This is a genomic window from Paraburkholderia sp. EG286A (genome assembly GCF_040965375.1).
In the GTDB taxonomy this organism is placed as follows: domain Bacteria; phylum Pseudomonadota; class Gammaproteobacteria; order Burkholderiales; family Burkholderiaceae; genus Paraburkholderia.
In genome coordinates this window covers 622,053-678,308 of the sequence record NZ_JBFRCB010000004.1, presented here as the reverse complement: position 1 = coordinate 678,308, position 56,256 = coordinate 622,053, and the positions used below count along the sequence as shown (strand labels likewise).

The 56,256-nt window shown below is 64.2% G+C and carries 53 protein-coding genes and 2 pseudogenes (2 of these 55 running past the window's edge); 30 read left to right on the top strand and 25 right to left on the bottom strand.

The features are described 5' to 3' along the window. Positions 1–760 carry the 3' portion of a TAXI family TRAP transporter solute-binding subunit gene (locus AB4Y35_RS22005; protein ID WP_368687999.1) on the top strand. Its footprint begins 341 nt before the window's first position, so 760 of the gene's 1,101 nt are visible here — the last part of the coding sequence; the start codon falls outside the window, past its left edge; it ends in the stop codon at positions 758–760. 234 nt (positions 761–994) lie between these two features. Next, complete coding sequence (locus AB4Y35_RS22000; protein WP_368705910.1) at positions 995–3,121, top strand: D-(-)-3-hydroxybutyrate oligomer hydrolase; 2,127 nt, start codon at positions 995–997, stop codon at positions 3,119–3,121. 30 nt (positions 3,122–3,151) lie between these two features. Here AB4Y35_RS22000 and AB4Y35_RS21995 read toward each other — a convergent pair whose 3' ends face one another. Further along, positions 3,152–4,030, bottom strand: coding sequence for a LysR family transcriptional regulator (locus AB4Y35_RS21995; protein WP_368705909.1), 879 nt, complete (start codon positions 4,028–4,030; stop codon positions 3,152–3,154). Positions 4,031–4,189: 159 nt separating this feature from the next. Here AB4Y35_RS21995 and AB4Y35_RS21990 point away from each other — a divergent pair, with 159 nt between their 5' ends. After that, positions 4,190–5,659, top strand: coding sequence for an MFS transporter (locus AB4Y35_RS21990; RefSeq protein ID WP_368705908.1), 1,470 nt, complete (start codon positions 4,190–4,192; stop codon positions 5,657–5,659). A gap of 339 nt (positions 5,660–5,998) precedes the next feature. Here the strand turns inward: AB4Y35_RS21990 and AB4Y35_RS21985 are convergent, their stop codons facing one another. Then, on the bottom strand, positions 5,999–6,220 hold the full coding sequence (locus AB4Y35_RS21985; RefSeq protein ID WP_342923233.1) for a hypothetical protein: 222 nt from the start codon (positions 6,218–6,220) through the stop codon (positions 5,999–6,001). Positions 6,221–6,578: 358 nt separating this feature from the next. On the opposite strand from AB4Y35_RS21985, the gene AB4Y35_RS21980 reads away from it, so the two are divergent. Beyond that, a complete protein-coding gene (locus AB4Y35_RS21980; protein ID WP_342923234.1) occupies positions 6,579–6,746 on the top strand; it encodes a hypothetical protein in 168 nt (55 codons plus the stop codon). Here the strand turns inward: AB4Y35_RS21980 and AB4Y35_RS21975 are convergent. Continuing rightward, a complete protein-coding gene (locus AB4Y35_RS21975) occupies positions 6,732–8,006 on the bottom strand; it encodes an NRAMP family divalent metal transporter (RefSeq protein WP_368705907.1) in 1,275 nt (424 codons plus the stop codon). The two genes, AB4Y35_RS21980 and AB4Y35_RS21975, sit on opposite strands and share 15 nt — an antisense overlap. 166 nt (positions 8,007–8,172) lie before the next feature. Between AB4Y35_RS21975 and AB4Y35_RS21970 the strand changes: the two genes are divergently transcribed. The 4 genes from AB4Y35_RS21970 to AB4Y35_RS21955 all read left to right on the top strand — a co-directional run bounded on the left by AB4Y35_RS21970 (position 8,173) and on the right by AB4Y35_RS21955 (position 12,189). Further along, the gene (locus AB4Y35_RS21970) at positions 8,173–8,730 is read left to right on the top strand and encodes a sugar O-acetyltransferase (RefSeq protein ID WP_368705906.1); all 558 of its coding nucleotides are present in this window, start codon (positions 8,173–8,175) and stop codon (positions 8,728–8,730) included. A gap of 148 nt (positions 8,731–8,878) precedes the next feature. Further along, positions 8,879–9,688 (top strand): class I SAM-dependent methyltransferase, encoded by an 810-nt coding sequence (locus tag AB4Y35_RS21965; RefSeq protein WP_368705905.1) that lies wholly within the window; start codon positions 8,879–8,881, stop codon positions 9,686–9,688. A 51-nt stretch (positions 9,689–9,739) separates the two neighbouring features. After that, entirely contained in the window at positions 9,740–11,113 is a 1,374-nt protein-coding gene (locus tag AB4Y35_RS21960) for an LLM class flavin-dependent oxidoreductase (protein WP_368705904.1), read from the top strand. A 137-nt stretch (positions 11,114–11,250) separates the two neighbouring features. Beyond that, positions 11,251–12,189: a DMT family transporter gene (locus AB4Y35_RS21955; protein ID WP_368705903.1), complete on the top strand. Its 939-nt coding sequence runs from the start codon at positions 11,251–11,253 to the stop codon at positions 12,187–12,189. A gap of 110 nt (positions 12,190–12,299) precedes the next feature. Here the strand turns inward: AB4Y35_RS21955 and AB4Y35_RS21950 are convergent. Then, a pseudogene (locus tag AB4Y35_RS21950) lies at positions 12,300–13,046 on the bottom strand (alpha/beta fold hydrolase); the annotation flags it as partial. Positions 13,047–13,140: 94 nt separating this feature from the next. On the opposite strand from AB4Y35_RS21950, the gene AB4Y35_RS21945 reads away from it, so the two are divergent. The 3 genes from AB4Y35_RS21945 to AB4Y35_RS21935 all read left to right on the top strand — a co-directional run bounded on the left by AB4Y35_RS21945 (position 13,141) and on the right by AB4Y35_RS21935 (position 15,540). Continuing rightward, positions 13,141–14,061, top strand: a complete 921-nt coding sequence (locus tag AB4Y35_RS21945) for a LysR substrate-binding domain-containing protein (protein ID WP_368705902.1) — start codon at positions 13,141–13,143, stop codon at positions 14,059–14,061. 112 nt (positions 14,062–14,173) lie between these two features. Beyond that, a complete protein-coding gene (locus AB4Y35_RS21940; protein WP_368705901.1) occupies positions 14,174–15,403 on the top strand; it encodes an MFS transporter in 1,230 nt (409 codons plus the stop codon). Next, positions 15,400–15,540: a hypothetical protein gene (locus tag AB4Y35_RS21935; protein ID WP_368705900.1), complete on the top strand. Its 141-nt coding sequence runs from the start codon at positions 15,400–15,402 to the stop codon at positions 15,538–15,540. The genes AB4Y35_RS21940 and AB4Y35_RS21935 overlap by 4 nt, the downstream gene beginning before the upstream one ends. A 19-nt stretch (positions 15,541–15,559) precedes the next feature. Here AB4Y35_RS21935 and AB4Y35_RS21930 read toward each other — a convergent pair whose 3' ends face one another. Continuing rightward, positions 15,560–16,090: an isochorismatase family protein gene (locus AB4Y35_RS21930; RefSeq protein ID WP_368705899.1), complete on the bottom strand. Its 531-nt coding sequence runs from the start codon at positions 16,088–16,090 to the stop codon at positions 15,560–15,562. Between the two features lie 122 nt (positions 16,091–16,212). Between AB4Y35_RS21930 and AB4Y35_RS21925 the strand changes: the two genes are divergently transcribed. Further along, positions 16,213–16,479 (top strand): hypothetical protein, encoded by a 267-nt coding sequence (locus AB4Y35_RS21925; RefSeq protein ID WP_342923243.1) that lies wholly within the window; start codon positions 16,213–16,215, stop codon positions 16,477–16,479. Between the two features lie 139 nt (positions 16,480–16,618). On the opposite strand, the gene AB4Y35_RS21920 is transcribed toward AB4Y35_RS21925, so the two are convergent. The 6 genes from AB4Y35_RS21920 to kdpF form a co-directional block, all read right to left on the bottom strand. Next, a complete protein-coding gene (locus AB4Y35_RS21920) occupies positions 16,619–17,347 on the bottom strand; it encodes a response regulator (RefSeq protein ID WP_368705898.1) in 729 nt (242 codons plus the stop codon). Next, positions 17,344–18,912, bottom strand: coding sequence for an ATP-binding protein (locus AB4Y35_RS21915; RefSeq protein WP_368705897.1), 1,569 nt, complete (start codon positions 18,910–18,912; stop codon positions 17,344–17,346). Before AB4Y35_RS21915 ends, AB4Y35_RS21920 begins: the two co-directional genes overlap by 4 nt. A gap of 106 nt (positions 18,913–19,018) precedes the next feature. After that, a complete protein-coding gene (gene kdpB / locus AB4Y35_RS21910; RefSeq protein WP_368705896.1) occupies positions 19,019–21,112 on the bottom strand; it encodes a potassium-transporting ATPase subunit KdpB in 2,094 nt (697 codons plus the stop codon). Positions 21,113–21,125: 13 nt separating this feature from the next. Next, positions 21,126–21,830 (bottom strand): potassium-transporting ATPase subunit KdpC, encoded by a 705-nt coding sequence (gene kdpC, locus AB4Y35_RS21905; RefSeq protein ID WP_368705895.1) that lies wholly within the window; start codon positions 21,828–21,830, stop codon positions 21,126–21,128. Positions 21,831–21,839: 9 nt separating this feature from the next. After that, a complete protein-coding gene (gene kdpA, locus AB4Y35_RS21900) occupies positions 21,840–23,543 on the bottom strand; it encodes a potassium-transporting ATPase subunit KdpA (protein ID WP_368705894.1) in 1,704 nt (567 codons plus the stop codon). A gap of 147 nt (positions 23,544–23,690) precedes the next feature. Next, entirely contained in the window at positions 23,691–23,849 is a 159-nt protein-coding gene (gene kdpF / locus AB4Y35_RS21895) for a K(+)-transporting ATPase subunit F (protein WP_368705893.1), read from the bottom strand. Between the two features lie 228 nt (positions 23,850–24,077). On the opposite strand from kdpF, the gene AB4Y35_RS21890 reads away from it, so the two are divergent. After that, positions 24,078–24,251, top strand: coding sequence for a hypothetical protein (locus tag AB4Y35_RS21890; protein ID WP_368705892.1), 174 nt, complete (start codon positions 24,078–24,080; stop codon positions 24,249–24,251). 42 nt (positions 24,252–24,293) lie between these two features. Here the strand turns inward: AB4Y35_RS21890 and AB4Y35_RS21885 are convergent, their stop codons facing one another. Together AB4Y35_RS21885 and AB4Y35_RS21880 are read right to left on the bottom strand one after the other, a co-directional pair. Further along, positions 24,294–24,917 carry an ATP-binding cassette domain-containing protein gene (locus AB4Y35_RS21885; protein WP_368705891.1) on the bottom strand — a complete coding sequence of 208 codons (624 nt, stop codon included), beginning with the start codon at positions 24,915–24,917 and terminating at the stop codon, positions 24,294–24,296. A gap of 11 nt (positions 24,918–24,928) precedes the next feature. Next, the gene (locus AB4Y35_RS21880; RefSeq protein ID WP_368705890.1) at positions 24,929–26,338 is read right to left on the bottom strand and encodes a hypothetical protein; all 1,410 of its coding nucleotides are present in this window, start codon (positions 26,336–26,338) and stop codon (positions 24,929–24,931) included. A gap of 85 nt (positions 26,339–26,423) precedes the next feature. On the opposite strand from AB4Y35_RS21880, the gene AB4Y35_RS21875 reads away from it, so the two are divergent. The 12 genes and pseudogenes from AB4Y35_RS21875 (at position 26,424) to AB4Y35_RS21820 (ending at position 38,722) form a co-directional block, all read left to right on the top strand. Beyond that, complete coding sequence (locus AB4Y35_RS21875; protein ID WP_368705889.1) at positions 26,424–28,775, top strand: TonB-dependent receptor; 2,352 nt, start codon at positions 26,424–26,426, stop codon at positions 28,773–28,775. A 25-nt stretch (positions 28,776–28,800) separates the two neighbouring features. Then, positions 28,801–29,439: a MotA/TolQ/ExbB proton channel family protein gene (locus AB4Y35_RS21870; protein ID WP_368705888.1), complete on the top strand. Its 639-nt coding sequence runs from the start codon at positions 28,801–28,803 to the stop codon at positions 29,437–29,439. Continuing rightward, the gene (locus AB4Y35_RS21865) at positions 29,436–29,840 is read left to right on the top strand and encodes an ExbD/TolR family protein (RefSeq protein WP_368688018.1); all 405 of its coding nucleotides are present in this window, start codon (positions 29,436–29,438) and stop codon (positions 29,838–29,840) included. The genes AB4Y35_RS21870 and AB4Y35_RS21865 overlap by 4 nt, the downstream gene beginning before the upstream one ends. 319 nt (positions 29,841–30,159) lie before the next feature. Beyond that, positions 30,160–30,534 (top strand): energy transducer TonB, encoded by a 375-nt coding sequence (locus AB4Y35_RS21860; protein ID WP_368705887.1) that lies wholly within the window; start codon positions 30,160–30,162, stop codon positions 30,532–30,534. 123 nt (positions 30,535–30,657) lie between these two features. Continuing rightward, positions 30,658–31,467, top strand: a complete 810-nt coding sequence (locus tag AB4Y35_RS21855; protein WP_368705886.1) for a helix-turn-helix domain-containing protein — start codon at positions 30,658–30,660, stop codon at positions 31,465–31,467. A 116-nt stretch (positions 31,468–31,583) separates the two neighbouring features. Further along, positions 31,584–32,510 carry a pyridoxal-phosphate dependent enzyme gene (locus AB4Y35_RS21850; RefSeq protein ID WP_368705885.1) on the top strand — a complete coding sequence of 309 codons (927 nt, stop codon included), beginning with the start codon at positions 31,584–31,586 and terminating at the stop codon, positions 32,508–32,510. A gap of 141 nt (positions 32,511–32,651) precedes the next feature. Next, positions 32,652–33,413 (top strand): pentapeptide repeat-containing protein, encoded by a 762-nt coding sequence (locus tag AB4Y35_RS21845; RefSeq protein ID WP_368705884.1) that lies wholly within the window; start codon positions 32,652–32,654, stop codon positions 33,411–33,413. A gap of 193 nt (positions 33,414–33,606) precedes the next feature. Beyond that, positions 33,607–35,106: pseudogene (locus AB4Y35_RS21840) on the top strand (phospholipase C); the annotation flags it as partial. Positions 35,107–35,676: 570 nt separating this feature from the next. Further along, the gene (locus tag AB4Y35_RS21835) at positions 35,677–36,174 is read left to right on the top strand and encodes a hypothetical protein (protein ID WP_368705883.1); all 498 of its coding nucleotides are present in this window, start codon (positions 35,677–35,679) and stop codon (positions 36,172–36,174) included. A gap of 148 nt (positions 36,175–36,322) precedes the next feature. Continuing rightward, on the top strand, positions 36,323–36,724 hold the full coding sequence (locus AB4Y35_RS21830; protein WP_368705882.1) for a DUF1488 family protein: 402 nt from the start codon (positions 36,323–36,325) through the stop codon (positions 36,722–36,724). A 255-nt stretch (positions 36,725–36,979) separates the two neighbouring features. Next, the gene (locus AB4Y35_RS21825; RefSeq protein WP_368705881.1) at positions 36,980–37,675 is read left to right on the top strand and encodes a phosphatase PAP2 family protein; all 696 of its coding nucleotides are present in this window, start codon (positions 36,980–36,982) and stop codon (positions 37,673–37,675) included. Positions 37,676–37,678: 3 nt separating this feature from the next. Beyond that, the gene (locus AB4Y35_RS21820) at positions 37,679–38,722 is read left to right on the top strand and encodes a tellurite resistance/C4-dicarboxylate transporter family protein (protein ID WP_368705880.1); all 1,044 of its coding nucleotides are present in this window, start codon (positions 37,679–37,681) and stop codon (positions 38,720–38,722) included. Between the two features lie 16 nt (positions 38,723–38,738). On the opposite strand, the gene AB4Y35_RS21815 is transcribed toward AB4Y35_RS21820, so the two are convergent. Beyond that, the gene (locus AB4Y35_RS21815; protein ID WP_368705879.1) at positions 38,739–40,838 is read right to left on the bottom strand and encodes a protein kinase; all 2,100 of its coding nucleotides are present in this window, start codon (positions 40,836–40,838) and stop codon (positions 38,739–38,741) included. A 531-nt stretch (positions 40,839–41,369) separates the two neighbouring features. Between AB4Y35_RS21815 and AB4Y35_RS21810 the strand changes: the two genes are divergently transcribed. The 3 genes from AB4Y35_RS21810 to AB4Y35_RS21800 all read left to right on the top strand — a co-directional run bounded on the left by AB4Y35_RS21810 (position 41,370) and on the right by AB4Y35_RS21800 (position 42,354). Continuing rightward, positions 41,370–41,642 carry a hypothetical protein gene (locus AB4Y35_RS21810; protein WP_028204749.1) on the top strand — a complete coding sequence of 91 codons (273 nt, stop codon included), beginning with the start codon at positions 41,370–41,372 and terminating at the stop codon, positions 41,640–41,642. A 96-nt stretch (positions 41,643–41,738) separates the two neighbouring features. After that, on the top strand, positions 41,739–42,011 hold the full coding sequence (locus AB4Y35_RS21805) for a hypothetical protein (protein ID WP_368705878.1): 273 nt from the start codon (positions 41,739–41,741) through the stop codon (positions 42,009–42,011). 127 nt (positions 42,012–42,138) lie between these two features. Continuing rightward, entirely contained in the window at positions 42,139–42,354 is a 216-nt protein-coding gene (locus AB4Y35_RS21800) for a hypothetical protein (protein ID WP_368694784.1), read from the top strand. 2 nt (positions 42,355–42,356) lie between these two features. Here AB4Y35_RS21800 and AB4Y35_RS21795 read toward each other — a convergent pair whose 3' ends face one another. Next, positions 42,357–42,599, bottom strand: coding sequence for a hypothetical protein (locus tag AB4Y35_RS21795; RefSeq protein WP_368705877.1), 243 nt, complete (start codon positions 42,597–42,599; stop codon positions 42,357–42,359). A 58-nt stretch (positions 42,600–42,657) separates the two neighbouring features. Continuing rightward, the gene (locus tag AB4Y35_RS21790) at positions 42,658–43,125 is read right to left on the bottom strand and encodes a lecithin retinol acyltransferase family protein (protein WP_368705876.1); all 468 of its coding nucleotides are present in this window, start codon (positions 43,123–43,125) and stop codon (positions 42,658–42,660) included. Positions 43,126–43,603: 478 nt separating this feature from the next. Between AB4Y35_RS21790 and AB4Y35_RS21785 the strand changes: the two genes are divergently transcribed. Next, positions 43,604–43,897: a hypothetical protein gene (locus AB4Y35_RS21785; RefSeq protein WP_368688030.1), complete on the top strand. Its 294-nt coding sequence runs from the start codon at positions 43,604–43,606 to the stop codon at positions 43,895–43,897. 17 nt (positions 43,898–43,914) lie between these two features. After that, on the top strand, positions 43,915–44,685 hold the full coding sequence (locus AB4Y35_RS21780) for a protein phosphatase 2C domain-containing protein (RefSeq protein WP_342923256.1): 771 nt from the start codon (positions 43,915–43,917) through the stop codon (positions 44,683–44,685). 34 nt (positions 44,686–44,719) lie between these two features. Here the strand turns inward: AB4Y35_RS21780 and AB4Y35_RS21775 are convergent, their stop codons facing one another. From AB4Y35_RS21775 to AB4Y35_RS21735, 9 genes are all read right to left on the bottom strand, one after another. Continuing rightward, positions 44,720–46,039, bottom strand: a complete 1,320-nt coding sequence (locus tag AB4Y35_RS21775) for a sigma-54 interaction domain-containing protein (protein ID WP_368705875.1) — start codon at positions 46,037–46,039, stop codon at positions 44,720–44,722. Next, complete coding sequence (locus AB4Y35_RS21770; RefSeq protein ID WP_368705874.1) at positions 46,036–49,107, bottom strand: peptidase domain-containing ABC transporter; 3,072 nt, start codon at positions 49,105–49,107, stop codon at positions 46,036–46,038. The genes AB4Y35_RS21775 and AB4Y35_RS21770 overlap by 4 nt, the downstream gene beginning before the upstream one ends. A gap of 18 nt (positions 49,108–49,125) precedes the next feature. Continuing rightward, on the bottom strand, positions 49,126–49,878 hold the full coding sequence (locus AB4Y35_RS21765; RefSeq protein ID WP_324146608.1) for a peptidylprolyl isomerase: 753 nt from the start codon (positions 49,876–49,878) through the stop codon (positions 49,126–49,128). A 48-nt stretch (positions 49,879–49,926) separates the two neighbouring features. Further along, positions 49,927–51,312, bottom strand: a complete 1,386-nt coding sequence (locus AB4Y35_RS21760; RefSeq protein WP_368706133.1) for an HlyD family efflux transporter periplasmic adaptor subunit — start codon at positions 51,310–51,312, stop codon at positions 49,927–49,929. A 22-nt stretch (positions 51,313–51,334) separates the two neighbouring features. Then, entirely contained in the window at positions 51,335–53,197 is a 1,863-nt protein-coding gene (locus AB4Y35_RS21755) for an FHA domain-containing protein (protein ID WP_368705873.1), read from the bottom strand. 177 nt (positions 53,198–53,374) lie between these two features. Further along, a complete protein-coding gene (locus AB4Y35_RS21750) occupies positions 53,375–54,799 on the bottom strand; it encodes an efflux transporter outer membrane subunit (protein ID WP_368706132.1) in 1,425 nt (474 codons plus the stop codon). A 171-nt stretch (positions 54,800–54,970) separates the two neighbouring features. Then, positions 54,971–55,240 carry a hypothetical protein gene (locus AB4Y35_RS21745; protein WP_368705872.1) on the bottom strand — a complete coding sequence of 90 codons (270 nt, stop codon included), beginning with the start codon at positions 55,238–55,240 and terminating at the stop codon, positions 54,971–54,973. Positions 55,241–55,564: 324 nt separating this feature from the next. After that, positions 55,565–55,990: a DUF4399 domain-containing protein gene (locus tag AB4Y35_RS21740; RefSeq protein WP_133187104.1), complete on the bottom strand. Its 426-nt coding sequence runs from the start codon at positions 55,988–55,990 to the stop codon at positions 55,565–55,567. A gap of 51 nt (positions 55,991–56,041) precedes the next feature. Beyond that, positions 56,042–56,256 carry the 3' portion of a DUF4399 domain-containing protein gene (locus tag AB4Y35_RS21735; protein WP_110383740.1) on the bottom strand. It continues 211 nt past the right edge of the window, so the window shows 215 of its 426 coding nt (coding positions 212–426); its start codon lies beyond the right edge, outside the window; the stop codon is at positions 56,042–56,044.

The window sequence follows — 56,256 nt, the reverse complement described above, 5'->3', positions numbered from 1 at the left end:
CATCATGCCGCTCTACGACGAAGAGATTTACTTCGTCGTGCGTAACGACTCGCCGATGAAGACGATCAACGAGATCAAGGACAAGGTGATCAGCGTCGGCCTGATCGGCAGCGGCACCGCGCAGTCGGCGACGACGCTGTACCGCCTCATGTTCGGCCAGCCGATTCCGGAGCAGAACGCGCAGCACCTGAGCAACGAAGACGCGCTGGCCGCGCTCATCGTCAAGAAGATCGATGTGGCCATCATCGTCGCCGGGCAGCCCGCCAAGCTCTTCACCGACATGAACCCCGAATTGCTGCAGCAGATCCGCTTCCTGCGCGTCGATGCGAACGCGCCGGAAACGGCGCGCGCAAAGCAGACCTACTATCCCGCGACGATTCACGTGTCGAGCTACCCGAACTGGCTCAAGGAAGACGTGCCGACGTGGACCGTCAAGGCCTTTCTCGTCACCTATGACTACAACCTGCGCGATACGGTCGGCAACCTGAAGCGTTTTGCCGATTCGCTCTGCGCGAACTTCGACAACCTGCAGGAGCACGGCCATCCGAAGTGGAAGCAGGTAAAGCTCGATCTACCGGGCCTCGGCAAAGGCTGGCAATACTATCCGCCCGTCGAGCGGCGCCTGAAGGCGTGTTTCGCGCATCGCGCCGCGGTGCAGGCCGCCACGGGGTCGACTGCGGCGCAAGGCGCTCCCGCCGCGCAAAAAGTCGATGGGCGGCCATGCTCGGATCAGGAGCGCCTGCTCCTGCTCTGCAAATAATCCCGCAGGGAATCCTCCGAGGGAACGCGGTTCCCATCGCGCGTGAACAGCCAGCAAGGGGACCCTTCCAACGCCAGCACGGCGTGGAAGGCGATCCCCTTGCGCCCGCATGCAATCTCTCCTGGTATCTGCTTTCAGGATGTCCTAATGTCCATGGGTGCCGTCATGCCGGCACGTCGAAACGGTCTTCCCGATGCAGTGCGTCCTAGCCTAACAACAAACAAGGAAACACCCATGAGAGATACCCCGTTCACAGTCCGGCGTATAGCGGCACGCCTGTGTGCCGCGATCGCCATTGCAGGCGCGGCGCTCGTGCCCGGCGCACACGCTGCCGGGAACAACGCCAGTCACCCGGCATTCAACCGACTGCCGTCGTTCGTGGTGGCGAGCAGTCTGCAAACCACCAGCTACGACGGCGTCAGCGACGATCTGTTGACCGCCGGGCTCGGCAAAACCGGGCTTGCCGGTGCGCAGCCGGCCATCGCCAACCCCGCGGCCCCGACGGCGGCGGAACTGCGCCGGCTCGCGATCTGGTCGAACTATCGCGCGCTCGTCGATATCAGCGCGAACGGCGGTTATGGCCGCTTTTGGGGGCCCAATGTCGATGTATACGGCAACGACACACTGGGTGAAGGCAAAATTGCCGGCACCGAATATCTCGCGTTCGCCGACGACGGCAGCGGCCGCCAGAACGTCAGCCTGCTCGTGCAGGTGCCGACCAGCTTCGATCCGGCGAGCCCGTGCATCGTGACCGCCACGTCATCGGGCTCGCGCGGCGTGTACGGCGCGATCTCGGCGGCCGGCGAGTGGGGACTCAAGCGCGGCTGCGCGGTCGCCTATACCGACAAGGGCTCGGGCAACGGCGCAGAAGAACTGATGAGCGGCCTCGTGACGTTGATCGATGGCGTCACGGCCAACGCCGCAACGGCTGGACGCACGAGCATTTTCACCGCGAACGTGCCGGCGGGCGCGCTCGCCGCCTACAACCAGAAGTTTCCGAACCGCTATGCGTTCAAGCACGCGCATTCGCAGTTGAACCCCGAAGCGGACTGGGGCCGCGACACGCTCGAAGCAGTCCAGTTCGCGTACTGGGTGCTCAACCAGCAGTTCGCGCCGCGCGTCGACGCATCGAATCGCGGCGTGCGCTACGCGCCCGGCGACATCACGACGATCGCGGCTTCCGTGAGCAACGGCGGCGGCGCGTCGCTCGCGGCTGCCGAAGAGGACGCGGGCAAGTGGATCACGGCGGTGGTGGTCGGCGAACCGCAGATCAACGTGCGCCTGCCCGGCGACGCGCAAATCAGGGAAGGCGGGCAGCGGATTGCCGCGGCCGGCAAACCGCTGGCCGACTACATGACGCTCGCGAACCTGCTGCAACCGTGCGCCGCGCTCGCGGACGCCGCCGCCGGCGCGCCCTACCTCACCGCGCTGCCCCTGGCGACCACGACCGCGATTCGCCAGGCGCGCTGCACCTCGCTCGCGGCGGCAGGCTACATCCACGGCGGCGACACGCAGGCGCAGGCGAACGACGCGCTCGCCCGCCTGCATGAGGCCGGCTATGAAACTGACTCCGATCTGCTGCAGGCGCCGATGTGGGATTCACAGGCCGTGCCGGCGGTTGCGGTGACCTACGCCGACGCCTACACGCGCTCGAGCGTGCTCGACAACCTGTGCGGATTCAGCTTCGGCACGACGAATGCTGCGACGGGTGCCGCGGGCGTTGCGCCCGCCGTCTCGCCGATGCTGACCATCTTTGGCGTGGGCAACGGCGTGCCGCCGACCAATGGCGTCAACCTCGTCTACGACGTCACGCCGCCTGGCGGCGCCGACCATCGGCTCGCCACGCCCGATGCCAGCTTCGCGGGCGCGGCATGTCTGCGCGCGTTGTGGACGAAGGGCGATCCGCGCATGCGCCAGAGCGTCCAGGCGATCAGCGTGAATGCGAACCTGCACGGCAAGCCCGCGATCATCGTGCAAGGCCGCAGCGACGCGCTCGTGCCGATCAATCATGCCTCGCGCGCGTATCTCGCGGCAAACAGCGAACGCGAAGGTTCGCGCAGCCACCTGTCGCTCTACGAGGTGTTGAACGGGCAGCACTTCGATGCGTTCCTCGCCGTGCCGGGCTTCGATACGCACTTCGTGCCGGTGCACTACTACAACATCGCGGCGCTCAATCTGATGTGGAGTCATCTGAAGAATGGCACGCCGCTGCCGCCTTCCCAGGTCATCCGCACGATCCCGCGCGGCGGCAGCCCGGGCGCCGCGCCGGCGCTGGGCCTCGCGAACCTGCCGGCCATCGTGGAGAATCCGGGCAGCAATGCAATCCGCGCGAACGACGGGGTCGTGAACGTGCCGCATTGACGCGCGAAGGACGCTGTCGCGGCGGTCGCCTCACACCAGCAGTTGCCGCGACAGCACTTCCCTCGCCTGTGTCACGGTGTCCCCTTCGCCGGGATGCGGCGGCAGGAGCGAGAACACGGCATCGGGCAACGGCGGCAGCCGGTGCTTCGGGCCGAGCCGCATGAGGCCCTCCCCGATTGCCGATGCGCACAGACAGCCCACGCCCAGGCCGGCTGCCAGCATGGACTGCAGCCCGGCCACGCCCGACGCGCTGTGAACGAGCACGTACGGGATGTCGTTTTCTTCGAGCGAGCGCACCGCGACCTGGTGCATCATGCAGTCGCCCGGCAGCAGCACGAGCGGCAACGCCTGCGGCAACTGCTCGGCGAGCGCCGGCGACGCGACCCAGTAGAGCGGCTCGCGCAGCAACTCCCAGCGCGCGTCCGCGTCGGTGGCGGCGGGACGGAACGGACCGCGCGACAGATGCATGACCACGCCGAGATCGATTTGCCGCTTCGCATAGGCGAGCTCGATATCGGCGCTCTTCATCGCGCTCACGTGCAAGCTCAGCTGCGGATAGCAGTCGCGCAGCCGCACGAGCAAACCGGCCACCTCGTTGGTGCGGAAGTACTCGGTGATCGCGACGCGCAGCTCGCCCTTGATGGCCTGGCCGCGCACGTCGTCGAAGGCGGCTTCGTTGAGCGCCACGAGACGCCGCGCATGGTCGAGCAGACGCGTGCCCGCGGGCGTGAGCTCCACCCCGCGCTTGCTGCGCACGAAAAGCGGCATGCCCGCGCGCACCTCGAGCTTGCGCACCTGCTCGCTGATCGTGGATTGCGAAAGATGCAGCAGCGGTACCGCCGCCGAAAGGCTGCCCACGTTCGCCACCGCCGCGAACGTCTTCAACTGGTCGAATTCGAAGCCACGCATGACATTCCACATCCATCGAATAACTCGATGGATACTACCACCAATTCCCGCTTTTCCGTCAGATCGAGATTGACCAGAATGTCGACTGGACGCTCACGCTGCGCGAGTGCTGGATAGCGCAGCCTGACGAAATCCGGCCCTTTATCGCTGAGCACACTCATGTCTGACAATACGTACGCCACCTGCGCCGTGGCGCCGCGCACCGCCGCCGATGCCAGCCACGGCCATCACGGCTGGGCGCTGGTCGTTTTGCTGGTGGGCGCGATTCTGCCGCCGCTCGACTACTTCATCGTGAACCTCGCGCTGCCCGCCATCCGCGACGGACTCGGCGCGAACGCGTCCGAACTCCAGCTGGTCGTCTCGGCCTACGCATGCGCGAATGCCGTCATGCTGATCACGGGCGGCCGCCTCGGCGACCTGTACGGCCGCAAGCGCATTTTCATGGTGGGCATGGCGGGCTTCGTCGTCGCCTCCACGTTCTGCGGCCTCGCCACCAGCGGCACGGCGCTCGTCGCCGGACGCATCCTGCAAGGCCTGTTCGCCGCGACCCTCGCGCCGCAGGTGCTCGCCACGATCCGCAGCGTATTCACGCCGCACGAGCAGGTGCGCGTGATGGGGCTCTACGCCTTCGTTTTCGGCGTTGCCGCGGTGATCGGCCAGCTCGGCGGCGGCGCGCTCACCAGCCTGCACCCGTTCGGCCTGGGCTGGCGCGCGATCTTTCTCGTCAACCTGCCCATCGGCGTGTTCGCGCTCATCGGCAGCTGGCGCTTCATCCCGGAAAGCCGGCCGCCGCGCGGCAAGCGCATCGACGTGCCTGGCACCCTGCTGCTGTCGCTGTTTCTGCTGATGTTCGTCTATCCGCTCACGCGCGGACGCGAGTCGGGCTGGCCGCTGTGGATGCTCGCCTGCCTGGCCGGCTCGCTGCCCATGCTCGGTCTGCTGCTGCGCGTGGAGTGGCGCAGCCTCGTCAACGGCAAGGATCCCCTGCTCGACGTGCGCCTCTTCCGCAATCCGGTCATCGCGCTCGGCCTCGTGCTGGCGTTCCTCTTCTATACGATGAGCGCGTTCTTCCTGACCTATGGCATTTATCTGCAAGGCGGCCTGCACTGGACGCCGCTCGCTTCGGGACTCGCAATCCTGCCGTTCGGCATCGGCTTTCTGTCCAGCCCGCTGCTGATGCCGCGACTCGTGCACCGGTTCGGCGGTTATCGCGTGCTGACGCTGGGCTTCGCGATGCTCGCGGGCGGACTCGCGATTGCGGCTGCGCTCGCGGGCGTGGCGCAGCCCGGCGCGGGGTTCTACCTCGGACTCGCGGCGATCGGCATCGGCCAGGGGCTCGTGTTGCCTTCCGTCGTGCGCATCGTGCTGGCCGAAGTGGAACCCGAGCGCGCGGGCATCGCCTCGGGCATGGTCACGGCGACGTTGCAGATCGGCGCCGCCGTCGGCGCGGCCACGCTGGGCGGCCTGTTCTTCTCGACGCTCGGCGCGGCGCCCGGCGTCATCGACTACGCCCATGCGTTCAGGACCACGATGTTCGCGCTCGTCGCGATCCTGCTGCCCTGCGCGCTGCTCTCCACCGCGCTGGGACCGCTGCATCGGCGCACGCATGCGAACGGTCCCGCTACGTAAACGAATACGCAGAGATTTGCTGCGGAATCCTCGCTATCAGAAGTCGATCTGCGCGGAGAGCAGCACGGTGCGCGGCGCTGAGGTCGTGAGGCAGGTGCCCTGCTGGATCCAGTAGCGGCTGCCGAACAGGTTCTCCACGTTCGCGCGGAACACCACGTCTTTCTGGACGATCCGCGTGCTGGGGGAAGTTGTGTGGACAACGGCGCGCCGACTCGCATGCCGCTTTCACGACCTGGACCACGAGACATCGAAGTATGGCGGCAAGGAAACGCCGGCGCGAGGCCGGCGATCCTTCAGCGCACCTGCGATTAAATTGGATGCCTAACGATATTTCCCGCCTCACTGGGCCTGGTCACCCACGGGAGGAAATACATTCCAGTAGCCGTCGTCGTGCTGAAAGAAGAACAGCGCGTGAAATCCCGTTGTCTGACGCGTCTCCACGCACACGTAGCGCGCCCTGCCCGAAGGGGTATGACCAAACGCGGTGACATGCACCGGCGAGGTCGGTGCGAGCCATTTTTCGACCTGGTAACGCAGTGACTGCGTCTTCGTGCGTCTCATCTGGTCCTCCCAGAGATCGGTTAGTTTTGCAGCCCTTTTCGCCGGCAACCGCGAAAACACCCTGCACAAACCGAACGTTCTTGATGCAAAGCGCAATTCTTACCGCGTTGCATCAAGTGTTTGAGAAAGCACTTTAACTATAGCCAGAAAAGCCCTTTGCAACATCGATTTCAGCAAGATAGCAACAAAACAACGGAAATCGGGAAACGTGCGGCCGGCCACATCGGGCGAGCCTGGCTGATGCGCCGCACCAGGCGGTGAAATGAATGGAAACGTATGCGATGTGTGAGGCACGCGGTCCCGGCGTATCCTGATTCGATGGCAGCGAGCCACCGGGATCTTTTCACTGGCGATCGAAATGATGAGACACGTGTACGTTGCGATTTACATCCTGTTGTTGATAGCCGTTATCGTCGGCGTGGATATTATTTTCCTCAAGAATCTTTTCTGGCTGCGGCTGGCCGTGAACATCGGCATCGTCGTGGTGTTCGCCGCCGTCTACTACGCACTATTAAAGAATCTGTAATCCAGCGATCGCGAGTGAAGGACGCAAACCCTGCAGTGCGCCCCACGCACCCGCGGCACACACGACCGCGCCCACGAAAACCACGAGCCACAAGTAAGACCCGCGCGGCCGATACCGTTGCGGGAGCGTGGTGACGCTAAGGGCGACGAGCAACCCCAACACGAGCGGCAGCATCAACGTGTTGACCACTTGCGCCGCAACGTTCAGGGAAACGAGGTCGGGCGCGAGCCAGACAGCCCAGGCACTGCCTGCAACGGCCAGCGCATACGCGCCGTAGAACCAGGGCGCGCGGTCGGGACGGACCTCGAGTGAGGCGCGGTAGCCGAACACATCGCCGAGCCCCCATGCCAACGCGAGAGAACTCACGATGGCGGCCACCAATGCCGCACCGAGCACGCCCGCGCCGAATAGCAGGCGCCCCGCAAACGGGCCCGTGACGGCAACGAGCGCATTGCTGATTTCGCCAATGCTGTCGAGGGGTCGCGGCTCGCCATGCGCCGACAGCGTTGCCGCCGCCGCGACGAGCACCGCTGCCGTCAGCAATTGCGTGAGGACGGCGCCGACCGCCGTCTCGACTCTGGCCGACGTGAAGTCTTTCGCCGTGAGGCTGTCCGCGACCGCCGCCTGCTGATAGAACACCATCCACGGATTGAACGTCGCGCCAATGAGCGCCGCCGCCAGATAGCCGGCCTCACGGCCGCCCGCTGCCAGGTGGGTCATCTGCGGGACCATGACCTGGAGTTCGTGGCGCGCGCTCCATGCGACGGCGAAGAACGTCAGGTCGAATGCACCGATGGCAATCGCGATCCGGTCGACGCGCTTGTGCGAGCCCGTGAGCACGATGCCGGTCAACAGCACGACGGCGAGCGGCAGCGTGACGGCACGCGATACGCCATACATTTCCCCCACGCCGGCAACGCCGGTGAACTCCGTCACGAGCGACCCGAGCACGGCCACGACCAGTCCCGCCGCGGCCAGCGCTGCCCAAACCGGTCCGAAGCGCGAGCGGATGAGTTCGCCATAACCGCGCCCGGTGAAGATGCCGAGGCGCACGGTCAGTTCCTGAACCATGTAGAGCAGCGGAACCAGCCCAAGCAGCACGGGCAGGAGACGCAGCCCCGTTTGCGCGCCGGCCTGCGCGGCCGTCACGACGTTGCCGGCGTCGCAGTCGGCCAGCATCACGAGCAGCCCCGGGCCCCACAGGGCGAGCCGGCGCAGTCCTCGCGAAACGGTTTGCTTGAGCGTCGGGAGAGGGGTCATGCGTTCTGAAAGATTGCGCCTGTAGTATCTGTCGCGCGATTGTAGCGTGCGGGTCCGGACCCGCCGCCGCCCCCCGGCACAGCCTGCCCGCGAACCGGGATGTCGAGATGGCTGGACAGATCAACCTCTGAGGCACAATCCGGCGATCACTGGAGAAAAACGACGCATGGCGAATGACGACCGCACCACGATAATTGCCAGACGAACGCCGGAATCCGCGGCCATGACAGCCAACCTCAAACGGGCGATGGCGATCACCGCCAGGATCAACCGCTTGACCTTCGACGATGCCGATGAAGTCCGGGCCTTGTTCAGCGAACTCATCGGCAAGCCGGTCGACGACAGCTTTCTGTTGATCCCGCCGTTCTACACGACGGGCGGGGTCGAGATCCGCGTGGGCCACAATGTCTTCGTCAACCAGAACTGCACGTTCTATGATCTGGGCGGCCTCGAGATCGCCGACGACGTGATGATCGGCCCGAACGTCAGCCTCATCACGTCCGGCCATCCCATCGAGCCTTCCCGGCGGCGCGACGGCGTCGTCGCAAAGCCCATCGCGATCGGAAGGAACGTCTGGATCGCCGCCGGCGCGACCATTATCGGCGGAGTAACCGTCGGCGAGAACTCGGTGGTGGCGGCGGGATCGGTGGTCACCAAAGACGTTCCGCCGAATACGCTCGTCGGTGGCAATCCGGCGCGCGTCATCCGTTCGATTGCGGAGTAAAGAACGGCCCCCGCGGATTGATATTCCGCCGTAGCAGCGGAATCGACGCGAACCCACTCGCGCTACTATCCATAGCTCAATTGCTTGTTTGTGGTGAGATAACCGATCGGCAAGAATGGCCCTGCCAAACTTTGGTCAGGACCACGATATGTCGAACGCGCCCAGCCTTCAACTCGATTCCGCCACGCTCGTCGAAGCATACGACCGGCTTGGCATTCGCCAGTTTCATCACGGTCTGCAACTGCTCGACGTGCTCGGCTTGCGCGAAGGCGAACGCGTGCTCGACGTGGGTTGCGGCACGGGCCGCCTCACCGAATCGGCGGCGCAGCGCGTAGGCCAACACGGTGAAGTGCTCGGGCTCGATCCGTTGCCGCTGCGCGTGCAGCGCGCGCTCGAACGCGCGCAGGGCCGCTTCGCCGTGCGCGTCGGCCGCGCCGAAGCGCTGGACACGGTGCCCGATGCGCACTACGACGTGGTGTATTTCAACAGCGTGATTCACTGGATCCCCGATCAGGCGCAGGCGCTGCGCGAAGCGTGGCGCGTGCTCAAGCCGGGTGGCCGGATCGGCTTCACGACCATGCCCGAAGAAGCGCCACACGACCTGCATGTCGTGCTGCGAGCGCTGTTTGCTGGCGAGCCCGAATGGCAGCGCGCTGGAATCGGTGCGCCGAACAAGCTCACGCGCGAGCGCTCGGCAGCCCTGCTCCAGGGCGCCGGCTTCGAGGTGACGCACAACGAGATTCGCGCCTTCGGCGACAGCTTCGACAACGTCGACGACGTGCTCGCCTTCAGCCGGTCGAGTTCGTTCGGCAATTTCCTCTCCTCGCTCACGCCCGGGGACGTTGCGCGCGTGCGCGCACGGCTCGCGAGCGCGCTCGAACCGCATCGCGGCGTTCGCGGCTATGCGCTCACGCGGCGCATGATCATCGCCACGGCGCACAAGCCGCTCGCACACTGAATCCCTGCCTTCCATTCCGCAGCGAACACCGACCGCAATCGAGGAGTACACATGAGCGCAGCACCGCGACGCCAGGGACAATTGAGCCTCGGCGCCTTCCTGATGGAGACGGGCCACCATATCGCCGCATGGCGCCACCCCGATGCGCACGCCGCGGGCGGCCTCGATTTCGCGCACTACGCGGAGCTCGCGCAAACGGCCGAGCGCGCCAAATTCGACGCCGTCTTTTTCGCCGACAGCGTGAGCGTGCGCGACACCCATGTGCCCTCGCTCTCGCGCACCGCGCGCGCCGATCATTTCGAGCCGATCACGCTGCTCTCCGCGCTATCGGTGGTCACGAAGCACATCGGGCTCATCGCCACCGTGTCGACGTCGTTCAACGAGCCCTATAACGTAGCCCGCAAATTTGCTTCGCTCGACTATCTGAGCGGCGGCCGTTCGGGCTGGAATCTCGTGACGTCGAGCACCGAAACCGAAGCGCACAACTTCAGCCTCGACAAGCATCTCGATCACGCCGTGCGTTACGAGCGCGCGAAAGAGTTCTACGACGTGGTATCCGGCCTTTGGGACAGCTGGGAAGACGACGCCTTCATTCGCGACAAGGCGAGCGGCATCTACTTCGACCCCGAGAAGCTGCACACGCTGGACTATCGCGGCAAGCACTTCAAGGTGCGCGGTCCGCTCAACGTCGCGCGTTCGCCGCAAGGCTGGCCCGTCGTGGTGCAGGCCGGCGCCTCGGAGGCCGGCAGGGAACTCGCGGCGCAAACGGCCGAAGTGATTTTCGTCGCGCATCAAACGCTCGATGAAGCGAAGCAGTTCTATCACGACGTGAAGGGGCGGCTCGCGCGTTACGGCCGCCGCCCCGAGCATCTCAAGATCATGCCGGGCATTTTCCCCGTGATCGGCCGCACGCAGGAAGAAGCGCAGGAGAAGTTCGACGCGTTGCAGGCGCTGATTCATCCGAGCGTGGGACTGCAGCTGCTCGCGAACATGTCGGGCGGCCTCGACCTCTCGCAGTATCCCGTGGATGGCCCCGTGCCCGATTTGCCGGAGACCAACGGCGGCAAGAGCCGGCAACGCCTGCTGCTCGATCTCGCGCGGCGCGACAACCTCACGATACGCGATCTTTATCTGCGCATTGCGGGAGCGCGCGGGCATCAACAGGTGATCGGCACGCCGCAGAGCATTGCCGACCAGCTACAGCAATGGTACGAGGAAGAAGGCGCCGACGGCTTCAATATCATGTCGCCGTGGCTGCCTGGCGGCCTCGACGAATTCGCGCAGCACGTCGTGCCCGAATTGCAGCGACGCGGACTCTTTCGCACGGAATATACGGGGCGCACGCTGCGCGAGCACCTTGGCTTGCCTCGTCCCGCGAACCGCTTCGCCACGCAGCGGGAAGACGCATTGCGCGTCGCTTCCTGATTCTCTCGATCGACCCATCCACATTTCATTCCAGGCCGAAATAATCGTCCCGAAGATGCCCGCATACTGTCGGTACGCGCTCTATCCCTGGCGCGTCCCGTCATCTCACTTCGTCTGCGTGAAATCGATCGCCCAGTATGCAAGCCACGACTGCGAGCAAGTCTACCGGACTCGATCTGCTCTTGCTCCTCGCACTTTCCACGCTTTGGGGCGCGTCCTATACGTTCATTCGAGTTGGCGTAACGACCATCCCGCCGCTTACGCTGATCGCCGCAAGAACGTCGATTGCCGGAACACTCCTTCTGCTCTGGATGCTCGCGCAGCGCATTCCCGTACCGCGTGACCCGGCCGTGTGGCGTCGCTTCGCCGTGCAGGCGCTGCTCAATAGCGTGATTCCCTTTACCCTGATCGCATGGGCCGAGCGCTCGGTGGAAGCCGGCCTGGCGACCATCCTCAATTCGACCTCACCCGTCATGGCGTTCCTCGGCACGTGGCTGATTACCCGCCACGAACAGGTCACCGCGCGCAAGCTGTTCGGCGTCGCCGCGGGCCTCGCCGGTATATGCCTCGTCGTCGGCGTGAGCGCATTCGAAGGGCTCGGCCAACAACTCATTGCGCAGTTGGCGATCGTCGCCGCGACGGTCTGCTACGCCGGCGCGGCGATCTACGGGCGATCGTTCAAGGGACTCTCGCCGGTCGCGCCCGCTGCGGGATCGCTCGTCGTGGGCGCGTTCCTGCTGGTCCCCGTGAGCCTGGCCGTCGACCGCCCGTGGACGCTTCATCCGTCACCGCAATCGATCACAGCGCTGATCGCGCTCGCCGCTTTTTCCACGGCGATCGCGTTCGTCATCTACTTCCGGCTCGTTCAGACGCTCGGTTCGGTTGGCACGACCGCGCAGGCCTATTTGCGCGTGCCGATCGGCGTGGCGATCGGCATGGCGTGGCTCGGTGAATCGCTCTCGACCTCGGCGTGGCTGGGACTCGGCTGCGTCGTTGCCGGCGTCGTCGCGATGACGCTGCCATCGGCCAGCCAACGCCGTGCGAGCGGCCACAGGCTGCGCTCGAACCGCGAGTGAAAATACGCGAAGTGCCCGATGCTGCGCTCGCCGATTGAGGCGGGCGCGATGCGTACATGTGTCGACTGGCTCTGGGTGAAATAACGCAGCGTGCGTTCGATCGCGCGGATCGTGCCGAACGGATCATCGGGGAAGCTGACGGCGAGGATCGGCGCACGCATGTTGCCAAAGCGAGCGACGATGTCCGCGCGCTGCTCGGGCGTGCGCGCCAGCGACCCTTTACTGAGCGTGTCTTCGAAGCGGGCGCGGCCCCGGCTCCAGATCTTCGCGACGCCGCGCGGCGTGTCCTCCATCCATCCGAACCACGATGCGGGGAAATAGCCCATCAGCCCCGTCAAAACCGGCATCACGACATGCCATTTCCAGAGCATGAGCGGCATGCTGCGCGGCGCGTAGTCTCGCCAGTACGCGTACTGCGTGCCGACGGTGAAGACGCGCCGAATCAGATGATTCGACGGCGCGAGCCCGATCAGGAAGCCGCCGATGCTATGCCCCACGACGTCGATCGGCTGCCCCGGGAACAGGCTTCGCGCGTAGTGCAGCACCGCTTCGAAATCGCGTTCGCCCCATTCCAGCCAGCTCGCGTCGAGCGTTGCGAGCGCGACGGGCTGCGAGCCGCCAATGCCACGGTAGTCGTAGACCAGCACATCGAAACCCTGCCGGTGCAGCCATGCGCCAAAGCGGAAATAGTAGTGGCAGCGCACCGACGTGGCCGAATTGACGATGACCAGCGGCCGCGAAGCGTCCGTGTTCAGCAGCGCGTGACGACGCCACACATAAGCGCGCAGCGCAAAACCATCGGCGGCGGTGATGGCGACGGCGAGAGGACGCGCCTCGCCCGGATCGGCTGAACGCATGAACGTGCTCCATGAAGAAACGGAGTATCGATTTCACTTGACCTCGCCCGCCGCTTCAATCAATCTTTGCGCAGCTTCCGCATGAGGAAAACGCATGTCAGCGCCGCTCGTGAAACTCCCTCCTCTCGACCTCATTCGCGGTTTCGTCGCGGTGGGCCGGCGCATGAGCATCACGCTCGCCGCCGACGACCTGTGCGTGACCCAGTCCGCCGTAAGCCGCCAGATCGCCGCGCTCGAAGAGGCGCTAGGCGTGCGCCTCTTCAACCGCGGCTATCGTTCGATCTCGCTCACGCCGGAGGGCGAGCGCCTGCTGCGCGTTGCGGACAGCGCCGTGCAGCAGATGCAGGAAATCGTCGGCGCGCTGGCCACGCGCAAGACGCGCCAGCCGGTGACGATCACCGCCAGCATCGGCATTGCCGGCCTGTGGCTGCTGCCGCGCATCGGCGAATTGCAGCGCCTGCTTCCCGATATCGATCTGCGCCTTGCAACCTCCGAGAAGGTGCTCGATCTGCGCGCCGAAGGCATCGATCTCGCCCTGCGCTACGCGCCGGCCCGCATCGCGCCGGAGTCAGCGAATCGCGCGGTGCATCTGTACGACGAATACGTATTGCCGGTCGCGCATCCTTCGTTGAACGTGAAAAAGCTCGACGCGGCCACGCTCGCGCGCCACGTGCTGCTCGAATTCGAAGGCGTGCGCCGCCCGATGCTGCGCTGGGCAGATCATCTGGACGCGCGCGGCCTCGACGGCGCACCGCTTCGCGGGGTGCTGCGTTTCAACCAGTACGACCAGGTCATTCAGGCCGCCACCGCCGGCCGCGGCATCGCGCTCGGGCGCCTCGCCCTCGTGCAGCCGCTGCTTGCCGACGGCAGGCTCGCCTCCGTCGGCAATGCGCGCGCGGCGGGCCCGACCGGCTACGCCTACTGGCTGCATCGGGCCGACGAAGCGCCGCGCGACGACGTGCGCGCCGTCATCGACTGGATCGTCGAGCAGGCTCGCCAAAGCCAGATCACATGATCAGCATGCATGCGAAGCGTGCCAAAAACTCGCTTGAGCCCACGCGCCTTCCCGCGCTCTACTAGGCGCAACGCGGCGCAACTGCGAAGCGCCCAGTGCGAGGAGGCGAACGATGACCGAAATGGACGAGGCATGCCGCCGCCGCTGGCTGCTCGTGATCGCGGGTGGCGTGGTGATGGGCGCGGCGCTCGGCGTGCGCAACGTGCAAGGGCTTTTTCTGTTGCCCGTCACGCTCGAGCGCGGCTGGTCGCGCGAGACGTTCGGCCTCGCCCTTGCGCTGCAAAACCTGCTGTGGGGCGTTGCACAGCCGCTCACGGGCATGATCTCCGACCGCTTCGGCTCCGCGCGCGTGATCTTCGCGGGCGCCCTGCTCTACGCGCTCGGACTCGCGATGATGGCGCTCAGCGCGACGCCTGGCATCTACACGTTGGGCGTGGGCGTGGTGCTCGGCGTGGCATTGTCCGGAACCGCCTTCGGCGCCGTCTATGGCGCGCTCTCGCGGCTTTTTGCAGCCGATCAACGCAGTTGGGCGCTGAGCGTGGCGGGCATGTTCGGCGGCCTGGGCCAGTTCTGCGTTGTGCCGCTCACGCAAGGGATGATCGGCAGATTCGGCTGGGTCACGGCCATTCTCGTGCTCGCCGCCATGATGCTCGCCAGTGCGCCGCTCGCGGCATGGCTGCGCGATCGTCCGCTACCGCGCAGCGGCGCGATCGATACGCACGACACCCTGCGCCGTGCGATCGGCAAGGCGTTCGCGCATCGCGGGTTCTGGCTGCTCAATCTGGGCTTTTTGTCGTGTGGCTTCCAGCTTGCGTTCATCGCCGCACACCTGCCGGCGTATCTGCTCGACAAGGGCATGAGCGCGCGCGAAGCGAGTCTGGCGCTCGCGCTGATCGCGCTGGCCAACACGGCAGGCACCTTTCTCTGCGGTTACGCTGGGGGATTTCTGCGGCGCAAGTATCTGCTGTCGGCGATCTACTTCGCTCGTGCGGGTGTGATGGCGCTGTTCCTCGCCTTGCCGCTCTCGCCTTTCACGCTTTATGTGTTCGCGTTCGCGATGGGATTCATGTGGCTCGGCACCGTGCCGCTGACGAGCGGGATTGTCTCGCAGATGTTCGGCGTGCGCTATATCTCGACGCTGTTCGGCTTCGTATTTCTCGGGCATCAGATCGGCAGTTTCTTCGGCGTCTGGCTGGGCGGCGTGGTGTTCGACGCGACGCATAGCTATGGGCTGCTCTGGCAAGGCTCGATCGCGCTCGGCATCGTCGCGGGATTGATGCACCTGCCGATCGACGACGAGCGGGTCGCGCAGCGCGCCATGATCGCGGGCCAGCCTTCATGAGCGAGGTGTTGGCCGTGCGCGTCAAGCAGGTCATGCTGGCCATTTCATTCGGAGCGCTTATTGTCTGGACGTTCGCGGAGTATCTCGCACCGTCGACAATGATTGCCTTGCTCTCTGGCGCCGCATTTTGCAAATGATCGTGCCGCTGCAGCCGGCTTACTTGATCAACTGCAGCATGTCGCGGAAGCGCGGATGCTGGCTCGAGCGCAGCCATTCGAACGCGACCATCTCGACCGTCGCCATTTCGGCGCCCGCTTTGTTCAACCGCGCAATGGCCGCCTCTTTGTCGACGGCTTTGCGCGAACCCATCGCATCGACAACGACAGTGACCGGCAGGCCGCGATGCAGCAAACCCATCGCCGTCTGCAATACGCAGACATGCGCCTCGCATCCCGCGACGATGACTCGGGTTCGCCCTTCAGGCAGCGCTTCCAACAGACCATCGGCGGTAGCGTCGAAATGGTGCTTTGCAACAGTCGTCGAGCACAAATCCTTTATTTCCTGTGTGTTTTCGCCGAGGGCGCCCGGATTCTGTTCTGTCCCGATGACCGGAACATCGAGACCCCGAGCCATCCGCCCGAGCCTGAGGGCTTGAGCGACAACGGATGCGCCGTCGTGAATCGCCGGCATCAGTCTCGTTTGCAAGTCGATCAGAACTACGATCGATTCGGAAAGGCTATGCAGCATCGCGAATCCTTTTCGCAGATTGCAGTGCGCAATAATGGCACCTGTCAGGGATATTACTAAGTATGCGACAAATGGTCGCCATGCGACTCTATCTCCCAATGCCATTCCCTATGGAGCCAGGCATGCAAGCAGAGACGCTAAAGAAAGCAAGAGCCGCCACCTTTCTCACCCGGTCGGCGCTGTGTCTGATGCTGTTGCCAGTTGCCTGTCTTGTCTGGGCACTCCAGGCGTATCCGCCACAGGAAGCAATCTGGGTTTGCTTCTCGCTGGCAATCTATATCTGGCCTTTCGCCGGAGTCCTGTTTGTGATTTCAGCGGGATTCCACGTCGGCAACCACGCTCGCCGACTCGAGAAGGACGCCGGATTCCGCGAGGCGCATGGGCACTAACTAGCCCGCGTGCCGTTCTGCCAAACGGTCTGCTGTCGTTGTTCGAATAGAAGCCTGCCGGCAACAGCAGGCTTCTGAGGCGCGGCTTGCCGTTTGTCAGGACTGCCGATATGACTGGTTAGCAAACCTTAGCGGCGCACTAGCCGCCGCCGGGGCTGCGCTGAGCGTGGGATTCGAGGCCGGCAAGCCGGTATCCGACCTGCAATTCGGTGATCAGGAACCTCGGACGCGCAGGATCCTCTTCGAGCTTCTGCCGGATGCCGGCCATATACACGCGCAGGTATTGCGGCCGATCGACATAGGTCGGCCCCCAGACATCGAGCAGCAACTGCCGATACGTCAGCACCTTGCCATAGCCGCGAATGAGCGCCGCGAGCAGGCGGAACTCGGTTGGCGTGAGGTGGACTGGTGCGCCGGCGCGGGTCACTTCGTACGTTGCCAGATTCACCCGGATTTCGCCGAACTGGACCGCCGCGTCGCCCGTGCCGGCGACGCTCACGAAACTCGCGCGCCGCAGCTGCGCCTTCACGCGGGCGATGAGCTCGGGCACGCCGAACGGCTTCGTCAGATAGTCGTCGGCGCCGAGATTGAGCGCCTCGACCTTCTCGCTCTCGCGATCGCGTGCCGAAAGCACCACCACCGGCGTGCGCGACCAGCCACGCAGGTCGCGGATCAGCGCCTTGCCGTCTTCGTCGGGCAGCCCGAGGTCCACGATCACGAGATCGGGCTGCCGCGTGCTGCACTCCACACGGCCCTGGGCTGCGTCCGCCGCCTCGAACACGCTCATTCCCTCGCGCTCGAGCGACATGCGCACGAAACGGCGGATATCGGCCTCGTCTTCGACGATCAGCACACGGGGCTTGCTCATGCAGTGGGTTCCTCCAGAAAATCGGGCGGTGTGCGCATAGGCAGGCTGACGGTGAAGCGCGCGCCGCGCGGCTCGCGATTTTCGCCTTCGATCGCACCGCCGTGCGCCTCGACGATCGTGCGGCACAGCGCGAGGCCGAGCCCCACGCCCGTGATCGACGACTCCTTCACGCCGCGCGCGAACGCCTCGAACAGGCGCTCGCTTTCGATGCGCGGCAGGCCCGGCCCGTCGTCCTCCACCACAACGTGCACACAGTCGCCCACAGCGTGCGCGCGGACGGTGACGGTGGAGCCGGGCGGTGTGTATTTCACGGCGTTGTCGATCAGGTTCACGAGCACGCGCTCGAACGCAATGGCGTCGAGTTCGATGAGCGGCAGGCCAGCGGCGAGATCGGTACGGGTGAGGTGCGCGTCGAGCGACGTGCCGAGCCGCGCGAACGCACTGCCGACGATTTCGTCGAGCGCGTGCCACTCCTTGTTCAGGCGCACGCCCTCGCCCTGCATGCGCGCAAGATCGAGCAGATTCGTCACCAGCCGATGCAATCCTTCGGTCTGCAAACGAATGGCGCGAGACACCACACGGCGTTCATCGTCGGGCAGTGCATCTGCGCGTTCGAGCGTCTCGGCGAGGCCGCCGATGGCGGTCAGCGGCGTCTTCAAATCGTGCGAGACTGCCGCGAGCAAGGCGTTGCGCAAGCGCTCACCCTCTACGCGCAGTTGTGCCGACTGTGCGATTTCGATGAAGTGGCAGCGCTCCAGCGCCAGCGCGATTAGCGAGCAGCATGCTTCGAGCAGTCCGCGCGCACTGGCGTCCGCGAGCGGCGCGCCGTCGGAGCCGACCACAGCGATCACGCCGCGTGTAGCAATCGGCCCGCGCAGCGGCAGATAGAGCGCCCGCGCGCCTGGCAACGCCGTCGTGCCCGCGCCTGCGGGATGCAGATGCGCGAACGTCCAGTGTGCAATCGAGTCGTCGACGAAATCGGCCTCGCCGATCGTGCGCAGTGTGCCGCGCTCGCTCGCCACGACGAGCGCCACGCGCACCTGTACGAGCAGTGCGAGCGTTTGCGCGCACACATGCGCGACCTCTTGCGCCGAGATCGCACCCGAAAGCTCGCGCGCCACCCGCGCCAGCGCCGTGGCGCGGCGCTCGCCGGCCGTCGCCACCTGGGCCTTCTCGCGCAGTCCGGCGCCAAGCTGGCCCGTGACGAGCGCGACCACGAGGATCAGCGTGAACGTGAACAGATATTGCGTGTCGGAGACTGCGAAAGAAAAGCGCGGATCGACAAAGAAGAAGTCGAAGCTCCCCACGCTGAGCAGCGCCGACCACGCGCCAACGAGCCGCCCATAGCGCAACGACAGCAGCACGACCACGAACAGGAACAACATCACGACGTTCGAGGCCGCAAACACACGCAGCAGCTCGTTGGCCGCCAGCGTGGTCGCGCCGCAGGCGAGCAGCGCCGCGCCAAACCCGCCAGCCGGCGACGGGCGCTCCCGCGCATCGGCAAGCGCCCGTTCCCGCGCCTGCTTGCGCCGCCGCGAGCGCTTCGCGCTCACGCAGGCCATCAGTCTTTCGATTGGCGCGCGGTGTGGGCGCGCTTCGTCGTGCATGTCCATAAAATGAAAACCGGGGGCGATGCCCCCGTGTGTGGTTAATCCCGCAACGCGCGCCTCAGAGGAAAGGCGATACCAGCAGGTCGATGAGCTTGATCCCGATGAACGGTGCGATGACCCCGCCCACGCCGTAAATCAGCAGGTTTCGCGTGAGCAGCGCCTGCGCCGGTTCGGCGCGATAGCGCACGCCCTTCAACGCCAGCGGAATCAGCGCGACGATGATCAGCGCATTGAAGATGACCGCCGACATGATCGCCGATTCCGGGCTGTGCAGGCGCATCACGTTGAGCGCCGAAAGCGCCGGATACGTCGCGACGAATGCCGCCGGGATGATCGCAAAGTATTTTGCCAGATCATTCGCCACGCTGAAGGTGGTGAGCGCACCGCGCGTCATGATCATCTGCTTGCCGACCTCCACCACGCGCAGGAGCTTCGTGGGATTGCTGTCGAGGTCCACCATGTTGCCCGCTTCCTTGGCCGCCTGCGTACCGCTGTTCATGGCTACGGCCACATCCGCCTGCGCGAGCGCGGGCGCGTCGTTGGTGCCGTCGCCGGTCATGGCCACGAGGCGCCCTTCGCCCTGCAGCTTGCGGATGAGTGCGAGCTTGTCCTCTGGCGTCGCCTCGGCCAGGTAGTCGTCCACGCCCGCCTCCGCCGCGATCGCGGCGGCGGTGAGACGGTTGTCGCCCGTGATCATGACGGTCTGAATGCCCATGCCGCGCAGTTCGCTGAAGCGTTCCTTGATGCCGCCCTTCACGATGTCCTTGAGCTCGACCACGCCCATCACGCGCTCGCCGTCGGCCACCACGAGCGGCGTGCTGCCGCGCCGCGCCACCTGTTCCACCGTCTGGCGGATTTCCGCGGGAAACGCGGCGCCCAGGCTCACGACGTGCTTTTCGACGGCGGAGGCCGCGCCCTTGCGAATCTGCCGCTCGCCGATATCGACGCCGCTCATGCGCGACTGGGCACTGAACGGCACCGGCACGCTGCCGTGCAGCTCGCGCCCGCGCAAGCCAAAGCGCTGCTTGGCGAGCACGACGATCGAGCGGCCTTCGGGCGTCTCGTCGGCGAGCGAGGCAAGCTGCGCCACATCTGCCAGCTCGTGTTCCTCGATGCCCGCAGCAGGCAGGAAGGTCGATGCCTGGCGGTTGCCGAGCGTGATCGTGCCGGTCTTGTCGAGCAACAGCACGTCGACGTCACCCGCGGCCTCGATTGCGCGGCCCGAGGTGGCGATCACGTTCGCGCGCATCATGCGGCTCATGCCGGCCACCCCGATCGCCGAGAGCAGCGCGCCGATGGTCGTCGGAATCAGGCAGACGAGCAACGCGATCAGTGCAGTGAGGCCGACGCGCGCGCCGTGCCCGCTCAACGTGACGCTGAGCGACGAGAACGGCATCAAGGTCGCGCACACGAGCAGAAAAATCAGTGTGAGCGCAACGAGCAGGATGGTCAGCGCGATTTCATTGGGTGTCTTCGCGCGCTTCGCGCCTTCGATCATCGCGATCATGCGATCGAGGAACGCCTCGCCCGGATTGGCCGTGGTGCGGATGATGAGCCAGTCGGACAGCACGCGCGTGCCGCCCGTCACCGACGAAAAATCGCCGCCCGACTCGCGAATGACCGGCGCCGATTCGCCGGTGATGGGCGATTCGTCCACCGACGCCACGCCGTCGATCACCGTGCCGTCCGCGGGAATCATCTCGCCCGCTTCCACGAGCACGATCTTGCCCGCCACGAGCTCGTCGCTCGGCACGAGATAAAAGGCGCTGGCGAATTCGGGTTTTTCGAGCACCCTCGCCATGACGCGCTTGCGCGCCGAACGCAACGCTGCCGCCTGCGCCTTTCCGCGTCCTTCCGCCAGCGCCTCCGCGCCGTTGGCGAACAGCACCGTGAACCAGAGCCAGACGGCCACGGCGAGAATGAAGCCTGGATGCGCGTCGCCTCGCGCCGGGCCTTCGAACAGCGCCTGCACCCAGAGCAGCGTGGTCACGATGCTGCCGACATAGACCACGAACATCACGGGGTTGCGCAACTGTGCGCGCGGCGAAAGTTTCGCAAACGCCTCGCCAATCACACTGCCCCAGCGCGGGCGCTGCGCCGCAGGTGGCGCGGCCTCCTGTGCGGGAAGGCTGAATTCGTTCTGTACATTCATCGGGATACTCCGGTTACTGGGTCGCTTGCGCCGCCGAAGACGACAGCGCGTCGAGCGCCAGATTGAGTTCGAGCACGTTCACACGCGGGTCGCCGAGCACGCCGAGTTGTGGCGCCCTGGTGTGCTGCACGACGAGCGCGCGCATCGGCTCCTCGGCGAGTCCGCGCGCACGCGCGACACGCTGCGCCTGGAGAAGCGCATTCGCCACCGAAATGTCGGGGTCGAGGCCGGAGGCGGAGGCCGTCACCGCGTCGACGGGGACCGGCGTCGTGCTTGCGAGACCGTTTTCGCGCCGGTAGGCCGCGGCTCTCGACGCAACCTGATCGATCAACGCCTTGCTGGTCGGCGCGAGATTGCTGGCGCCGCTCGACTCCGCGTTGTACGGCTGCGCGACCGTCTGCGCGGGATTTTTGGGGTCCGCGCCGAGCGTGGCGCTCGGCCGCGGATGGAAATAGCGCGCCTGCGTAAAGTCCTGGCCGATCTGCGCCGCCCCGACCACGCCGTGCTGCTTTTCGATCAGACTGCCGTTGGCCCGCGATGGCATCAGCACCTGCGCGATGCCCGTCGTCAGCAATGGGTAGGCCAGCCCCGTCAACAGCATGAAAAACACCGCCGACACCAGCGCCGGGCGCATCAACGCCCGCAGTGAAGGCGCGGGTGACGCGGCGCCTTGCGCGGGCTCAGTTGCCGCGCGCGCACTCTGCATATTCGAATTCATTCGACATCCTTAAAACAAGTGTCCATTGGTCAGCATCAGATGCTCGACCACCGGGCCGAGCGCGAGCGCCGGGAAGAAGGTCAGACCGCCCACGAGCACCACCACGAACACGAGGAGTGCCGTGAATAGCGGCGTCGCGGTCGGCAGCGTGCCAGGCCCTTCCGGCACGGTCTTTTTCATCGCGAGCGAGCCCGCCACCGCGAGCATGGGCAGCAGCGTGAAATAGCGGCCGAACAGCATGGCGAAGGCAATCGTCGTATTGAAGAACGGCGTGTTCGAATTCAGGCCCGCGAACGCGGAACCGTTGTTCGCCGTCCCCGAGGTGAACGCGTAGAGAATTTCGCTGAAGCCGTGCGGGCCGGCATTGTTCAGGCTCGCCTGCGTATCCGGCCAGATCGCCGCCAGCGCGGTCAGCACCAATATCGACGCCGGGTGCGCCAGCACCGCGATCATCACGAGCTTCATCTCGCGCGCTTCGATCTTCTTGCCGAGAAATTCAGGCGTGCGCCCGATCATCATGCCCACCAGAAACACAGTGAGAATCGCGAACGTGATCAGATTGATGAAGCCGACGCCGTCGCCCCCGAACACATTGTTGAGCATCATCTCGACGATCGGGATCATGCCGCCGATGGGCATGAGCGAATCGTGCATGGCATCGACGGAGCCCGTCGTCGCGGCCGTCGTCACGCCGACGAACATGCTCGTCTGGGCGATACCAAAGCGCAACTCCTTGCCCTCCATGTTGCCGCCGGCCTGCAGTTGACTCGCCTGCTGGTCTACGCCCAACGGTGCGAAGTTCGGGTTGCCGCCATGCTCCGCTCCGTAGATCAGCGCCACGCAAACCACGAACATCGCGCTGAATGCGGCAAAGAACGCCCAACCCTGGCGGCGGCGCAGCAGCATGCTGCCGAACGTGTAGGTCAGCGCGGAGGGAATCAGCAGCATGCAGAGCATGTGCAGCGTGTTGGTGAGCGGCGTCGGGTTTTCGAAGGGGTGCGCCGCGTTCATGCCGAAGAAGCCGCCGCCATTGGTGCCGAGATGCTTGATCGACTCGAGGCTGGCGACCGGCCCCAGCACGATGTGCTGCTGCGCGCCTTCGAGCGTCTTCGCGACCGTTTCGCTCGTGAGCGTCTGCGGCATGCCCTGCCAGACATAGACCAGCGCCATGAGCAGGGAAAGCGGCAACAGGACGCGATAAAGCACGCGGGTGAAGTCGACCCAGTAGTTGCCGATATCCGCGGCGCTGCGGCGGCCAAGGCCGCGTATGAAACCCGCGGCGGCGGCCACACCGGTTGCCGCGCTGACCATCATCAGAAACGTGATGACGGCCATCTGCGAAAAGTTCGAGAGACTGCTTTCGCCCGAATACGACTGCCAGTTCGTGTTGGTGATAAATGACGCCGCCGTATTGAAGGCAAGATCGGGCGTCTGCGCCGCGCGTTGCAGCGAATCGAACGGCAGCAGCGCCTGCACGCGCAGCAGCAGGTAGCCGAGCAGCATCATGGCGGCGTTGCTGACGAGCAGCGCCAGGCCGTAGTGCTTCCAGGACATCCTGGCGTTGGCGTCTACACCGAGCAGGGCGTAGGTCCAGCGTTCCGGCGCAGCGTGACCTTCATGCGTGAACACGCGAGTGAGCCATTTGCCCATGACGATGGCGAGCGCCGTCATGAAGGCGAACAGCAGGATGAACTGCACAAGATCATGAAGCATTGGCGATCCCTCTCAGATCCGGTCCAGACCGATGGTGAAGCCCGCGGTCAGTGCGAAGAAGCCTGAAAACACAAGCAGGTAGATAAGGTCGTTCATGGCGTGAAATGGTGATTGACGACAGATGGGTCGTGCCGGCGCGTGCGACGGTCAGAACCTCTCCGGTTTGACGAGTGCGTAGATCAGATAGACGAACAGGCCCGCGGCAAGCAGACCGGCGAGAGCGGTCATGAGCGATACCCTCCCGCAGGCAGGAAAGCAGGACGGCGAGGCGTGGATCGGGGCTGGAATGGCATAGGTCAGGCTCACGTTGGAATCGTGGCCTGCACTCTATGCAAAATGATCTAAAGACGGCGCTGAGTTTTGACGGCCGATGTTAAGACCACGTTAAGAGGTCGACGTCGGCCGCGCGCCCTGGCGACGTCAGGCGCGCAATGTGCGCCGACCTATTGCGCCTGGTGAAAGGCGGGTTGATCGCCCTTTCGCCAATGGTGTTGTTTGCACTGCACCCAGGCCGAAATCACAAGGAGAAGAACGATGACCCTGCTCATCTATCTGATCGGATGGATCATTTTCATTGGCGGCGTGGCGTGGGCATTGATGGCGCTGCATGTTGCGCTGCACATCATCGAGATCGTGGTGGTGATACTGCTCGGCATCGCGGTGATCACGGGCGCCACGCGTGCGCGCAATCGCGACCGGTCGATGTAGCCATAGCAGGACGAGTCACGCATGTTGCAGACCGACTGCGCCTCACACGGCCATACCAAGATCGGCAAAACTCGTGACTTTTGCCTCACAAGCCTGCGCAAGCCGCAAATCGTGACTCGAAAAGAAGACCGCACTGTCTTTAGCCAGATTCCTGAACAGATCGATGAGAACTGCGCGCGCGGCGGCGTCGAGCCCGTTGCCCGGCTCGTCCGCGATGACGACGGCGGGCTCGCCCAGCATCGTCGCCGTCAGGAATAGCTTCTTGCGGGTGCCGAGCGACATCTGCTCGAAGCGCTTATCGAGGTGCGGTGCGAGGCCGAAGCGATCCGCGAGATCGAGCGTGCGGGCGTCGACGGTGGTCTTCTTCGTCGACGCCACGAGTTCGAGAAACGCCCGACCGGGCTGGAACGGATACGCCATGCAGTCGTCAGGCACGTAGGCCAGCGCAGATTTCGCCTTGAGCGGATCGGCACGCAGCGAATGACCGTCGAGCCAGACCTCCCCTTCGTCGGCCTCGATCGCGCCGGCAAGGATGCCGAGCAACGTGGATTTGCCACTGCCGTTTTCATCGCAGAGTGCCACGCATCCGGCGCCGCTGGCGTAATGCAATCCGTGGAAGATGACGCGCTCGCCAAAGCGTTTGCCGAGGTTTTCGAATCGAAGCATGGTGGAATCTATCAAGTGAACAATGGCCAGACGGCAGCGACCCAGATCGCGGCCGACATCGTGCCGAGCAGGACGGATTGCCGGGGCGCGTAACGCTGCGGGAGATACAGCAAGGCAACGAGCGGCGCGCCCGAGCACAGGAGCGCCGCTGCCGACCACCACGGCAAAACGCCATGTGCGACCAGCAGCAGCGGCGCAACGCAGGCGAACGGCAGCGCCAGCGCGGCGACCGTCAGCATATCGGCACGCGGTTGCACCGCCGCTGCAATCGGCAGCGATCGCGTGAACTGCCCCGCGCGAAGGTGCGCCGCGCGCAAATCGCGATAGGTCGTCGCGGCGACCAGCGCAGTCACGGCCTGCGATATCAACGTCAGGGGCACGGCGCGGGCGTCGAAGTTCCAGAGGCCAAGCAGCAAGCAGGTGGAGGCCGAGACGGAGCCCATCACCAGGTAGCGTGCGAAGACGCCTGCGGCGCGATTCCACACGATGCCGATCTGCAGCCTCGTCACAGGCGAAAGGCCCTGCCCAACGTTAGCGCGCACGCAGCCCATGAGGCGGCGCGCGAGCGCGCCAAGCGGTCCAGGCCGTGAAGTCGAAGCAGCCGGTGTATGGGCGATCGCAAACGCCGCGAGCAGCAGGGGGATGAGCAGCAGCGCCGGCCTGATCGAGTCGCCCGTCTGCAGCGCGCCGACGAGGATGAGATTGGCGGCAACCAACGGAACCGCGTTGCGCGCGCTGCGCGACAACGCAGTCAATTGCCATCCAAGCGTAATCAGCAGCAGATCGAGAACGAACAGATAGTTGCCTGCCTTCTGCGGCAGAAAGGCCAGCGCGACCGCGGCGGCGAGCACGGGCAGAAACAGCGGCGTACTCGCGACGAGCACGACAGCAATATCGACGGCGCGGCGGCGGCCATGGGAAGTGGGCAACGAATCGAGGAAGGCGGCAAACGCGCCGCCGGTGATAGCGCTACGTTGCGCGAGCACCCACAGCATGCCGACGGCTTCGAGCAGGTGCACCCACACGAACCGCCATTGCATGCCGTGCGCAGGCGCGAGCGCGGCGAGGACCGGCGCACCGAGAATCCGCGTCTGGGCGAACACAGGCATCGCCGGCAGCAACAGCAGGATTGAAAGCGTCAGCGCCTGCCAATGTCTGCGCAACAGGCGAGACGTCGCGAGGGCGTACCAGCGCAGTCGGCAGGACAACATCATGTTTTCAGTTTCCCTTAACGCAGTCGCGAAATCGTGCACGAGGCGGACCCGATATCGTGCCACGCCGGCTGCGGTGCAACAACCGCACCCACCTTTCGTGGGCACTCCGCCTCTATTATTTAAAATAACCGACAAATAACTTTCATATTTATTTCTGTATCGACTTTCGATTTTTATCCAGTCAACTCTGGCGGAATTGAAATGCAATGTTATATCATTGCATTTCAATTCCGCGACGAGCCGAGGCTTTGCGAGGTGCGCGCGGAAAACAATAACGCTTCCAGACCGCATCATGATCCACCGCACACTCATCGCCCGCGCGGCGCTAGTCTCGTTCGCCATGATCGCGGCCAGTCAGGCGCAGGCCGCAGACGCCGGCACCACACTCAACGGCACAGTGAAGGACACGACCGGCAAGCCGGTGGATCATGCCGCCATCGTGCTCGAGGACGCGAGCGGCGCGCAGGCGGGACAAACCACGACCGATGCGACTGGACACTTCGAACTCCTTCACATTGCCACGGGCACCTACGCGGTGACCGTCACGGCGCCCGGTTTCGCCGCAGCCTCGCAGCTCGCGACCACGGCGCCTGCGAGTCCGGCCAGCGTGGCCGTGGTTCTGACCAGGGGCGGCACGCTCGACGTGCAGGTCAACGCGAAGCGGCTCAACGAGGCGCGCAATGGCCTGCTGCCGGAGACGGGCAGCAGCATCTACCGGATCACCCAGGCCGACATCCAGGCCATGCCGCAAGGCCAAAACACGCCGCTGAACCAGGTGTTGCTGCAGGCCCCCGGCGTCGCGGACGACTCATACGGCCAGGTGCATGTGCGGGGCGACCACGCCGACCTGCAATACCGGATCAACGGCATTCTGATTCCCGAGCCGATCAGCGGTTTCGGGCAATCGCTCGATACGCGCATCATCGACCAGCTCAATCTCCTGACCGGCGCGCTGCCGGCCGAATACGGCTACCGCACGGCCGGCATCGTGGATATCCGCACCAAATCGGGCGATCTCGGCAACGGCGGCTCGATCGATGTCTATGGCGGCAGTCACCAGACCATCCAGACGAGCGCCGATGTCTACGGCAGCAAGGGCGATTTCAGCTATTACTTCAGCGGTTCGCTGGGCGAGAACAATCTGGGCATCGAGGCGCCCACCGCGTCGCCGAGTCCGATCCACGATCACACGCGCCAGGGCAATGCCTTCGGGTATATGTCGTACATCATCAACCCGCTCACGCGCGTGAGCGTGATGTTCGGCACGACGAGCAACCAGTTCGAGATCCCGAATACGCCCGGCCTCACGCCGAACTTCATGCTCGCCGGCGTGCCGACGTTCGACTCCGCCAACCTGAACGAAACCCAGTCGGAGCTGAACAACTTCGCGGTCGTCGCGCTGCAGGGGACCAACGGCGGGGCGCTCGACTATCAGGTTGCGTTTTTCACGCGCTATACGCGCACCCAGTTCAACCCGGACCCGGTCGGCGACCTGATCTTCAACGGAGTTGCCTCGCAGGACTTCCACAGCGATACCGCCAACGGCCTGCAGGCCGATACCACGTACCGTCTGAACGACCACCACACGCTGCGCGCCGGCGTGCTCTTTCAGCAGGAGCATGCGAACTTCTGGGACAACGTGTCGGTTTTCCCCGCGGACGCCAACGGCAATCAGACCTCGGATGTGCCCTTCACGCTCTCCGATTCGAGCAGCAAGACGGGTTACCTGTACAGCGCGTATATCCAGGACGAGTGGAAGATCAACGACAGGCTCACCCTGAATTACGGTCTGCGCTATGACGGCATGGACGAATACGTGCAGGCGAACCAGTTGAGTCCGCGCATTGGCGCGGTGGTCAAGCTGACGCCCACGACGACGTTTCATGCCGGCTACGCCCGCTACTTCACGCCGCCTTCGTTCGAGCTGGTTTCCAGTTCCACCATCAGCCGCTTCAATGGCACGACCAATCAGAGCGAGGTCACGCAGAACGATCCGGTGCAGCCCGAGCGCGCCGATTACTTCGATCTTGGCGTGACCCAGCAAGTCGGCGCGGATCTCACGCTGGGGCTGGACGCGTACTACAAGAAGGCGCACAACCTGCTCGACCTCGGCCAGTTTGGCGCGGCGCTCATCTATACGCCGTTCAACTACCAGTACGGGCGTGTCTATGGCGTCGAATTCACGGCCAATTACAAGCATGAAAACGTGTCGGCGTATCTGAACCTCGCCTACAGCCGCGCAATGGGCAAGAACGTCACTTCCGCCCAGTTCAATTTCGGCGCGGACGAACTGGCCTATATCAGCAACAACTGGGTATTCCTCGATCACGACCAGCGGGTGACGGCGTCCTTCGGCGGCGCCTACAACTGGCATCGCACTACCTTCACGATGGACGGCACGGCAGGCAGCGGCCTGCGCAACGGCTTTGCCAACACCGGCAAGATGCCCTTCTATGCGCAGATCAATCTGGCCGTCATCGAGCATTTCAACCTGCCCGTGGTCGGCAAGATGGATGGGCGTGTCGTGGTGGTCAATGCGTTCGGCAGAACCTATGCGTTGCGCGATGGTTCCGGCATCGGCGTGTTCGCGCCTCAATACGGTCCCTATCGTGCGTTCTATGCAGGACTCACCAAATATTTTTGACGGAACCAGATAACCGGGTGCTTTCATGCAAGACTGGACAGGAATCGTGCAGGCCGCGCGGATTGGCGGATGGGTCGTTTATCCGCTCACGCTGCTCGCCATCATTGCGCTCGTCATCACGCTCGATCGCGCGTGGGTGTTCTGGCGCTTCGCGGTCATTCCCGCCGCCCCGCAGGCGCAAGCCCATGCGGCGGACGAGCCCGATCGCACCGCTGCGCTATTGCGACTACCGCCGCAGCACGCATTGCGCAGGCTGCTCGAACCGTTGATCGGTCACGCGGCGAAGCCCGCATGGTGGATCGAGGCCAGGGCCGGCGCGCTCGCACTCGACGTGCAGCGCGACATGTCGAGAGGCCTGTGGGTGCTCGAAACGATCGTGACAGCCGCACCGCTGCTCGGTCTGCTGGGGACGATCGTCGGCATGATGCATGCGTTCCGGTTGCTCGGAAATAACGGCCTCGTCAATCCCGGCGGGGTAACCGGCGGCGTGGCGCAGGCGCTGGTGGCGACCGCCATCGGCCTCGTGATCGCACTGGTCTCGCTGTTCGCCTTCAACTATTTTTCGAGGCGCATCGACAGGCTCATGGACGAGCTCGAAGCGATCGCGAGCACGTGGCTCAGCAACGTGAGACTCGCGCAGGAACACGAGGCGCAAACGTCATGAAGCTGCGCCGTTCCCGGGCATCGAAGCGCGGTCGAATCGAGATCATTCCGATGATCGATGTGATGTTCTTCCTGCTCGCCACCTTCATGCTCGCGTCGCTCACGATGCAGCGGCTCGACGCGGTCAAACTCGATCTGCCGCGCGGCGCGGCGCAACCGCTTGCCGCGCAGCAGCCCCTCACGCTCAGCGTAAGCCGCGGCGGACAGATCGCGGTGAACCGCCAGGACGTGCCGCTCGATGAAGTGGCGGGAACAGTAAAGCGGCAGCTCGCTGCCGATGGAAACGTGGTGGTGGCCGCGGACGCCGGCGCTCCGAACGGGCTGGTCGTTCAGGCCATGCTTCAAGCCCGTTTGGGCGGAGCCGGCCATTTCCTCATTGCGGTCCACCGTGACCAGCCGTAGCACCGCGCGCTTCGTCAGGCTGCTTGACGCGCGCGGTCCGAGAGCCGTGGCCGGATGCGTCGTGGCGCTCGCGGTGTGGGCCGCATTCGTCAATATGTTCGTGGCCGGTCTTGCGGAAAATTCGCAACCCGCCCGTTCGTTGACGCTCGATGCGCGCGTGGTAGAAATCACAACGCCAGCGCCGCCCCAACCGCAGGCCGCAGCCGCACGCCCTGCGCCGAGCAGCGCAGCGCCATCCCGCCCTGTGCGCGTGGTTCGGCCGATGAATCGGCCTGCGGCGCCGGCTCCCACGCGCTTGACTGCGCATACCGAATCCCCGTTGCCGGCGCCCGTGCCCGCGCCGCCGGCCGCCACGACAGCCCGTGCCAACGCCGAAACCGCATCGGCTACCTCCGCTCCGTCTGGCACCGCTTCCGCAGCGTCCGGCGATACCACCGCGCATCCGCTCATCCAGCCGTTGCCCGTGCTTCCCGATGATCTGCGCGAGTCTGCATATCGGGCCATCGCGCTAGCTCGCTTCACGATCCATCCCGATGGTTCGGTCGACGTCGCGCTCGTCAAGCCCACCCAGAACCCGCGCCTGAACCAGTTGCTGCTGGAGACGCTTCGAAACTGGCATTTTTTCCCCGCAATGAAGCAAGGGCATCCGGTCGAAAGCGAACAGGACATCCGCGTCCATTTCAATATCGAGTAAGGCCGGCAGCGCGGCTGCTGACATATACTCGTCGTGCCGCGCCGGAAAAAGCCTCGAGTGCCTCGACGCTCGCGTCTGGTGCGGCCCCTTAAATCTGCCGCAAGAGTGACTACGTGATTTGAAATGAGCGATGGCGTGGAGTACGAACGGCTCGTCGATCTTCCGGGACTGGTTCTTGGCACTGGGCGTTTCAAGGCGTTCAATTTCGGCCGGCATTACCATCTTGACTATCACGTTGGGCTCGTGACCGAAGGGATTCAGCGCCAATGCGCGAACGGCGAGGCAGTACTGCTCGGGCCGGGTCGCATTTCCTTGATGCCGCCCGGCGAGATCCATGACGGCGCTGGAGAAAGCGGCAATGCGTATACGCTGAGGACCTTCAGGCTGTCCCGGGACCTGCTGCAAGACGTCACGACCGAGGTAACGGACTCGGCTCGCGAGCCCGATCTGAAAGCCATGATGATCGAGAATCCGACACTGGCTGCGCACTTGTTGCAGCTCCACGACGCGATGCGATCGTCGCCGGGTGCTTCCTCGCTATCCGTGCAGTCGGAATGGCTTTCCCTGCTGTATTGCCTGTTTAACCAGTCGGGAGCCATCAAGCCGATGGCCATTCAAGGCACGCTCTCGCCCATGCACAGGCAACGGCTCAAAGACTATTGCCTGTTTCATCTGGCCGAGAAAATCACGCTCGATGAACTGGCTACCATGTGCGGCCTGGGGCGCTTTCATTTTTTGCGCCGCTTCAAGCAGACGGTTGGCATGACGCCACACGCCTGGCTGCTGCGTCTGCGACTGGAACAAGCGTGCACCTTGCTGGCACGCGGCAAGCAAACCATCGCCGAAGTCGCCCAGGGCGTCGGGTTTTACGATCAAAGCCATTTCAACAAGGCGTTCCGTCACGCGTTTGGCGTGGCCCCGTCCGCCTACTGAGCCGATGGACCTTCACTCGCCTCTCGCGTCAATTTTTTACAAGCCAGACTCCCCCTTCCTCTTTAGGATCAGCAGAAGAACGGTTGGTCCGATCGCAAACCTGGAAGCCCATCGCAATGAATCTGCACTTTGAAACCCCTTTGGTGGAGTCGCGCGCCTTGAGCGTCCCTGGTGAACAATCCGTGTGGCTCAAGCTCGACGCCTTGCAGCCATGTGGATCGTTCAAGATCCGGGGCATCGGCCATGCTTGCTCTGTCCACCAAAGTCGTGGCGCGCAGCGTTTCGTTTCCTCGTCCGGGGGGAATGCGGGTCTTGCCGTGGCGTATGCGGGCCGGCGCCTGGGCGTTCCGGTGCTAGTCGTGGTGCCGGAAACGACGACGGAACGCGCCAAGGAGTTGCTCCGCCTGGAAGCTGCCGAGGTCGTGGTGCACGGCAGTTCCTGGCAAGAGGCAAACCAGTTCGCGCAGACTTTGCTGGGCGCGACGGACGCGTTTCTGCATCCCTTCGACGATCCGCTGCTGTGGCACGGCCATGCCTCGATGATCGATGAAGTTGCCCAGGCCCGCTTCAAGCCGGATGCCGTCGTGCTTTCCGTCGGCGGCGGCGGTCTGCTTGCTGGCGTGGTGGAAGGCCTGCAGCGCAATCATTGGCACGACGTGCCGGTGTTGGCCGTCGAAACCGATGGCGCCGCTTCACTCCATGCCGCTATCGAGGCGGGTCATACGGTGGCGTTGCCGTGTATCTCCAGCGTCGCCACGTCACTCGGCGCCAAGCGCGTGTGCGAGCAGGCATTGCGCTGCGTGCGCGAGCACCCTGTCCACAGTCTCGTCGTGTCGGACTCCAGCGCACTCGCTGCCTGCGAGCGTTTTCTCGCGGATCACCGCATTCTGGTCGAGCCGGCTTGCGGCGCAGCGCTGTCCGTCGCCTACGAAAGGCATCCGGCCTTGACCCGATACAGGAAGATTCTGGTTGTCGTATGCGGCGGCGCTACGGCCACCATCGACCAGATACGCGCGTGGGCTAGCGAGGCAGATAGCCGATGACCTTGTGCCCGCGACGGCGGAAACGATAGAATCTTCTCCGCCGAAAATAGAGTGGCAGGTTGGTATCTCCTGCGCCCAGTTGCTGGGTTCTAATTCCGCCGCGGCGTCAACCTTACTTTCACCAAGTTGAGGGGACGCGCTGTGGAGAAGACGCTGCGCATCCCTCAGAATGAGGAGTCTGCACAGATGCGCACCAACACAAAAGACCCGTCAACCGGAGCAGGAGCGCTGTTCAGCGGTTTGACTTTCGACCGCGAAGCGCTGACCCGCCTGCTGCGAGAATGCGGCGACGAACCGACGTTCGAGCACTGCAGTTTCGACGGCGAAGATCTTTCGAATCTCGATCTCCGCGCCGCCCGATTCACACAGTGCAGCTTCGAGCACACCCTGCTCGAGCACTGCGAACTCTCGAGAAGCCGCTGGCTGGCGTGCAAGGGCGCAGCCGCGAGATTTCGCTACGCCAATCTGAGCGACGCGCGTTTCTACCGCAGTGATCTGAACAATACCGACTGGACAGGCTCGAAACTCGCCTCGGCGGCGTTTACCGAGGTGAAGCTAACGGGCGCCCGCTTTGTCGACGCCCGCACCCTGGGGCTCAGCTTTCACGATTCACTGCTGGTTGGCGCAGACCTGAAGGGGCTCTCCTTCCGGAAACAAACCCTCGAGGCACTGAACTTCACCGACGCGGATCTGTCCGATTGCGACTTTCGCGACGCCGTATTCGAAGGCGGCAGCCTGCGCAACGCACAGCTGCGCAACAGCCGCTTTGACGGTGCGGACCTACGCTCTGTAGACCTAAGCGGGTTTCGACTCTCCGATGTGCTGCAGCATCTCAAAGGCACGATACTCTCCGTCGATCAAGCCGTGATGCTGGTTGGAGACTGCGGCGTGCGCGTGTTGTAACCCGGTGAAGGCCAGCACGAGCTGGCCTTTGCCTGCGATCGCCACGGCAACGTCAGCCGGGAACTCCCATTGCGCTACGAGGAAACGCTACTTACAGGAGCCCGACATGCACTGGCGTCATCTAGCGCTTGGTTCGCTCATAGCCGCGACATTCTCTTTGCCCATTGCATGGGGTGCGAATGACGACCAGCACATGAATCGGCCGAACGATCTTCATACTGCCACCCCGATCAAGCACCTGGTCGTGATCTATGGAGAGAATGTCTCGTTCGATCATTACTTCGCGACCTATCCGCATGCGGCGAATCCCTCAGACGAACCGGCGTTCAACGCGCTGCCCGGTACGCCCAGGGTGAACGGTCTGACTGGCCCACTCCTCTCCAGAAATCCGAATGCCACGAATCCGGCCAATGGCACGGGCGCAGCGAACCCGTTCCGCATCGACCGTACGCAGGCGGCCACCGCCGACCAGGATCACGCCTATGCGGCAGAACAGCAAGCCTATGACAACGGCGCCGCCGACCTGTTCCCGAAGTACACGGGCAAAGGGCCGAACGACAGCGCCAGTGAGTCTGGAAGCCGTCGCCAGGTGATGGGCTATTACGACGGCAACACGGTCACCGCGCTGTGGAATTACGCACAGCGATTCGCGATGAGCGACAACGCCTGGTCGTCGACCTATGGCCCGTCGACGCCAGGCGCGCTGGAGGTGGTCTCGGGTCAAACCAACGGCGTGAGGCCCGTGCGGACGACGAAAAAGCCTTCGGTCCCGGGCTCCTACTACGTGAACGACGGACAGGGCGGCTTCACGCTGATCGACGACGTCGATCCTGCCTTCGACCAATGCTCGAGCCAGCGCGACACCATCCTGATGACGGGCCGGAATATCGGCGACCTCCTGAACGCCCGCAATATCTCGTGGGGCGGCTTCATGGGCGGCTTCGACCTCGAGACCGTGAACAGCAACGGCACGACCGCGTGCAGGCGCAGCACGCTATCGGCAGTCGTCGGTGCGGCCACGGCCGACTACGTGCCACACCACAACTGGTTCCAGTATTACGCGTCGACGTCGAACCCGAAGCATCTGCGCCCCAGTTCGATCGAAGCGATCGGGCATACCCTGGAAAGAGATGGCCGAACTCCGGACCCAGCCAATCATCAGTACGATTCCGACGACTTCTTTGGCGCGGTGAGCGCCGGGAACTTTCCGGCCGTGAGCTTTCTCAAGGCCCCCGCATTCCAGGACGGTCACGCGGGCTATTCGGATCCACTCGACGAGCAGGCGTTCGTCGCGAAGGTCGTCAACTTCCTGCAACGCCAGCCGGACTGGACCAGCACCGCCATCGTCGTGACGTGGGATGACTCGGATGGCTGGTACGACCACGCTTACGCACTGCCGACGAGCGCGTCATACGATTCGTTCGCCGATCACCTCAACGGCCAGGGAAAATGCGGTACCGGCTCCGCGCAGGACGGCGTAAACGGCAAACCCGTGAACGGCCGCTGCGGCCCGGGCGCACGCATTCCGTTTCTCGTCATTTCGCCGTGGGCAAAGGAGAACTACGTCGACCATACGTTGATCGACCAGTCGTCGGTCGTTCGCTTCATCGAGGACAACTGGCTCGACGGACAACGCATCGGCGGCGGATCGTTCGACAGCAAGGCCGGCAGCATCATGGGCATGTTCGATTTCGGCCGCCGCGACGAAGACCTCGCGCAGCGCAGGCTGCTTCTCGACCCGCCGACAGGGCTGCCAGTCGGTCAGCCTGCGAAGGTCTGGCGCCAGGCAGCGCGGAATTCGAGAGGCATTCCAGTTTTGATTTCGATTCAACGCAAGGGTAAACGATGCAGTGTGCGCCATTTCTACACTGGCTTCTTGTAGATATGTCAACGCATCTCCGCAATTCGTCTCCGCCGTTTACAGCCTCCTGATAATTCATATGGTTGATTTGGAATCCAAATCTGTCTCACCTCCATTTGCTGGCCGCTACGCGTCCGCCCCGAGCGCCGCCTGCGCTATGGCTGATTGTGGCTTCGGTCACGGCCCGGGATAAAAACGTGGCGCTATGTATCGAACGAATAACGCCCTCGTCTTTACACAGGCCGTTGCAAATTCTTCTGACGCTCGAGAGGGTACGAGGATTGCAATACAAGCGAAGCGCGTTGACGTGAACGCCGATTGCCAGATGACCCACAGAGACCCAGACGGCTTTTGGAGTCGCGCGACGCGATGCCAGACATTTGCATGAGCGGGGGCTCTTCTATGTCGAACCGACACGAGGCCTCTCCTGCCGAGACGGGGGAGGTTCTGGTACTGGTGGGCGCCGCCTTCGCTGTGCTTGGCGGCTGGCTCGTCGCAATGGGTTCCACGCCCTACTACGTCGTCACCGGCCTCGCGCTGATCGGCTCGGGTACCCTCATGGTGCGAAGCCGCTCAGCAGGCGTCTGGAGCGTCTTTTTCACGCTCGTCGCGGCACTCGTCTGGTCTATCTCCGAAGTCGGGCGCGACGGCTGGAAGCCCATGCCGCGCCTGCTGTTGCTCGCGTTGCTCGGCATCTGGTTCTACCTCAACATCGTCGTCGGCAATTCGGCGATCGCCCGTCCCGTTCGCGTCGTGGCGGGCGTCGCGGCAGTCGTCTACGCGCTCACGATCGTCGGCATGTTCTCGCCCAAAGTGCCCATGTCGGTGGCGCAGCACCTTCGCTATGGACCGCTATCTGCGCCCCACAACAGCAGCACGTCGTCCGATCAGGGCAACTAGCACTCGCCGACATTCTCGCGGTGAACGATTTGAGAATTGATTTCGATTCAAATGGCGAGCTCCTGATGCGCGCTTTCGGGCTGCATCAGACGGGCGAGGAACACCAGTTGCTTGAAGGCAGGTCCGGAAGCCACAGAGGTAAGCCACCGTGCTCATACAATTTCCAGACGAAGATGCTTTCTACTACGCGAGTGGCACGATCCGCTATCGCGCCGTCGTCGACGGCACATGGGTCATGTGCGAAATATCTCCGGAGGCCCTTGAAGACTATTTCCGTGCGCGCTCGGGTCGCGCCGGCCTGTTGGCCGCCTTCGCAACACATAGAAAGGAGATCGAATCAATCACAAGACAAATACTTCCCCATCGGATCTCCGCTGGACGCTGTCAGCTTTTCTTGCGAGACTGCCTGTACCGGCCAGCAAGGAGCGAAGCCGACATGAGGCACAACAGGGAAATCATGGAAGCCGCCCGACGCGACGAGACAGCAATCACGAGCGCATGCCTACCTTCTGACATGGCAGCTCTCGAGGCTGCAAGTGCGTTGACGTGAGCGCGCGCTCTGCAATGTCATTCCCTTGAATGCGAATGCCGCCGGGTCCTTGACGCACTGCAGTGTGATCGAAGGCACGCTATATGCGCACGTTCGAGATTGCATCGCAGCAGCTCGCTGCTGCGAACTGCTTTCACCGTGTGCGCTGGCTTGAAAAGAAGACGAATAATGCCTTGCGTATGTGGCACGGAGGCGGTTGAGGCTTCTGTTCGAGACCGCCCTTCTCATGAATTCATCAGCGGGATGGCCACAATAATGAACAGCTTCGATACCGTCATTCTGGGAGCCCTCACCCAACTTCAGCTTCCGCCCCAGGTCAATTACGCCATTGGGGTAATTGCCGACTTCTACACGTTCAAGGGTTATCTGTTGATCCCGTTGTTGTGGTGGATCTGGTTCCAGCCACACGAGCGGCGTGGCTGGCGCCGCGAGATCGTACTCGCCACGCTGGCGAGCGGACTGATTGCATTGGCGGTGGGGCGCCTTCTTGCGCGCATTCTGCCGTACCGAGAAAGGCCGCTATTCACGCCGGACCTGCATCTGCATTTCGCCTCGTCGCCCGTGCAGCTCGCCGGGCTGATGCACTGGAGTTCCTTTCCAAGCGATCACGCCATGCTGTGGACGGCTGTGGCGATGGGGATCTTCCTTGTCTGGCGAGGCATCGGCATTCTTGCGTTTCTGTCAGTCGCGGCATTCGTCTGCTTTCCGCGCGCGTACCTGGGTTATCACTACCCGACGGATCTGCTCGTCGGCGCCTTGATCGGCATCGTGATTACCTGGATCATGACGCGCAGAGCCGTGAGAAGACGCACGGTCAAGCCCTTCATGCGCTACGTCATGCGCTACCCCGGGCCGGTCGCGGCGGTCGGTTTTCTGCTCTGTTTCGAACTGGTCACGCAGTTCGACGATCTTCTACGGCTCGCCCATTCGGTACTGCATACGGCGACATGACTGATGCCGGCGCCGAACCCACGCCAATCCTGGCTGCGGGCTTTCCCGCCCACCGCCTTCGCGATGGTGATGGCCACGGGCATCGTCTCGATCGCGGCGCATCTGCTGGGCTACGACATGGTTGGGTGGCTGCTTCTCGGCATCAATGCAGCGGCGTGGCCCGGCTTGCTCGCCATCACGCTGTGCCGTCTCGTGCGCTATCCCCGCGCGGTGCATGCCGATATCGTCGATCACAGCCGCGGACCGGGCTTTCTCACGGTCGTTGCGGCAACGGCTGTGCTCGGCAGCCAACTCTCGGTGTATCACGTGCTGCCACGCGAGCTACCGTGGTTCCTCGGTCTTGCGGCCGCGCTCTGGCTCGCTGTCGGCTATACGTTTCTCGCTGCCATGACCATTGGCCAGCGAAAGCCGAGCCTGCATACCGGGCTCAACGGAACGTGGCTGCTGCTGGTCGTTGCGACCGAATCGATTGCAGTGCTGGCCCTTGCCGTCTCGCGCATGAACGGCGAGAGCGTGCCGCTGCTCGATCTGCTCGCGCTCGGGGCGTGGCTGCTGGGCGGCGTCCTGTACATGATCCTCATCACGCTCATTTTCTACCGGTGGTGCTTCGTGCCCATGACGGCTGCGGACCTCACGGAACCGTGGTGGATCAACATGGGAGCGATGGCGATTACCACGCTGGCCGGCAGTCGTCTCATTCTGGCCGGGCATCATCTCGCGGCCTGGCCCGGCGACGACCTGTTCGTGCTGCGGGTTCTGACCACTGCGTGCTGGTTCACGGCAACGTTCTGGATTCCTCTGCTTGCCGCTCTCTACATCGAGAAGCACGTCATCATCGGCGAGCCCGTTCGGTATACGGCGGCGGAATGGTCCGTCGTCTTTCCGCTCGGCATGTACTCTGCCGCGACCTGGTTGTATGCCGAGGCCACCGGATTTCACATACTCGCTTATGTGGCACACGTCACGGTGTTCATCGCCTTCGCGGCGTGGGCACTGGCTTCATTCGGACTGCTACGCGCCGCGATGAGATCGGTCACCGGGAAATGACGACCCTGGTAGGGCACTACTGCGTATCACTACGCGCGTGCGTCGTGATCTGCACGAAATCGGCAACGATACGCCCTGCGCCGTAGTGTGCTTCCATCTGCTTCAACTGCTGCCCCACCGCCGCAAGGTAAGCCGAGCGAGACTCCGAAGCCGGACGCAGCCCATCGAACAACGGCGCCGGCGTAATCAGCAAAACGATCATCTCCGTGCCGAACGGCTTGTCCACGAGCCAGTATCCCGATCCTCCGACCGTCGCCGAGAAGCCAGCCGGCGCCTGGTTGTCGCGCTCGACGTTGCTGGGAACGAGATGCACGACACTGCCGTCGAGCGCGAAATAATCGACGTTGACGTATGACTCGTAATGCGGCGTGGTGATATCGACGATGAGCGGCATGCCCTGCGTCAGGCGCGCGTCGAGTGGCCGCGTATGGATCGTCGCGCCGCTGCCCGCCAGATGGTTGGCGCGCCAATACGGCGCGAACGCGCTCACGACTTCGCAGTTGTGGTTCTCGACCGCAGTCACGTCGAGTTTCGCGGCCTGCCCGCCGGGCGTTTGCGCGAGCGCGTCATGAACGTGCGCCATGTTCTCGCCAGTATTGGCAAAGCCACGCACCTGGACCACGTGCTCGGGCAGCGACGCCGCAAGCGCCGAGCACGGAATGCGCGCGAGCGTCGCGTTCAGCGCGGCGATCGACGCCGCGTCGGCCACCGGCGCGCTCGATGCCGGAGCCACTGCAACCGCGCTCGCGGCTGGCACGCTCGCCACAACCGCCGCTGGCACTGCGGCAAGCACCGGCGAGGCCGGCGCCTCCGAGGCCGCGTTCATCGCACTGGCGGGCGCCATAGCGCTCATGGAGGGCTTTGCGCCCGTTTGCCCATGCCCGGAAAGCACGCGATAGCCTAGCCATAGCCCCGCAGCGACGACGACCGCGCCCACGCCAATGGCGCCGACCCGGGCGCCCGGGAACGCCGATGCCTGCTTGAGCACGCCCATGCCTTCGAGAAACTGATTGACGCTCGCGGTGCGCGAGGCGCGGTCGAACGAAAGCGCCGCACTCAAGGTGCGCCATTGACCGCGATCGAGCCCAGGCGGCCGCTCGGCGCGCATCTTGTCGCTGCGTGCCTGGGTGGCCGATTTGCGGTTGAACGGATGCTTGCCGGCGAGCAGTTCGTAGGACACACAGGCGAGCGCATAGACATCGTCGCGCGGGTCCGGCTCGCGATGTTCGAACATCTCCGGGCTCGCATAGGCGGGCGTGATGCCGCCGAGCGTCGCGGGATCGAACACGGTGACGTCGGGATCTTCTTCGGGCCGCTGGAACACGCGCGCAATGCCGAAGTCGATCACCTTCACATCGCCGCCGTCGGTGAGGAAAACATTGGCGGGCTTGAAGTCGCAATGCACGAAGCCGCGCTCGTGCGCATAGGCCAGCGCCTGCCCCATCCCGGCAATGATGGGCCGCGCCTTTTCGAACGGCATACCCGCGAAACCGGGCGCGCGCAGCAGCTTGCTGAGCGGCTTGCCCGACAGATATTCCATCGTGAGGTAGACGAGCGGCCCGTCGCGGTCGAAGTCGTACACCGTGACGATATTGCGGTGCGCGAGCGTCTGCGCCTTGCGGGCCTCGCGCTGCAGTGCGATCAGCGAAGTCGGCTGACCGCGGAACTGCACGTTCAGCACCTTGATCGCGATATAAGGTTTGCGGTCCGAAGCTTCCAGCTTGCGCAAATCGAGCGCCTTGTAGACGGTGCCCATGCCGCCCACGCCCAGACATTCTTCGAGCACGAAGCGTCCGTTGAGCGTGTCGCCGATCCCTTTCACGTGTTCCGCATCGTCGCCCGTGGTGGCGGTACGCGCAGCGGCAAGGGCTTCGTGGATGCGAGTGGAGTCGTCCACGGCCGCCGCGTTGTCCTCGCGATGTTCGATGCGGCGCAGAACCTCGGTATACACGGCATCGGGCAGCGGGTGGACGGTTTGCGTCGCGTCCACCGCTTCGCGCAGGCGCGCGCAATTGGCCGCGTCGACCGCGAGCACGTGGTCGATCTCGGCGAAGAACGCCTCGCGTGAGAGCGCCCCGCTCTGGAATGTCTGGATCAGCTGCGCAAGGCTCATCATTCGTATGCCTTCAACTCGGCTTCAGGATGGCCGAGGCGCTTTGGGTCACACGTTAACGGCGCACGATCGCGCCGCGTGTGGCTGCTGCCGCGATCCCCGTCGAGCCCGCAGCAACGCGGTCCCGTCATCTTTAAAGCATACAGAGTCGCCGCCGGATCTGCGCGCACCGTGATCTCAGCCGGCGCGCGCGCTTGCAACCATGCAACAAGGTCTGATGAGAGATTAATCTGCGGCCACGCGCAGTGCAATCGGTGCCTGAACCAGGCCTTTGGCTCGCACGTGTTGCCACAGATCCAACGGCCTCGCCGCGCGCTGTTGGGCTTCCACCATCAGCGTTTTGGCGCGCAGGCGCTGGCAGCGGTCCTCCCCGCACCCGGCGGCTTGCTGCAAAGCCCCGTCGCACAAGGCGTCGCGCGGTTCGTGAGGTTAGCGCGAAGGCGCTGGCACACCCTGTGCATCAAGAGGAGCGAGCCCGCAAGATACTGCAGCTCAATCGCCAACTACCCCGTACTGCCCTTCTGGAGAACTGTCATGAGCAAGCTGATGATCGCCGACCTGAGCGTCGCGCAAGAACTCGACCGCAAAGCAATGAGCGCCGTTCGCGGCGGCGGCGGCCTGAGCCTCTGGCCCGGCTACTACCCGGCGCCGTCGTTCAAGTACGACACGACGAACTTCAACGCCCAGCAGTTGATCGGCCAGACGAACACCATCGAGAACAACGTGGGCAACGACGTCGCCTTCGCGCAGAACATCCACGCGACGGTCAACCCGGTGCAGACGGCCCACAACACGATCAACTTCTGATCGTCCCGCCGGCGGCGCGGCCGCACGCTGCGTTCATGCGCGTGCCGCGCCCGCCCGGGTCCATCCGTCCTATTCATCAGCAACTGGAGGCTCATCATGAGTTCCCTCGTTATCCGCGAGCTGGCTCCCGGAACGGCGCTCGACCGCCGCGCCATGACAGCCGTACGCGGCGGCAACGGCAGCTCCTACGGTGGCTACGGCCCGATCGCCAACATCACCGTCTCGCCCAACATCGTGCAGAACATCTCGCAGGTTCAGGTGGTCGACGTCGCCGCGCTCAACAATATCGGTTATATCGGCGCTGGCTTCGGGCCGCTGAATCTCAAGGTCAATCCCTCGCAATACGCGAACACCGGCGTGATGTTTTAGCCGCTGCCGCGAAGGGATCATGCAGACGGCGCCGCGAGGCGCCGCCTGCTTGTTTACGTGCGCCGCGCGCCACCGCCTATACTCAAACGACTCCCCTCTAGCCCAATCCGCTCACGTGGAGCAGACCATGAGCATTATCGTCATCAAGGACCTTCCGGAAAGCGTGGAACTGGACAGGCAGGCCATGGCCGCGATCGTGGGCGGCGCCCGCGTCGCCTCGCAGCGCACGCTACTCGTGCCGCGGCCATTTATCGGCGTACGTGTGGAGATCGAAGGCTCGCCCGCGCAGCGGGGGCCGACAACCGTCCCCACGGCGCGGCCCCGCCCGACGCTGCTGCGCTGAATTCAGGCAGCGCGCACGGTCATCGCCGGACGTGTGCTGGCAGGCGGAAATACGCACCACGTGCCATCGTCGTGGCGGAAGAAGAAGATTGCAATCGTGCGCGCGGGATGCACCGCTTCTACGCAGACATAGCGCAGCCGTTGCTCCTGCGTGCGGCTGAAACGCACCACACGGGCCGGCACGCGCGCGTTGGGTGCGAGCCACTTGTCGACGAGGGTGCGCAGCGAAGTTTCGGCGGAATTCATGATGGTCTCCGATGCAAGTGGCGATGCGTGTCGTAATGGTCTCGACTGGATCTGGCGTTCACACCGCCTGCGCGGCGTACGTTTGGCGGCTGGCCTGCACGCGGCGCGCGTGAATCAGCGCGCGCAGCACGCGCAAGCCGGCCAGCGGATGGGCAATGCAGGTGCGGACCTGGTCGCTGCGGCCCTTGCCGTCCACGCACCAGGTGCAGAAGTGTTCGCAGTTGTTGCTGAGCAGGCGGTAGCGGTCTTCGCCGAGACGCGAGCGCGCACGCGCGACGGCTTCGCGGCCCACGAAGGCCGCGCACGGATGCGCGACGACGGCGACTTCGTAGCCGGCCGCGAAACGTTCGAGCGTGACCTCTTCGATCGGACCGCGATGCAGCGACACGCACAAGCCGGCGTAATGGACGACGCGCCCACCGCCGACATAGATGCCGTGATGGCTGTAGCCCGCGCGACGCGACACGAGATGCGCGCCGAGCGGCGGTTCGTCTGCGTGCATCGTCGGTTGGAGGTCGGCTCTCATGGCTGCATCCGTCTGGCTGGTTGCCGGCTTCCGGTGCTGCTCAACGGTTTGCCGGTTGCCAACTACCCTGCATCAGACATGCCAGGCGGCCGATCACGGTTGTATAAGGCGTAGCGGGAGAACGTAGGTGCTGGAGGCGCCAGTGTGTCGGCGACATGCCAACTCGAGCGCTTCGATTGTGTCGGCGCCGAGCCATCAGTTCGCCGCCAAACCGCCTCACGAAGCGGGATGGCCTGTGTGTCGGAGTCCTGATGACGACCGGCAACCAACGTGTTGGCGAGCGCACGACCATCGCACCGCGGCCGCACGAGACGCGGGCGCGCGCGGAACGCGCTGCGCGAACGCGATGTCATATGGGGCAAGCCTCACGGGGGAGATGGCGCGCGAGCGCCGCGTTTCGCCGAAAAATGGCATGCTGCTTGCAAGGTATGGTCGGAACGCCGCGTGCCCGCGGCCATCATCTTGACGGAGACCTGTCATGACCTCGCTCGCCATCACCGACCTTCATCTGCAATGCGATCTCGACCGCAAGGCCATGTCGTTTATCCGGGGCGCAGGCGCGCCGTGGGTATTCGGCTGGATACAGCCCTACCAGCCCGCGCAGCCTTCGCCGTTCGGACCCGTCATCAACCTCTACCAGACCAACAACACGTTCTACGCGAATCAGGTCGTCAATCAGTACCAGACGCTCGACGTGACCAATTCGGCGTCCAACTCGAACGTTGCGGTAAACGTGGGCCAGAACGGCAGGAATAACGGACTCGTCGCGTAGCCTATGGAGGCTCGATCGTGACAGGCGGATTGTTATGGAGCTCGGCATCGCGCACTGACGTAGGCCGTGTGCGGGCGCTCAACGAGGATGCATGTCTCGATCAGCCCCAGCGGGGCTTGTGGGCAGTGGCCGACGGCATGGGCGGGCACACGGCGGGCGATCTGGCCAGCGGCATGATCGTGCGGGCGCTTGGGGCCATTGTCGTGCCCAACGCGCTCACCAGTTTCTCGGCCACGGCGCGCGGCACGCTGCAGACGGTGAACCACCAGTTGCGCGAAGAAGCAGCGCGGCGCGGGGTGCGCATGATCGGCAGCACCGTTGCCGTGCTGATGGCGAAGGGGCGTGAATTTGCCTGGTTATGGGCGGGCGACAGCCGCATCTATCTGTATCGCGATGCGCAGCTCGAAGCGCTCACGACTGACCATAGTTACGTGGCGGAGCTACAGGCGCAGGGGCATTTGAGCGCCGAAGCGGCGCGCCACCATCCATCGCAGCATTTGATAACACGGGCCGTCGGTGCGGCAGACTGGCTTGATCTTGACGAAGGCCGCATCGTCGTGCGCGACGGAGACCTCTTTTTGCTTTGCAGCGATGGGTTGAGTAATGAAGTGCAGGCGCCCGAGATGGTGCGGGCGCTCGAGGCTGGGGATTGCCAGCATGCCACTGATTTGCTCGTTGAGATGGCCTTGCAGGCCGGGGGGCGGGATAACATTACCGCTGTCGTTGTGAAGGTCGATGATCCGGTTGCGTCGGATCGGACGCTGGTCAATCCTGCTGTTGGGCGCTAACCGCGACAAAAAAGGCGCCCGCTGGGCCCCAAACTCAAGACCCCTTCTCGTGATTCACCTTCTCGGCATGCCGAAAATCCTTAGAATGAATCCCATGCTTCTTGAGCAGCATCTGCAAATGCGACCGATTCATATCACAGCGCCTCGCAAGCTCCGCCACGGTGCCCCCGGTCTCCTGCAACCCACGCTCGAGAAACGCCCTCTCGGCCTCATCACTCGCAGCGCGCTTCGCATCGCTCAGTGACAGCGGCGCACCTGCCGCTTCAGCCTCCGCCACCCGCAAAGCCAGCGCAGCAGACTTGGGCCGAATATCATCGGGCAGATGCTCGATATCGGCCGTCTCACCCGCAAGGCACGAAAGCCGATACACGAGATTGCGCAGCTCGCGAATATTCCCCGGATAAGCATACGTAAGCAGAAAGTCGCGCAGCTTGGGCGTAAGCTTCATAGGCCGCCGCTTGAGCTGCGCAGCAGCCTCGTCGCCGAAATAGGCAATCAAAAGCGGAATCTCGTCGTTGCGTTCGCGCAGCGCAGGCAGCGTGACATGAATCACGCTCAGCCGATAAAACAGATCCTCGCGAAACAGCCCCTGCGCGGCGAGTTCGCGCAAATTGCGGTTGGTCGCGGCAACGATGCGCGTGTCGACCCCGATCGGCTCATCGGAGCCCACCCGCTGGATCTCGTGCGATTCGAGCACGCGCAGCAGCTTCACCTGCCCCTGCAGCGGCAACTCGCCGATCTCGTCCAGAAAGATCGTCCCCGTATGCGCGCTTTCGAACTTCCCTTTGCGATCGCTCGACGCCCCCGTGAACGCCCCTCTGCGATGCCCGAACAACTCCGATTCGAGCAGGTTCTCGGGTATCGCGCCACAATTCACCGAGATGTACGGGCGGTCGGCGCGCGCGCCGTTGGCGTGGATCACCTTCGCCATCAACTCCTTGCCCGTACCGCTCTCGCCGTCGATCAGCACGGGCAGGTCGGTCGGCGCCGCCTTTTCTGCGATCTCCAGCGCGGCGAGCAGCTTCGGGTTGTCGCCGAATATGCCTTCGAAGATGAAGCTGCGCTCGATCAGCGCCTCGCGCCGCCGGTGCGCGCTGGGCGTGAGGGCGTCCGGCCTTGCCAGCGCGTCGAGCGCTTCAGGCGCCTCGGCCGCCGCCTCGACGAAGCGCTCCTTGCGCGAGAGTTGCATGACTTCCTCGCGCAGCGCGTTCGACTGGTTCAAGAGCTTTTCGATATCGGTGCGTTCGAGCCGCGGCGCCCAGCGCAGCGTGGAGCGCAGGATCTCGATCTTCTCGAGCAGCCCGGCATACGAAACAACCGAGCTGCCAAAGCCATGCGGGTCGAAGAGTTTCATGACGCCCCCAGCTGCTTTTGCACGAGCTGGTAATACATGCCCTTGCGCTCGACGAGTTCTTCGTGCCGCCCCTGCTCCACGATCGCCCCTTCGTAGAGCACGAGGATCTTGTCCGCCCGCATGATGGTGCTCAACCGGTGCGCGATGATCAGCGCCGTGCGGCCCTGCAGTATGTCGTGCATGTTCGAAAGGATGTTGCTCTCCGACTGCGTGTCGAGCGACGAAGTGGCTTCGTCGAACACGAGCAGGCGCGGGTCGTGATAAAGCGCACGCGCGATGCAAAGACGCTGGATCTGCCCGCCCGAAAGGCCCATGCCGCGCTCGCCCACCACCTGCTCGTAGCCGAGCGGCATCTTGCTGATGAACGCGTGCGCATCGGCCATGCGCGCCACTTCCTCCATGCGTCGCCAGTCCGGCGTGGCATCGCCACACGCGATGTTCTCGGCAATCGTGCCGGAGAACACGAGGTTCGTCTGCATCACGTAGCCCACCTGGGCGCGGAAGTACGCGTGGTCGATCGCGCTCATGTCGTAGCCGTCCACGTTGATCTTGCCTTCGGTCGGCGCGTAGAAGCCCACCAGCAGCTTGGCGAGCGTCGTCTTGCCGGAACCGCTGCGCCCCACGATCGCCACCATCTGGCCGCGCCCCACCGAAAAGCTGATGTTCTCCAGCACATACGGCGTTTCGTTGCCGCCATAGCGGAAATACACGCCGTCGAATTCAATGTCGCCCTGCAGGTCGGGAAGCAGCACGCGCGAACCGAGGTCGGCGGGCTTCTGCTCGGGCTCGATGTCGAGCACGTCGCCCAGCCGCTCCATCGCGACGGCTGCGTCGTTCATGAGGCTCCAGAGCCCGACGAGGCCCATGAGCGGCGCAAGCACGCTGCCCATGAACGCATTGAACGCAATCAGCTGACCGATGCTCAACTCCTGATCGAGCACGAGCGTGGCGCCCGCCCAGAGAATCACGATCGTGGTCGCGGCGTTGAGCAACTGGCTGCCGAGTCCAACCAGAATATGGAACGCCTGCGCGCGATATTGCACTTCGAGCGACTTCGCGTACTTGCGCTCCCATTTCAGGCGCACCGCTCTTTCTATCCCCATACCCTTCACGGTTTCCACGCCGCCGAGCGTCTCCATCAGCATCGAGCGCGCGTCGGTGGACACGGCAAAGACTTCGCGCGCATAGCGCTTGATGCGCGGCGTCGCAATCGCGGTGAGTGCCATGATGGGAATCACGAACGCGATCAGCAGCAGCGTCAGCTTCACGTTGTAGAGGAACATGATCGTGAAGTAGATGAAAATCATCAGCAGGTTGAGCGCCGTGGTCACCGTCGATTCGGTCAGGAACGCGCGTATCGTCTGGTTCTCCTGAAAGCGCGCGAAAATGTCGCCTGTTTTGCGGCGCGCGAAGAATGAGAACGGCAGCGACATGGTGTGCTTGAAGAACTGCGACATCATCGCGAAGTCGAGACTGCGCACCATGAAATTCGACAGGTGCGCGCGTATCGTCGTCATGAGCTGCGTAAACACGTGCGAAATAATCAGCCCCACGATCAGGAGATGCAGCAGGCTCACGTTCTGGTGGACGATCACGCTGTCGAGAATGTTCTGGATGATGAGCGGCGGCACCACGCCCAGCAGCTGGATCACGAAGGTGGCGAGAAACAGGTGCGCGAGTATTTTCCGGTAGGGCAGCAGATAGCCGATGAAGCGCACCCATGGCGAGCGCGTCGCCGCCTGCGCGCCCGTGGTCTCGACCTCGGTGAACAGCAGGCACGTGCCGTTCCAGCCGCGCTCGAACGCTTCGACGCTCAGCTTGCGAAAGCCGAGCGCCGGGTCGGCCACCCTCACCCACTGCTTCGACACGCCGTACACGACGATATAGTGGTAGCCCTCCCAGTGCGCGATGAAGGGCAACTCGAACCCTTGCAGCGCCTCGAACGTGCACTGCACGCCGCGCGTGGTAAAACCGAGCGCCTCGCCGGTGCGCGCGAGACTGTCCAGCGTCGCGCCCTGCGTCGTCACGTTCGCGAGGTCGCGCAGCTTGCCGAGCGTCATCGGTATGCCGTAATGCCGGCAGATCATGGCGAGGCACGCCGCGCCGCAATCCATCTCCTCGGCCTGCTCGACCAGCACGAAGCGCTTGACCACGCGTTCGCTGAAAGCAGCATCCGCCCCGCTGTCCACGGCGACGGGCCGGCTGCGGCGCTCGGCGAGCTTCTTCTGCCGCTGCAATTCGCGCTCGTTGAAGCGCACGCGCTCTTCCAGCACCTCGCGCAGCTTCGGGTTGCGCTCCAGCATGAAATGCACGGTCTTCTCGGGAATCACCAGCAGCCGCACATCGGTGACCGCCGTGACGCTCGCGGGCTGATCCTGGCGCAGCAGGCAGGCGCGTTCGCCGAAGATCTCTCCCGCGCCGAGCGTCGCGATCTGATAGACGCTGCCTTCTTCCTCGCGCGCGATACTGACTTCGCCCTGCCGCACGACATACAGGCGCGTGTCGCCACCGGCGCCTTGATGAATGATCTCCTTGCCCGCGCTCACGCGCTTGACACCCACGCTCGACACATACTCTTCCAGTTCGGCGCGCGAAAGCTTGCCGCGCAGGTCGAACAGCCGCGTGACGAAGCCGCCCGCGGAGCTGATCGCCACATAGCTCGTCACGAACGACTGCGCGGCCGGATTCGCGGCCAGCAGCGGTTCGAGCGCGGCACGGGGGATGCAAAGCACCTCGGTCTTCGCGGAGGCGCGCACCGACACTTCGTGCCAGTAATCGCGCAGCATGGCGATTTCGCCGAACACCTCGCGTTCCTTGCGCACGCCGAGACTCATTTCCTTGCCGCGCTCTTCGGCGATGATCCGCACGGAGCCCGAGCGGATCACATAGAGTCCGGCTGCGGGCTCGCCGCGCTTGCACAGCGTGTCGCCAAATGCGTAGCTGTGCGTTTCGACCTGCGCGGCAAGACGGTCGAGTTCCTCGCGCGAAAAGAGCGAGAGCGGTTCGACCGATGCGAGAAAATCCACCAGCGACGGCGCGCTGGCCGGTAGGGGCGCCTGGGTGTCCATCTGCGTGGCTCTGCGCGCTCAGTGCGCGTCGATGATATGTTCTTGCGCGCGCTCCGCGAGCCACTCTTCGCGCAAGAGCCGCCGCACCTCGGAAGAAACGTCCGCTTCGAGGGACGCCGGGTGCTTTGCCGTCACGCAGAAGATTTCGAAGAACGAGCCGTCCGGCGCGGGAAACGGGCCGAGCAGGTCGCCGACCTGCGCATTGAACACCTTCGCCTCGATGTCCGTCTTCAACGACCCGCGCAGCACCTTGCCGATCACGCCGCCGCGCTCGCTGGTATCGGCGATCGAATGCTCGCGCGCCATTTCGCCGAACGCCTGCGGCTCGTCCTCGAGGATCGACATCACCTCGCGCGCCTTGCCTTCGGAGTCCACCACGATGTGGCTCACCTCGATGCTGTCGAATTTCGGCGAATTGAGCTTGAAATAGCTTTCGACCGCCTCGTCGTTGCAGATCAGGCTGAAGGTCTTCTCCTGATAGAGCGTATCGGTGATGAAGTGCTCGAATTCGTCGAGGCTGATACCGAACACGTCCAGGTAGCGATTCATGTCCGCCGCGCGGTGCAGCCCGCGTACGCGGCGAAACTGGTCGGCGCGTTGCTGGATTTCGTCGGGCTCCACCTTCACGCCCATCTTCTTCGCGGCGATGACCGTGAGCCGGTCGCGCACCTGCTGTTCGACCAGGCTCTCGAACTGCCCCGTGAGTTTCAGCACGCGGATGAAATCTTCCGTGCCGATCGCTTCATCGTCGATCCGTACGATTGTCGTCATTGCGTTCCCCTGATTTCTGATTTCCGAATACTGAACTGGTTAGCGTCTTCAGCCTGCGACCTGGCGGAACGGGTCCAGCGCGAAGTCGATCAGGCGCCGCTCGCGCACCACGATTTCGGCGGTCGCCGTCATGCCGTAGCGCAACGGATAGGTCGCGCCGCCAATCGAAAAATGATCGCGCGCGAGGCGCACGCGCCCTTCGTAAACCGGCTCCTTCGTCTGCGCCTGCGGCTTCGTGGTCGGCGAAATATATTCGAGCGTGCCGTCCACCACGCCATAGCGCTGGTACGGAAACGCGTTGAATTTCAGCTTGACGGCCAAGCCCTCGTGCAGGAACGCGCGGTCCTGCTCCGCAATCGCCACCTTCACGACCGGGCGCGCGTTGGCCGGCGCAATGCCCCCTAGCGGCGTGTTCGCCTGGATCTTGTCGCCGGGCTGCGTCGTCGTCACGTCGGTAATCACGCCCGAGACCGGCGCGAGCACGAGCAGGAAATTGTCCTTGTCGATGTTCTCGAAGCGGATGCGCGCCGCGGCGTCGGCGGCAAGGCGCGCGGTTTGCACCTGCAGGCGCAGCTTGTCCTCGGTATTGGCGATCTCGCGCTCCGTCGCGTCGTATTCGATGCGCAGCGACGTGAGCTGCCCGGCGCTGCCTTCGAGCTGCGCCTTCGCCTGAGCGAACTCGTGGCTCGTTTGCGCCTGCAATTCGCTGAGCCGCGCCTGGGCGATCCGGTAGTTGTTATCGGCCTGCAGGAACGCGCTGCGCTTTTCCTCGACCTGGCTTTGCGAGACCCCGCCGCCGCCGGGCAGCGCGAACAGCCGCTCGTACTTGTCCTGGTCTTCCTTCGCGAGGTCGCGCACGTGGCGCGCGTTGTCGATATTGCCGCGCGCTTCGTCGAGCTGGGCATTCTCGGCCTGCTGGAGCTTGCTCGTGCCCTCCGCCACGCGCGTTTCGTGCAGATGCGTTTCAACGTCCATCTGCGCCTTGAGCGCCTCGGCCTTGCGCTCCATGAGCGCCTTCTTCTCGGGGAACTCCTTCCAGTCGCGTTCGGCGTCGTCGAGTTTCAGGCGCGCGTCGAGCGCGTTGGTCGCCGCCTGGATCGCGCCGCGCGCGTTGATGCGGCCGATCACGTCGTCCTTCTCCACGGGCTGACCTTCGGCGATGTAGATGTCCACGAGCTCCCCATCCACGGGTGCATAAATGCGGCGCACTTCGGATTCCGGGGCCAGCGCCCCCGGCGCACTCACGATGACGTCGGCGCGGCCGACGAACGAACACAGGAGGCCGCACACCACGAGTGCCACCATCGTGATGATCGTGGCTTCGATGAGGCGCCACGGACGCGCCGTGAGGATCGCCACGCCTTCCTCGCTGTGGTCGCCCAGCGCCTCGCCAAGCGGCCGCGGCGGTTCGGCCGCGGCACGCCCCCCATGCATGCCGAGCGCCTTGCTCAGGCGCTCAATGAGCTGGCGCGGATTCACCATGCCCTCCCGCTAGCGCCAGCTTTTCGAGCGCGCCCGCGTGGGCTGCGAACGGCGGCGTGGCGAAGTGAGCGGCGGCCAGGCTGTCGTGCACGGCCTGCGCATGGCCCGCGTGCGCCTCGCTGTCGATCTGCTGATACTGGTCGACGTCGGCGCGCACGGCATCGAGCCCGGCGAGGCGCGGATAGCGCTGCGCGTAGTCGTTCAGCATCGCCGTGAGCGCGTCGAAACGATCGCTCGCGAGCGCGCTGTCGATGGCCTGATGGATGCGATCGAGCGCGGCCACATACACGGAGTCGTCGCTCTGCAGCTTGCGCAAGTGGCTGAGCGAATCCGCATACACGCCAGCAAACGCCGGCACATACGCCGAGATGCGGTCGAATGCACGCTGGTGCTCGCCGGGGTCGTCGTTCCAGCGGCTCGTCAGCGCGTGGATCGGCGCCTCGTCGCGATAGATGCGGATCGGCGCCTGCGAACCGCCCCGTCCCTGCACGAACGATTGCAGCGCGCCGATCCAGCCAATGTTTTCCACGAGCGGCGCGGCGTCCGGATTGTGGCGCGCGAGCGTACGCATGTCTTCCACGATGGCGCGCGCACGGTCGAACGCGCGCGCGTTGATCGCGGCGACCCAGTCGGGCACGTTCGCCTTGATGAGCGCTTCCGTCCCCATCGCGCGCCACGTGCTGTCGTTCGGGTGGCGCGTGAGATATTGATCGGCCATGCGCGCCGCGCTTTCGAACTGTCCGCTCGTGAGCAACGCCTGCATGTCGCGCTGCGGCGCGCCCTGGAAATACGTGAGCGCGACGAGCGCGAGGATCACGGCAATCCCGCCGCCGCCCCAGCGCGCGAACGCGCCCATGTTGATCTTCCCGCTGCCGCCCAGAGCTTCGCTCAACTCGCTCAGGAAGAGCTCGATCCTGCCGCGCCGGCGTCGCGCGTCGTGGCCCGGTTCCGGCACGGGTTGCGGCGCATCGGGGTTGATTTCGTCGTCCTGCGCGGGCGCGGGCGGCGTGCAGAAAATGTCGAGAAACGAGTGCGCGCTGCCAATGAACGTCGTGCGGTCGGCGTCTTCGGCGAGCACCGAGGCGCGGTGTTCGCGCGTCGCCGTCACAGTGGCATCGCTTCCACTCGTGCTCTCGAGGCCAATCCGGTAGACGAAGTGCTCGCCGCCAAAGGCGATCCGCTGGCCGTCTTCGAGCTTGACCGCGTGATCGTCGAGCCGCTGGCCGTCGAGGAACGTGCCGTTGGTGCTGCCGAGGTCTTCGACGTACATCGCGTCGTCTTCGGCATAGATGTGCGCATGACGCCGCGACAGATAGTTCACCTGGTGCGGATACGCGTCGTGATACTGCGAGAAGGTCTCGTCGGCCTTGCTGACCAGGAACGGAAAACTCGTGACGACGATCTGCTGCAAACCGAGATCGGCGCGCTCTGGCGTGAGCGTCACCACGGTCGCCCGCACGGGCGCGCGCACCGTGCGCGGCGCGAAGCTCACGCGAAACGCGAGCGCGCCGGCAAAGCTGAGTTCGTCGCCGTCCTTGAGCACGTGGGGCTTCTGGGTGACTTCGATACCATTGACCGCCGTGCCGTTCTTGCTGCCCAGGTCGGCCACGTAGGCCGCCGCGCCCTCGCGAAAGATGCGCGCGTGACGGCGCGAGACATCGACCACGACTTCTGGCCGCGCCGCGGCAAAAGGCGGCTGTGTCCGCCCGACTGCGAAAAGATCCTTGTCGATGCGGATTTCGCCCAGCTCCGCATGCGATATCGGCCGCAGCACGATATCGAACGTCCGGTCGAGCGATGTCTGGCTCTCGGCAATGGAAGCGGCGTCAGGCACCATGATTCCGCCAGCGATCAGCAGTTGTGAGCCGGAATGCGCGTGGCGCAAGCGCCGCGTGCGCACTGACTCTCCGAGTGAAGCCGCGCGCCTTGCACCTGGCGATCGGGGTGTGAGAAAAGTGTAGGCGACTGTTGGCTGGAGTCAAACAACTGACGCGGTCCGCTGCAACGAGCGCGCTCACTTGACGGGCGCTGCCGACACAGCGGAATTCGAGGCCACGTTGGCCACATCGACGTCGGGCCAGCCGCCGCCGATCGCCTTGTAAAGGGTGACGGTGTCGCTCAGGATCAGCTCATGGTTGGCCAGAAGCGACTGTTCCGCATTCGCGAGCGAACGTTCGGACTCCAATACTTCGAGCTGCGACACGAGCCCTTCCTTCAACTGCGCCTCGACCTGCGCCGCGACGGTGCGCAGCCGTTCGTTCTGCTGCAGCAGTTCGATGCGCTGCTTTTTATGTGCGTCGAGGTTCACGAGCGCGTTCTCGACTTCTTCGAACGCCGTGAATACCACCTGGCGATACTGCTCTTCGGCGACCTTGCTCTGGGCCTCGGTCGTCTTGATGTGGGCATGCACGCTGGGGTCGAACATCGGGAAGTCGATGCTCGGCATGAAGCTCAGCGTGAACACCTTGAACAGATCGGAAAGCGAAAACGCCGCCGTGCCGGCGCGGCCCGTGAGACTGAGGGTCGGCAATTGTGCGAGCCGCGCGGAACCGACTTCGTCATACGATTCGAGAATGCGGTACTGCGCGGCCACCACGTCGGGGCGGCGCCCCAGCAACTGCGCGGGCAGGCCCATGGGCACGTCCGGCAGCTTCACGCGCTGGCGCAACTGGCCCAACGGCATCCTGAATTCGCCCGCGGGCACGCCGACCAGCGTGGACAGCGCGTTTTCGGCGGTATCGCGCTCGCGATGCAATTCCAGCAGTTCGTTCGTCACGCCATTGACTTCCGCGCTCTGGCGCAGCACCTCGGTTTTGGGCGCGACACCGTTTGCGTACATCTGCTGGTAGATGGTGAGAATCTGCTTGTTCCGCTTGAGCGTGTCTTCCTCGTCGCGGATCTGATCGTCGAACTGGAGAATCTGGAAATAAGTGCTCGCCACATTCGCAACGAGCGTCAAATAACCTGCACGCCAATCCGCTTCGCTAGCGTGATACTCGGCCTTTTGGGCCTGCACGCTTTTTTCGACTTTGCCCCAGATATCGATGTCCCAGTTGACCTGAGTGGCGACGTTATAGGTCTTCGAGAGCGCTAGCCCCGTGCTCTTCTCATAGTCGATACCCGCGCCCGCGTCGACCGTCGGAAGTGCACCGGCCTGCACTTCCCCGATCTGCGCGCCGGCCACGCCAATGCGCGCCGCCAGCACCCGGATATCGACATTGCCCGCAATCGCCTTATCTATGAGTGTATTCAGGTAGGGATCGTCGAACTCTTTCCACCACTGCGGATTGACCGTATCGGCCGCGGAAAACGTGCGGCTCGTATGCGCCCAGGCGTCCTTCTCAGGCATGTCCGGGCGCCGATACGCAGGCGTACTCAGATCCGTGCAGCCGCACAGCGCCACGGCACACAACCCAGCCGAACCGACGACGCGGGTCAGCCAGCGCGACGCGCCGCGACATACGTGTGCGGCGGACGGCGAGAGCAGTGTGTTCACGATCGACTCCTTAAGGGAAAGGCGGCGAAGGACGCGACGAAGAAGCGGTGTGCAGCGGATGCGGTGGAGGGCGGCGCCGTGGAGGCCGGTAAGCCTCCACGGCTGGCAGCACGATCAGAAGTTGATCGTGTTGTGAGCCGTTTGCACGGGGTTGGTCGAAGCGTGGAGGTTGTTCACGAACGCCACGTCGTTGCCCGTGTTGGACAGGATGGTGTTCGTCTGGCCGATCAGCTGCGATGCGGAGAAGTTGGTGGAGTCGACCTTCACGCTCGGCATCGTCGGGTAGTAGACGGGCCACAGGCCCAGGCCGCCGCGCACGGCGCTCATTTCACGGCGGTCGAGTTCTTGTGCGACGCCCAGGTCGGCGATCATCAGCTTGCTCATGGCAGTTCTCCAGAAAAGGATGCAACAGTGTTGGGATTGTGAGCTGCATGGTTGCGGGCTCGGGTCCAACAAGGCATGAGGCGTGCCAGGTGCGCGAGCGCGCGTGCGCATGGCGGCGCATCGCCCGTTGCACAAGGACAGTTCTGGAATTCCCGGAGTCTCACGCGCGGCGCGAGGCGCGCGCGGGTCGTGCGTGGTGATGGGCGCACGCCAACGCGTCAATCGGCTTATGTTGGCGCGCCGCGAACACTGTTTGTGGGGGAACGTGAAAGCGTCGCAAACGTTCGTGTATCGCCTTGGCGTGCGAGACCCGATTCGTATGGATCACTTAACGTAGATGGTGATTTTCTTCGAGTACACCGGCGGGTTGTGCGGCACGTGGTGCGCGTCGCCCATCAGCAGCTGCAGCGTATGTTTGCCCGGCGGCAACTGCAGCATGGTTTCGGTCTGGCCGGCGCCGAAGTGCAGGTGGTTGCGATCGGATGGAATGGGCTGATCCATCGGCGGCAAGTCCGTATCGACGAGCAGATGGTGGTGACCCGTGTTGGGAAACTCGACTTCCGCAGGCGCCACGCCCATGTTGCGCAGGCCGAACCAGACGCGGAATGGCCGCCCGGCCGGCATGACCTGGCCGTCGTTGGGCCAGCCGATATAAACGTGCGCGTTCGGGTCGGCCGGCGTCGTGCCTGCATGCGCCGCACCGCCCGCGAGCAGCACGAGGCTGGCAGCAAAAACGAGGAACCTGTTCATGGCGTGCACTCCCGCTTCTTTTGCGCTGCGGCTAAAGCCGGACGTCCTTCGCTACTTGACCGTGACCGTGATCTTCTTCGAGTAGACCGGCGGATCGTGCGGCACGTGGTTGTAGTCGCCCATCAGCAACTGCAGCGTGTGCTTGCCCGGCGGAAGCTCGACCCGGGCTTCCGTCTCGCCCGCGCCGAAATGCAAATGATTGCGATCCGACGGGATCGGCTGATCGAGTGGCGGCAGGTCCGTGTCGATGAGCAGGTGATGATGGC

Bases quoted from the DNA above. Each gene is read 5' to 3' on its own strand.
- AB4Y35_RS21740 (WP_133187104.1), bottom strand. From the start codon at position 55,990: ATGAACAGGTTCCTCGTTTTTGCTGCCAGCCTCGTGCTGCTCGCGGGC.
- AB4Y35_RS21870 (WP_368705888.1), top strand. From the start codon at position 28,801: ATGCAAGACTGGACAGGAATCGTGCAGGCCGCGCGGATTGGCGGATGG.
- kdpC (WP_368705895.1), bottom strand. From the start codon at position 21,830: ATGAATTCGAATATGCAGAGTGCGCGCGCGGCAACTGAGCCCGCGCAA.
- AB4Y35_RS21970 (WP_368705906.1), top strand. From the start codon at position 8,173: ATGGCGAATGACGACCGCACCACGATAATTGCCAGACGAACGCCGGAA.
- AB4Y35_RS22000 (WP_368705910.1), top strand. From the start codon at position 995: ATGAGAGATACCCCGTTCACAGTCCGGCGTATAGCGGCACGCCTGTGT.
- AB4Y35_RS21865 (WP_368688018.1), top strand. From the start codon at position 29,436: ATGAAGCTGCGCCGTTCCCGGGCATCGAAGCGCGGTCGAATCGAGATC.
- AB4Y35_RS21935 (WP_368705900.1), top strand. From the start codon at position 15,400: ATGAGCGAGGTGTTGGCCGTGCGCGTCAAGCAGGTCATGCTGGCCATT.
- AB4Y35_RS21985 (WP_342923233.1), bottom strand. From the start codon at position 6,220: ATGAGACGCACGAAGACGCAGTCACTGCGTTACCAGGTCGAAAAATGG.
- AB4Y35_RS21925 (WP_342923243.1), top strand. From the start codon at position 16,213: ATGCAAGCAGAGACGCTAAAGAAAGCAAGAGCCGCCACCTTTCTCACC.
- AB4Y35_RS21770 (WP_368705874.1), bottom strand. From the start codon at position 49,107: ATGGACACCCAGGCGCCCCTACCGGCCAGCGCGCCGTCGCTGGTGGAT.
- AB4Y35_RS21850 (WP_368705885.1), top strand. From the start codon at position 31,584: ATGAATCTGCACTTTGAAACCCCTTTGGTGGAGTCGCGCGCCTTGAGC.
- AB4Y35_RS21810 (WP_028204749.1), top strand. From the start codon at position 41,370: ATGAGCAAGCTGATGATCGCCGACCTGAGCGTCGCGCAAGAACTCGAC.
- AB4Y35_RS21990 (WP_368705908.1), top strand. From the start codon at position 4,190: ATGTCTGACAATACGTACGCCACCTGCGCCGTGGCGCCGCGCACCGCC.
- AB4Y35_RS21800 (WP_368694784.1), top strand. From the start codon at position 42,139: ATGAGCATTATCGTCATCAAGGACCTTCCGGAAAGCGTGGAACTGGAC.
- AB4Y35_RS21765 (WP_324146608.1), bottom strand. From the start codon at position 49,878: ATGACGACAATCGTACGGATCGACGATGAAGCGATCGGCACGGAAGAT.
- AB4Y35_RS21920 (WP_368705898.1), bottom strand. From the start codon at position 17,347: ATGAGCAAGCCCCGTGTGCTGATCGTCGAAGACGAGGCCGATATCCGC.
- AB4Y35_RS21965 (WP_368705905.1), top strand. From the start codon at position 8,879: ATGTCGAACGCGCCCAGCCTTCAACTCGATTCCGCCACGCTCGTCGAA.
- AB4Y35_RS21755 (WP_368705873.1), bottom strand. From the start codon at position 53,197: ATGGTGCCTGACGCCGCTTCCATTGCCGAGAGCCAGACATCGCTCGAC.
- AB4Y35_RS21805 (WP_368705878.1), top strand. From the start codon at position 41,739: ATGAGTTCCCTCGTTATCCGCGAGCTGGCTCCCGGAACGGCGCTCGAC.
- AB4Y35_RS21820 (WP_368705880.1), top strand. From the start codon at position 37,679: ATGCCGGCGCCGAACCCACGCCAATCCTGGCTGCGGGCTTTCCCGCCC.
- AB4Y35_RS21980 (WP_342923234.1), top strand. From the start codon at position 6,579: ATGATGAGACACGTGTACGTTGCGATTTACATCCTGTTGTTGATAGCC.
- AB4Y35_RS21775 (WP_368705875.1), bottom strand. From the start codon at position 46,039: ATGAAACTCTTCGACCCGCATGGCTTTGGCAGCTCGGTTGTTTCGTAT.
- AB4Y35_RS21945 (WP_368705902.1), top strand. From the start codon at position 13,141: ATGTCAGCGCCGCTCGTGAAACTCCCTCCTCTCGACCTCATTCGCGGT.
- AB4Y35_RS21875 (WP_368705889.1), top strand. From the start codon at position 26,424: ATGATCCACCGCACACTCATCGCCCGCGCGGCGCTAGTCTCGTTCGCC.
- AB4Y35_RS21855 (WP_368705886.1), top strand. From the start codon at position 30,658: ATGAGCGATGGCGTGGAGTACGAACGGCTCGTCGATCTTCCGGGACTG.
- AB4Y35_RS21745 (WP_368705872.1), bottom strand. From the start codon at position 55,240: ATGAGCAAGCTGATGATCGCCGACCTGGGCGTCGCACAAGAACTCGAC.
- AB4Y35_RS21785 (WP_368688030.1), top strand. From the start codon at position 43,604: ATGACCTCGCTCGCCATCACCGACCTTCATCTGCAATGCGATCTCGAC.
- AB4Y35_RS21835 (WP_368705883.1), top strand. From the start codon at position 35,677: ATGTCGAACCGACACGAGGCCTCTCCTGCCGAGACGGGGGAGGTTCTG.
- AB4Y35_RS21955 (WP_368705903.1), top strand. From the start codon at position 11,251: ATGCAAGCCACGACTGCGAGCAAGTCTACCGGACTCGATCTGCTCTTG.
- AB4Y35_RS21760 (WP_368706133.1), bottom strand. From the start codon at position 51,312: ATGCATGGGGGGCGTGCCGCGGCCGAACCGCCGCGGCCGCTTGGCGAG.
- AB4Y35_RS21825 (WP_368705881.1), top strand. From the start codon at position 36,980: ATGAACAGCTTCGATACCGTCATTCTGGGAGCCCTCACCCAACTTCAG.
- AB4Y35_RS21975 (WP_368705907.1), bottom strand. From the start codon at position 8,006: ATGACCCCTCTCCCGACGCTCAAGCAAACCGTTTCGCGAGGACTGCGC.
- AB4Y35_RS21960 (WP_368705904.1), top strand. From the start codon at position 9,740: ATGAGCGCAGCACCGCGACGCCAGGGACAATTGAGCCTCGGCGCCTTC.
- AB4Y35_RS21930 (WP_368705899.1), bottom strand. From the start codon at position 16,090: ATGCTGCATAGCCTTTCCGAATCGATCGTAGTTCTGATCGACTTGCAA.
- AB4Y35_RS21915 (WP_368705897.1), bottom strand. From the start codon at position 18,912: ATGGCCTGCGTGAGCGCGAAGCGCTCGCGGCGGCGCAAGCAGGCGCGG.
- AB4Y35_RS21885 (WP_368705891.1), bottom strand. From the start codon at position 24,917: ATGCTTCGATTCGAAAACCTCGGCAAACGCTTTGGCGAGCGCGTCATC.
- AB4Y35_RS21815 (WP_368705879.1), bottom strand. From the start codon at position 40,838: ATGATGAGCCTTGCGCAGCTGATCCAGACATTCCAGAGCGGGGCGCTC.
- AB4Y35_RS21890 (WP_368705892.1), top strand. From the start codon at position 24,078: ATGACCCTGCTCATCTATCTGATCGGATGGATCATTTTCATTGGCGGC.
- kdpB (WP_368705896.1), bottom strand. From the start codon at position 21,112: ATGAATGTACAGAACGAATTCAGCCTTCCCGCACAGGAGGCCGCGCCA.
- AB4Y35_RS21940 (WP_368705901.1), top strand. From the start codon at position 14,174: ATGACCGAAATGGACGAGGCATGCCGCCGCCGCTGGCTGCTCGTGATC.
- AB4Y35_RS21995 (WP_368705909.1), bottom strand. From the start codon at position 4,030: ATGCGTGGCTTCGAATTCGACCAGTTGAAGACGTTCGCGGCGGTGGCG.
- AB4Y35_RS21795 (WP_368705877.1), bottom strand. From the start codon at position 42,599: ATGAATTCCGCCGAAACTTCGCTGCGCACCCTCGTCGACAAGTGGCTC.
- AB4Y35_RS21790 (WP_368705876.1), bottom strand. From the start codon at position 43,125: ATGAGAGCCGACCTCCAACCGACGATGCACGCAGACGAACCGCCGCTC.
- kdpA (WP_368705894.1), bottom strand. From the start codon at position 23,543: ATGCTTCATGATCTTGTGCAGTTCATCCTGCTGTTCGCCTTCATGACG.